The sequence below is a fragment of the Amycolatopsis bullii genome (assembly GCF_014654205.1).
GTDB lineage: Bacteria > Actinomycetota > Actinomycetes > Mycobacteriales > Pseudonocardiaceae > Amycolatopsis > Amycolatopsis plumensis.
This window is the reverse complement of sequence record NZ_BNAW01000026.1, coordinates 57,672-111,894: the sequence shown is the minus strand read 5'-3', so window position 1 is coordinate 111,894 and position 54,223 is coordinate 57,672. Positions and strand designations below refer to the sequence as shown.

Here is a 54,223-nt window from a genome sequence, read left to right as displayed (position 1 = left end):
AGGCCGCCGGGTCCGGGGGCAGCCGGTCCAGCGCCATCGGTACCAGGCCCGCGTCGGCCAACGGGGACTCGAACCCGTCGCGCAGGGTCGCCACCAGGACGATCGGCTCGGTCTCGATCCGCCGCGCCACGAACGCCAGTGCGTCCGCGCTCGCCCGGTCCAGCCAGTGCGCGTCCTCCGCCACCAACAGCAGCGGCTTCACCGCCGCCTCCTCGGCCAGCAACGTCAGCGCCGCCAGCCCGACCAGGTACGCACTCGGCTCCGCGCCGGCCGCCAGGCCCAACGCCGTCTGCAGGGCGTCGCGCTGGGGCTCGGGCAGCTCCGCCACGCCGGCCCGGACCGGGTACAGCAGCTGGTGCAGCCCGGCGTAGGCGAGGTTCCGCTCCGCCTCGGCTCCGGTCGTGCGCAGCACCCGCAGCCCCGCCACCGACGCCGCCGCGGCCGTCGACGCCACCAGCGCGGACTTCCCGATGCCCGCTTCGCCGCGGATCAGGACACCGCTGCGGTCCTCCGGGCCGTCGACGAGCTCGCCCAGCTCCTTCAGCTCGGTGTCCCGCCCGCACAGCGCCATGGAAACGACCTTACCCAACACTGTTTCCGCAGCTCACGGCCGAGTGACGTACGCCGGCAGCGTCATCCGACGGGCGCCGGGCCCGCGGCCGCGCCCCTACCGTTCCCCCGCAATGACCAGCGACCGGAGAGACCCATGCCGAGACACCCGATGAGAAGCCTCCTTTTCGCTGCCGCCGTGCCGCTCCTGCTGACCACCGTCACGCAGCCGGCCGCTTCGGCAGCAACCACGACTTCGTGCGCCGCCGTCGCGGTGCCCACGCCGCCGGGCACCACGATCGAATCCGTGCAGGCCGCACCCCAGGCGTCGTACTGCCTGATCACCGTCACGCTCACCCACACCGGCGCGGACCACGTCAAGGTCGCCGTGGCCCTGCCGTACACCGGCTGGAACGGCCGGCTCCAGGCCCTCGGCGGCAGTGCGTACGCCGCCGGCAACTTCGACGGGCTCCCGCAGGCGGTGAAGGACGGCTACGCCGCCGTCACCACCGACGCGGGCGTCTCCCTCGACGGCCTCGACACGTCCTGGGCGCTGAAAGACGGCCACGTCGACCAGACGCTCCTGACCAACTTCGCCACCCGATCGGTGCACGAAGAAGCCGTGCTCGGCAAGGCCGTCACGCAGCGGTACTACCAGCGCCCGATCTCGTACTCCTACTGGACCGGCTGCTCGACCGGCGGCCGCCAAGGCTACTCCGAAGCCCAGAACCACCCCGGGGACTTCGACGGCATCCTGGCCAACGCCCCCGCCGTCGACTGGACGCAGTTCGCGGTCGCCACCCTCTGGCCGCAGGTCGTCCTGAACCAGAGTCACGACTTTCCCAGCCCGTGCGTGCTTTCGGCGTTCCGCACGGCCGCGGTCCAGGCGTGCGACGCGCGCGACGGCGTGACGAACGGCATCGTCGACCGGCCGGACGAGTGCAGTTACGACCCGCGCAGCCTCGTCGGGACGAAGCTGGTCTGCGACGGCCGCGAGGTCACCGTCACGGCCGCGGACGCCGAGGTCGTCCGCAAGATCTGGACCGGCCCGACCGACGAGCGCGGCCGCCGGCTGTGGGCGGGGCTGCCGAAGGGCGCGGACTTCACGTGGCTGGCCGGCACCCAGCCCGGTCCCGACGGCACGCTGACCGCGCCCGGCTTCCCGGTGGCCGTCAAGTGGGTGCAGTCGTTCCTGGAGAAGCAGGCCGGCTTCGACACTTCGAAGCTCACGTACGCGCAGTTCGCGGCCCTGTTCCGCCAGTCGGTGCGTGAGTACGACGACGTCATCGGCACGTCCGACCCCGACCTGTCGGCGTTCCGCCGCGCCGGCGGCAAGCTGATCACCTTCGTCGGCGCGAACGACCAGCTGATCCCGCCGGGCGGCACGCTGTCCTACCGCACCCGGGTCGAGCGGACGATGGGCGGCCCGCAGCGGGTGAACGACTTCTACCGGTTGTTCCTCGCACCGGGTGTCGAGCACTGCTTCGGCGGTGGCGGCCCGGAGCCGACGAACGCGCTGGGTGCGCTGGTCGACTGGGTCGAGCACGGCAAGGCGCCGGCCACACTGGCGGCGGCCTCCGCGGACGGCAAGACGCGCAACCTGTGCCCGTACCCGCGGGTTTCGCGCTACACCGGCGGTGACCCGGCCACGGCGTCGAGCTACCGCTGCCGCTGATCTCCGGTCCGCGAGCGCTTCCCCCGGCGCTCGCGGACCGCAGTCCTTCGTGGACGCGCTGTACCAGAACGGGGTGTGGCGGCGAAATCCGGGTAACCGCAGACCATGGACATCGGCTTGCTGTACCCGACCCGGGACTGCGGCGAGGACGACTTCGCCGCCCTGTGCCGTCGGCTCGATCCCGCCCCCGGCCTCGATTTCGCCTATGTCGAAGGGGATCCGGGCGCCGGGCTCGACGCGGCCGCCGCGGTGCGGGTGCTCGGGACACCCGAACGCCTCATCGCCGCCGCCGACACCTTCCCGGCCGTTCCGGACGTCGTGAGCTGGGCGTGTTCCAGCTGCAGTTTCACCCACGGCCTCGACGGCGCCCGCGACCAGGCGCGGGCGCTCACCGGCCACCTCGGCGTCCCCGCTAGCAGCACGTCGCTGGCCTACCTCGCCGCCCTCGGCCGGCTGGGCATCGCCCGCGTCACGCTCGCTTCCGTCTACCGCCCGGACCTGACCGGCGCCTTCGCCGACTTCCTCGCCGAGGCCGGCGTGACCACGGTGCACGCCGTCTCGGCCGACGCGGGCTCCGATCGCGCGCTCGCCGGCTGGGACGGACGCCGGATCACCGAGCTCGCCGTGGCGGCCGACCACCCGGACGCCGAGGCAGTGCTCGTCCCCGAGACCGCCCTGCACACCACGCCGCTGCTCGCCGAACTGGACGAACGGATGGGGAAACCCGTGCTCACGGCGACCGCGGTCACCGTGTGGGACGCCCTCGGCGGCGCGCCGGCGCAGGACGGTCTCGGGACGTTGTTCAGTGCCGGGCCGGGCCTCCGTCCGCCGAGCTCATCCGCTTCGTGAACCGGGCCGCCACGTCCCGCAGCTTGATGTTCGTGTGCTGGGACTCCACGATCAGCCGGTGCATCGCCGCGTCCTCGGTGACCCGGTGGATCAGCATCAGCATGCCCTTGGCCTGCTCGATCACCGCGCGCGTCTCCATCGCGTTGCGCAGCTCGTCCGCGAGTCTTCGCGCCTCGCGGTACCGGCGGGTCAACCGCAGCACCGTCTCCACGCACAACGTGAACAGCCGCAACACCTTCGTGTCGAACTCGTGGTAGCCGTGGGTCTCGAAGCCGAACAGAGTGATCGCGCCCACCAGCGTGTCGTCCACCCGCAGCGGCACCGCCAGGTAGCTGCCCACGCCGAGTTCCTTGGCCGCGGCCACGAATTCGGGCCACTGGTCACCCGTTTCGGCGACCGCCACCCGCACGACCTCACCGGTCAGCGCCGCGAGCAGGCCCGGACCGTCGCCTGCCGCGTATTGGACGTCGTCGATGCGCCGGGCTCGCACGTCGGTGAACGCCGCGGTCTGCGTCACTCCGTCGCGGACGACCATGATGCTGGCCAGGTCCGCGTCCGGCACGACCCGGACCGCCTCGCCGCAGACCGCGTCGAGCAGGCCCGGCGTGTCGGACATCGATTCGAGGACCCCGACAAGATCGGCCAGCACGGCGTTCAGCTCGTCGACCCGCTCCGCCATGCCGTCGCCAGTGGTCGGCAAGGCCCACCCCTCCCATGCGTCAAGCGGCGAGCACGGGATCGAGCTCGCCAGCAGCGTCAACAGAGACCACCGCTGGCGTTTCAACGGGTCCGAACGAATTCTACCGGCCGGGGGAGCCCGGTTTGGCGGAGGCCGCGCCGGGTAGCCGCCGAAGATGGACAATCCGGCTGTTGACGACGAGTTGTGGGCGGAGTTCCACCGGGTGGTGAACATGACCTCGCGCGAGCTGGAGGACTGGCTGCGCACCCGCGACGCGGGCCCGGAGACCGAGCCGCTCCCCGACGAAGCAGGCCCGTTGACCGGGCACCAGGTCCTGGCCGTCCTGCGCAAACGGCGGTCCGACGTGGACGACCACGACGCCGACGTGATGCGGAAGGTGGTCGACCGGGTGCTCTCGGAGCGCCGCGACGACCTGGAGCCGACGGCGGGCGAGGCCCACTGGCGCCACCGCCTGATGTCGCTCGGCCACGACCCGCTCAAACCGGCCTGACCAAAGCGCCCCAATGTGGCCTTCGGTGCGTCAGACGCAACCAAGGCCGCCTTGGGGCGCTCGGGGTCAGCGGGGGATGGCCTGCCAGCGCTGGTTGGGCCCGTTGGTCGGCTTGTACAGGCCGATCCGGGCGCCGTCCTCACGGGACTCGCTCGTGACGTCGAGCAGCTGCCCGCTCGCCGCGTTGACGAACGTCCACGTGCCGTCCCCGGTCGTGGACAGCGTCCACTCCGACGCCGGGTCGCACGCGCCCGCCGCGGCCAGCGTCACCGCGCCGCCGGACGTGCTGAGCACCTGACCCGTGCCCGCGTTGGTGATGGTGAACCGATCGCGGTTGCCGTAGCGGCCCGTGCGGTCGGTGAGCGTCCAGCGCTGCGACGGCGCCGACGCGTCCGTCGTGCGCTGCACCAGCGAGCCGTTCTCCGCCGCCAGCGACTTGCCGCTCTGGACGCCGGTGAACGTGACCGGCTTGCCCGAGCCGATGCCCGTGCCGGCCGCCGTCGAGGAGACGCCGTTGACCAGGAAGCTCGTCACCGAGCGCGCCGGCACCCGGAGCGTGGCGTGCGAAGACGTCACCTTCACCGGCTTGCCCCGCTTCAGCGCCCCGGTGACGTCGGTGACGACCGGCGTCACCGACGCGCCCGGCCGGACGTTCCGGAAGCCCGACAGGTCCAGCGTGACGTCCTGGTCGTCGGTGCCCGCGTTGGTGTGCACGACCGTCGCCAGGTCCTCGCCGCGCATCGCGACCGTCGACGCGGTGTCGTTCACCCCGATCAGCCGGTCACCCGGCCGGATGTAGTGGGTGAAGTTGCGCATCGTGTTGAACTTCGTGTTCGTCCTGATCTGGCAGGTCTGCAGCGTGGCGTTCTTCGGGCAGTCGAACGGGACCTGGATCTCGCCCCAGTTCATCCCGGCCGCGGACTCGCCGCCCGGCTTCATGTTGTTGTAGTCCTCGATCGGCTGCCAGCTGACCCACGCGCTCGGTTCCAGGAGCCGCAGGTCGTCGGTGATCTGCTTGGCCATGCCGAGGCCCGGGTCCATGTCGGTGAAGTCCTGGCGGTCCAGCCAGCTGCCGCCGACCTCGCTCATCCACAGCGGCTTGCCCGCGCCCTTGGCCAGGTCGCGCGGGACCGGGCGGTTGCCGGTGCCGTAGGTGTGCACGTTGAGCCGGCCCGCCGCCGCCCGGGCGTCGGCCGACCAGCCGGCCCAGTCCGCGGCGAAGATGTCCGGGTTGGTCTCGTCGGGCGCGGAGACGATCGCCCGCGAACCGGCCGCCTTCAGGGCCGAGGCCATCGCCGGGATCAGCTGCGACTGGACCGACGGGCCGATGTGCGCGCCTTCCTGCCGCCCGCCGGTCGGGTTGCCGTCGGCCCCGAGCGTGGTCTTCCAGTAGTTCGTGTTCGGCTCGTTCAGCGGGTTCACCGAGGCGAACTTGATGCCGTGCGCCTTCTCGAGCGTCCGCACCACCTGCGTCATATACGCGGTGAAGTCGCCGATCTTGTCGGAGCGCAGCTGCTCGTCGGTGGCGTTGAAGCCGCCCGAGACGTACCCGGACACGGTCTGGAAGTACGGCGGCGAGTTGCTGAACGCCTCCCACTTCGTGACCTGCTTCTTGATCTTGTCGACCCACCAGCGCTGGTTCGGGTCGGCCTTCGGGTCGAACTCGGCCGGGTCGCCCGGCGTCCACCAGTCCTTGTCGGCGCGGGTGGTGCCGGCCGGCGCCTTCCACCAGCCCGGGACCGCGGCCCCCGCGCGCAGGTACGACGGGACGTCGGGGGCGTTGCCGCCGCCGACGTTGAACCGGGCGATGTTCAGGTTCAGCCCGTCGGGCCCGAAGACCAGGTCCGCCAGCTTGTTCCGGACGGCGTCCGGGTAGCCGCCGGTCGCCTCGGCCATCCAGGCCAGGCTGGCACCCCAGCCGTCGAAGGGCTGCTGCCGGTAGGTCGGGTCCGGTTTCACCGTGACGGCAGTGGCGGCTTCCGCCGGGGCCGCCGCCACGCCGGTCGCGACAATCGGTACACAAAGGACGGTGAGCAAACGCCGCAAGTTCATCGTCGAACTGCCCTTCGGTGCGGTGGGGACTTTTCAGGCCTCGGTATGGCCGAGCATTGGCCGCGGCAGGAACTGGGCCGCGGGGTCGAGCATCGTGCCCAGTTCGAGCACGACCAGTTCGTTGGCGCCGGCCCGGACCACCGGGCGCGGCACGTACAACGTCCGTTGCGGGCCGCGCCGCCAGTACCGGCCGAGCGCGAACCCGTTGAACCACGCGACGCCCTTGCCCCACTCCCCCGTGTCGAGGAAGAGGTCGGCGGGCTCGTCGACGTCGATCCCGGCGCGCAGCACCACCGGCCCGGCCACCGGGCCCGCCACGGACTCCGGCGTGCCGGGCCGCAGCGAAGGCAGCCTGGCCAGGTCGAACGGCAGCACGTCCCAGCCGGTCAGCGGCTCGCCGTGCAGCGCCGCCCCGCCGATGATGCCCTTCGCCTCGCCGATGCGCGGGCCGTAGTCGACGCGGCCCTGGTCCTCGACCAGCACCAGCAGCTCACCGGCCGCGCGCGGCAGCGGGATCGCGCGCTCGTGGTGGTCCCGGCTGAGCGTGCCCACGAGGTCGCCGTCGAAGAACACCGTGGCGCGGTCGCGGACCTCGCCGAAGGTCAGCACGCCGGGCCGGTCGCCTTCGACCCTCGTGCGCAGCAGCGCGAGCTGCGGCATCGGCGTGAGGTCGTCGAACGCGGGCAGTTCCTCGTGGAATTCCCAGGTCCCCCAGCGGTCCGGGGCGTCGAGCAGCCGGACGGGGTCGCCGAGCGCTCCGGACGGCGTCGGCGCGGGCCGCGCCGGCGGCGGGACCGTGTCGGGCACCTTGTGGTAGCGGGCGATCACGTCGCGGAAGGCGTGGTACTTCGGCGTCGGGTCGCCGGCTTCGTCCAGCGGCGCGTCGTAGTCGTAGGAGGTGATCAGCGGCTGGTAGACGCCCTTGTCGTTGGCGCCGTTGGTGAGCCCGAAGTTGGTGCCGCCGTGGAACATGTAGAGGTTGACCGACGCGCCCGCGGCCAGCAGCGCGTCGAGCTCCGCCGCCGAGTCCGCGGCCGAGGTCGTGTGGTGGTGCGCGCCCCAGTGGTCGAACCAGCCGTTCCAGAACTCGCTGCACATCAGCGGTCCGGTCGGCTGGTGCGCGCGCAGGGTGGCCAGCCGCGCCTCGGCGCCGGACCCGAAGGACGCGGTGCGGTGCAGCCCGTCGAGACTGCCCGCCTCCAGCATTTCCGGCGTCGGCTGGTCCACTGTGGTCAGTGGCACGGTGACGCCGGAGTCGCGCGTGTGCTCGGCGAGCGCTTTCAGGTAGCGCTTGTCGTCGCCGAACGCGCCGTATTCGTTCTCCACCTGCACCAGCAGCACCGGCCCACCGCGGTCGATCTGGTGCGGGACGACGACCTCGTACACCTTCGTCAGGTACTCGCGGACGGCGTCGAGGTACTTCGGCTCGTACCGGCGGACCCCGACCGTGGGGTCGCGGAACAGCCACGCGGGCAGCCCGCCGTTGTCCCACTCGGCGCAGATGTACGGGCCCGGCCGCACGATCGCGTACATCCCGGCGTCGGCGATCATGCGCAGGAACCGGTCGAGGTCGAGCCCGCCGGTCAGGTCGAACGTGCCGGGCTCGGGGGCGTGCGCGTTCCACGCCACGTACGTCTCGATGGTGTTGAGCCCCATCCGCCGGGCCTTGTCGATCCGGTCGGCCCACAGGTCCGGGTGCACCCGGAAGTAGTGCAGGGCACCGGAAAGGATCCGGAACGGACGGCCGTCGAGCAGGAAGTCGTGCTCCCCGATGGCGAACTCAGGCATGCGGGCCCGCCTGGGGGGTCAGCTGGAGCACGGTCCAAGACAGCGGTGGCAGTGTCACGGTGATGGTGGTCCCCCCGGGATCGGACGTCGCGACGGCGCCGGGTAGCGGCACCGGCCGGACCGGTTGTGCGTCGGCGGTGTTCGCGGTGTGGCGGGTCTCGCCGTCCGGTGTGGTCAGGGTTTCGGCGGCGTACACGCCGAACCGGGCGCCGCGCAGGCGGATCCGGACTTCGGTCGGCGACGCCGTCGCGCGGTTGGTGAGGAAGACCGCCCCGCGCCCGGAGTCCTCGACCGTCGCGGCGGCGTCGACGAGGTCGACTTCGCCGTGCTGCGCGGTGCGGAGCCGGTCGCCTTCGACGGCCAGGCGCAGGCTCGCCCCGCCGGCCAGCGCGGCGACCTGCCGGAACGGGTGGAACGTCGTCTGCCGCCACGCCGGGCCGCCGGGCTCGGAGCGGATCGGCGCGATGACGTTCACCAGTTGCGCCTGGTTCGCCATGGTGACGCGGTCGACGTTGCGCAGCAGGGAACTCAGCAGCGAGCCGACGACGACCGCGTCGGTGACGGTGTAGGTGTCCTCGATGATCCGCGGGTGCTGCCGCCAGCCGCCCGCGGCGAGTTCGGCCTGGTCGACCTCGTTCCAGCGGCGCAGGTCCCAGACGTTCCACTCGTCGACGCTGATCCCGATCTTCTTGTCCAGGCCCAGCTCGGCGAGGGTTGCGTCGATGACGCCCGCCGTCGTGCGGATGTAGCGGTCCAGCGCCGCCCCGCTGGCCAGGTAGCTGTCGGTGTCGCCGTGCAGCTCCTGGTAGTAGGCGTGCAGCGAGATGTGGTCGACCAGCTCGGCCGTGTGGCGCAGCACCGTGCGCTCCCACGAGCCGAACGTCGGCATGTCGGCGTGCGAGCTGCCCGCGACGACCAGCTCGACGTCCGGATCGATCATCCGCATCAGCCGGGCGGTCTCCGCGGCCAGGCGGCCGTACTCTTCGGCCGTCTTGTGGCCGATCTGCCACGGGCCGTCCATCTCGTTGCCGAGGCACCACAGCTTGAAGCCGAACGGGCGGTCGGCGCCGTTGGCGCGCCGCCGCTCGCTCAGTTCCGTCCCGCCGGCGTGGTTGCAGTACTCCAGGACGTCGGCGGCCTCCTGGATGCCGCGGGTGCCGAGGTTGACCGCGTACATCACCTCGGCACCCGCGGCTTCGGCCCACGCGACGAATTCGTGCAGGCCGAAGCGGTTGGACTCGACGCTGTGCCACGCCGGGTCGAGCCGGACCGGCCGGGTTTCGGCCGGTCCGACGCCGTCTTCCCAGCGGTAGCTCGAGACGAAGTTGCCACCGGGGTAGCGCAGCACGGTCGGCCCCAGTTCCCGGACCAGCTCCAGGACGTCGCCGCGGAACCCGCGATCGTCGGCTGTGGAGTGCCCGGGCTCGTACAGCCCGGTGTAGACCGACCGGCCCATGTGCTCGACGAACGAGCCGAAGAGGCGACGCGGGACCGGGCCGACGACCCGGCCCGCGTCACCTTCGATGTGGACGGTCATCCGGCGCTGACCGTGAAGCCCTGCTGGTTGCCGTAGTCGACGATGGCCTGCTGCCAGGCCGCCAGGCCCGCGTCGAGCGGGGTGGCGTTCAGGTAGGCCTTGCCGGCGGTGTCGCTGAAGATGCTGTTGGCGTAGGTCTGGTACGGCAGGTACGTCCAGCCCGGCGCGACGTCCTTCGACGCGCTCGTCAGCACCTGGTTGATCTTCTGGCCGCCGAAGTACGGCACGGCCTCGTCGACGTACGCGGGCGAGGTCAGGTCGGCCGTGGTGGACGGGAAGCCGCCGCTCTTGATGAACGGCTGGACACCGCCGCCGTGGTTGAGCCAGCGCACGAACGCCGCGGCGAGCGCCGGGTTCTTGCTCTGCTTGACCACGGACTGGGCGCTGCCGCCGTTCTCCGCGGTGACCGCCTTCTGCCCGTCGTAGGTCGGCATCGGCGCCACGGCCCACTTCCCGCTGCCGCCGGGCACCGAGGAGATGAAGTTGCCCGGCATCCACGCGCCGGTGACCAGGGAGGAGATGGTGCCGTCACCGAGGGCGCGGAACCAGTCGTCGGACCACTCCTTGACCGGGGCGAGCAGCTTGCCCTGCACCAGCTGGTCCCACATCGCGGTCCACTTCTTGGCGCCCGCGTCGGCCAGGTTGACCTTCACGTTCCGGCCGTCGACGGTGAACGGGTGCCCGCCGGCCTGCCAGATCATGCTCAGCACGAACCCGGGGTCACCGGTGTCCGAGGTGATGTACTTGGTGGGGTCGGCGGTGTGCAGCTTCTTCGCCGCGTCGATGTACTCGGCCCAGGTCTTCGGCACCGCGATGCCGTTCTTGTCGAAGACCTCCTTGTTGTAGAACAGGGCCATCGGGCCCGAGTCCTGCGGGAGGCCGTAGATCCCGTTGCCGTTCTTCACCTGCGCCCACGTCGAGGCGCTGTAGTCCTTTTCGAACGACCCGAAACCGAACTGGTTGAGGTCGGCCAGCGAATCGGTCAGCGCGAACTGCGGGAGGGCGTAGTACTCGATCTGGGCGACGTCGGGGGCGCCCGAGCCGGCCTTGATCGCGTTCTGGAGCTTGGTGTACTCCTCCTTGTTGGTCCCCGCGTTGACGTAGTTGACCTTGACGTTCGGGTATTCCTTCTGGAACGCGGCCACCTGGTCCTTGGCCGAGGGCGTCCAGCTCCAGTAGGTGATCTCCCCGCCGGCCTTCAGCGCGGCGTCGACGGAGTCCTGGGTGCCGGTGGCGGCGGCGGGCGCGGACGGCGAGCCCCCGGACGAGCAGCCGACCGCGAGCGCGGCGGCCAGCGCGAGGGCGGCGGCCGCCTTGGCGCGGGTGCGGATTCTTGACATCGAGTGTCCCTTCACGGCGGTGTGACGGCGGGTTATTGCTTAACGCTTCCGGCGCTCAGCCCGGACTGCCAGAACCGTTGCATGAGCAGGAAAGCGACGACGAGGGGAATGACGGTGAGCAACGACCCGGTGAGGACCAGGTTGAAGATCGGCTGGGCGCCGGCGCCGTTGGCCTGGGCGCTCCACTGGTTGAGCCCGACGGTCAGCGGGTACCACTTCGGCTCGCTGAGCATGATCAGCGGCAGGAAGTAGTTGTTCCACGTCTGCACCATCGTGAACAGCGCGACCGTGATGATCCCGGGGACCAGTTGGCGCAGCGTCACGGTGAGGAAGATCCGGAGCTCGCCCGCGCCGTCGATCCGCGCCGCTTCCAGGAGTTCGTCCGGGATGGCGTCGGCGGCGTAGACCCAGATCAGGTACAGGCCGAACGGGCTGATCAGCGACGGGATGAGCACCGCCAGCGGCGTGTTGGTCAGCCCGAGCTTGCTGAACATCAGGAACGTCGGCACGGCCAGCGCGGTGGGCGGCACGGCCACCGCCCCGAGGACGACGGCGAACACCCCGCGGCGGCCGGGGAAGCGGTACTTGGCCAGCCCGTAGCCCGCCGCCGTGGCGAGGACCGTCGCGCCGCCGGCGCCGACCACGACGTACAGCAGCGTGTTGCCGAGCCAGCGGAAGAAGATGCCGTCGTTGTAGGTGAACGTCTGGCCGATGTTGTCGAACAGCGCGAACGGGCCGCCGAACGAAAGCCCGGACGTCGAGAACAGGGCGGGCTGCGTCTTGCTGGCGTTGATGACCAGCCAGACGAGCGGGACCAGGCTGTAGATCAGGTACAGCACCATGACCGACGTGAGGACGCGTGACTTGCGGGGCCGCGTCACCGAAAGCGTGGCCATCACATTTCCTTCCGGGAGCCGCGCAGCTGCACGACGTAGGCGATGACGCCGGTGATCACGCCCATCACGATCGCGACGGTGGCGGAGTAGTTGTACTGCTGCCCGTTGAAGGAGAGGGTGTACGCGTACATGTTCGGCGTGTAGAAGGTGCCGATCGTGTTCGGCACCAGGTTGCGCATGATGTTCGGCTCGTTGAAGAGCTGGAAGCTGCCGATGATCGAGAAGATCGTGGCGATCACGATCGCGCCCCGGATCGCGGGGAGCTTGACCGACAGGATGGTGCGGAACGGGCCGGCGCCGTCGATCGCGGCCGCCTCGAACAGCTCCTTGGGGATCACCTTCAGCGCGGAGTAGAAGATGAGCATGTTGTAGCCCACGAACTCCCACGTGACGATGTTGCCGATCGACGTGAGCAGCCAGTTCTCCGACAACGGCTTCACCGCGTCGGTGCCGAGCAGGTGGTTCAGGTCGGCGGCCAGTCCGAAGTGGTCACCGTAGATGAAGCCCCACATCAGCGAGGCGACCACGGCGGGCACCGCGTACGGCAGGAAGATCACGATCCGGAAGAACCCGGCGGCGTGCAGCCGGGCGCTGTCGATGGCCAGCGCCGCGATCAGGGCGAGCACCAGCATGATCGGCACCTGCACGGCGAGGAAGACCAGCACCCGCCGGAAGGCCTCCCAGAACTTCGGGTCGCCGAAGACCTGCACGTAGTTGTCGGCGCCGACGAACACCGTGCCGCCGAAGAAGGCCTGGTCGCGGAAGAGGCTCAGCACGAACGCGTACACGACGGGCGCGATGAAGGTCAGCGCGAAAACCACCATGAACGGGGCGACGAAGAGCCAGCCCCGCCATTTCCGCCGCGGCCGGCGGGCCGCGGGCGCCCGGCGCGCAGGCACCGGGGCGGGCGGAGCCGCTGTGGACGTCATCGTCTCTCCGAGTGGTCAGGTGAGCCGGGCGCTGGACCCGGCGTGATGTTTACGTCAACATGGACGGCCGCAGAGTAACGTGTTGACGTAAACATGTCCAGGGAACCAAGGAGTGACCGTGCCGCGCCAGACAGCGACGTCATCCGCACCCGGCCCCGCCCGGCGCCGGGGCCCGTCGATGGCCGACGTCGCCCGCGAGGCGGGTGTCTCGGGCCAGACGGTCTCGCGCGTCGCGAACGGCAAGACCAATGTGGACGAAGCGACGCGGGAGCGGGTCCTCGCCGCGATGCGCCGGGTCGGCTACCGGCCCAACAGCGCGGCCCGCGCCCTGCGCAACGGCCAGTTCCGCAGCATCGGCGTGATCATTTCGGCCCTCCCGACGTTCGGCAACAGCCGCACCCTCGACGCCATCGCGGCGGCGGTAGTCCCCGAGGGGTTCTCGATCATCCTGATGCCGGTGACGCGGCCGACGCAGGGCGAGGTGACGGGCGCGTTCAGCACGCTGAACGAGCAGGCCGTCGACGGCGTGATCATCTTGATCGAGCAGCACCAGCTTGACCAAAGCGAAATCGAACTGCCGCACGGGCTGCCGGTGGTGGTGATCGACTCGAGCGCCCGCTACGACTACCCGGTGGTGGACAACGACCAGGCCGACGGCGCGGCCCGGGCCACCAGCCACCTGCTTTCCTTGGGTCACTCGACGGTCTGGCACATCGCGGGCCCCCCGCAGTCCTACTCGGCCGAGCGCCGCCGGAAGTCGTGGCAGGCCACGTTGGAGCGCGCCGGCGCTTCGGTACCGCCGGTGCTGGTGGGCGACTGGTCGCCGGAGTCGGGTTACCAGGCGGGCCTGCGCCTGGCGGCGGACCCTTCCGTGACGGCCGTGTTCGCGGCGAACGACCAGATGGCACTGGGCCTGCTGCGCGCCCTGCACGAGTCGGGTCGCGCGGTGCCGGCGTCGGTGAGCGTGGTCGGGTTCGACGACATGGAGGAGTCCGCCCACTTCTGGCCCCCGTTGACGACGATCCGCCAGTCGTTCGAGGCGGTGGGCCGCCACGCGGTGAAGGCCCTCCTGACGGAAATCGAGACCGGCACGGAAGCCGGCGAACCGGTGTTGCTCCCGACGGAACTGGTCATCCGCTCCAGCACCGCCCCACCCCCAGCGTGACAAACGAGCAATCACCCGTGCCCACCAAGGCATCACGCGTGCTTGAGCGGGCATCAAGCGTGATTCGGCGGGCATCACGTGTGATTGAGCAGGCAACAGCGCGATGCCCCTCCAATCACGAGTGATGCCCCTCCAATCACGCTTGATGCCCCGCCAAACACGAGTGATGCCCGCTCAATCACACGAACCGACCCTCCAGGTACGCAAGACGACCGGCCAGGCACGCGCGCGCGGGCGGCCTCGGGCGGGCGGGCGCGGCCGCGCGAGCGGGCCTGGGTGAGCGGGCGCGGGTGAGCGGGGGGAAATGGGTCGTTTCAGGGGGGCGGGGCGGGGGAATTACCGGCCACCAAGCCGGAAACTCCGGTACCCCCAACGTCCCAGTGGCGTGGACCATTCGGCCCCACTCCACGGAAACGAGGCCGCCATGCTCGCCATTCTCGCCGCCGTTCTCTTCGGGCTCGCCCTGCTCATGGAGCTGGCCGGGTTCGGGCTGGGGCCGGTGATCACCACCGGGACGCTCACCACCGCCGGGCTGCTGTGCGTGGCCCTGCACCTGGCCGGGGTCGCCACCGACCGGTCGCGGTTCACCCGGCGGCGGCGTCGTCGCTGACTCGCCTCAGCACCTGCGCGAACACCTCCGGCGACTGGGCTCCCGCCACGCCGTAGCGCTGGTCGATCACGAAGAACGGAACGCCGGACGCGCCGAGAGCGCGGGCCTGCTCGCCGTCCGCCGCCACTTCTTTTTCGTACGCGTCGGACTCGAGTACGGCTCGCGCCTCGTCCGCGTTCAGTCCCGCTTCCGTGGCCAGCGAGACCAGCGAGTCGTGGTCGAACAGCGAACGACGCTCGGTGAAGTGCGCCGCGTAGAACCGGTCGACGACGGCGTCGGCCAGTCCTCGGTCGGCCGCGAGGTGGACCAGGCGGTGGCCGTCGACCGTGTTGCCCATGTGGACGCCGTCGAGGTGGTACTCGAGGCCGTCGGCCGCCGCGCGCTGCTCCATCTGGGCTTCCATCGCGTCCGCTTCTTCCAGTGTGCGGCCGTACTTCTCGGCCAGCACCTCGCGCGTCGGCCGCGATGTCCCGCGTGGGAACGTCGGGTCGAGCTGGAACGAGTGGTGCACCACTTCGACGTCGGCACCCACTTCGGCCACCGCCTGCTCGAAGCGGCGTTTGCCGAGATAGCACCAGGGACAGACCAGATCGGACCAGATGTCTACGCGCACGAAACCACGCTAACCGAAGGGACGCCGCGCACTTCAAGGTAACCGGGCCCCACCTGCGCACTAGGGTGGGCAGGTGACCGTCTCGACCGACGACATCGTCCGGCACGCGGCCCGGCTGCTGATGGCCGGGACGCGCCTCGATCTCGGGCGGATGGCCGCCGAGCTCGGGATTTCGCGCACCACGTTCTTCCGGCGCGTCGGCAACCGCGACGACCTGATGGGCGCCGGGCTGCGGCTGCTGTCCGACCGGACCTGGCAACGGGCGCTCGACGGCTGGCGCGCCGAGCACGGCGACGCGGTCCGCACCCCGGACGGCCGGCTGCGCTGCCTGTGGGTCATGGAGGCCTACCGCCGCGAGGTCGCCGGCAGCGAGGGCATGCGCAAGCTGATCGAAGCGGAGTCGACCGTCGCCCTCCGCGTGCTCACCGACCCGCGCGGCGCGGTCCAGCCCGGGCTGGTCGACGCGCACGTCGAGCTCTTCCACGCCGACGCCGAAGCCGCCGGGCTGGCCCCGCTGGTCGGCCTGCCGGACCTGGCCTTCGCGGTCGTCCGGCTCGGCGAGTCCTTCCTCTACTCCGACGTCCTCGCCGCCCGCTCGGTGGACCTCACAGTCGCCACGACGCTGGTGGACACCCTCGTGCGCGGCGCACTGGAGCCGGTCAAGGTTCACTGAGCGACCGCACAGTTCGTCAGACCACTCCCCCATTCGGAGGATGTGGAACATTTCGCCAAGGTGTTTCATAGGCGCAGGGAAAGCGGTTACCCCGCACCCCGCCCGCGGCACGTCCTTCCGTTGCCGTGCACCAGTTCTCCGATCCGCCCGTCTGTGTCCGGGCGTGCTTTCGCCTGCCCGGGGAAAGAGAGCGATCCATGTCCGCACCCACCAGCTCGCCGACGACGTCCGGCTTGGGTGAGAAAATTTCCCGCCGACGCGGCTGGCGCGCCAAGGCCGCCGGCGTCGTGCTGGCCGCCCTGGCGGTGACCACCGCGGTCGCCGCGCCGGCGCCCGCCGCCGCGAACCCCTACGAGCGGGGCCCGGACCCGACCAACGCCAGCATCGAGGCCACCCGCGGCTCGTTCGCGACCAGCACCGACACGGTGTCGCGGCTGGCCGTCTCCGGCTTCGGCGGCGGCACCATCTACTACCCGACGACCACGACCGCCGGCACGTTCGGCGCGATCTCGATCGCGCCCGGCTTCACCGCCACCCAGTCGAGCATCGCCTGGCTGGGCCCGCGCCTGGCCTCGCAGGGCTTCGTGGTGTTCACCATCGACACCCTGACCACCTCCGACCAGCCCGACAGCCGCGGCAGGCAGCTCCTCGCTTCCCTGGACTACCTGACGCAGCAAAGCAGTGTCCGGTCACGGATCGACAGCAGCCGGCTCGGCGTCGTCGGGCACTCCATGGGTGGCGGCGGCACGCTCGAAGCGGCGCGCTCCCGCCCGTCGCTGCAGGCCGCGGTGCCGCTGACCGGCTGGAACCTGACGAAGAACTGGTCGACGCTGCGGGTGCCGACGCTCGTCGTCGGGGCGCAGTCGGACACCATCGCGCCGGTGGCGTCGCACTCGATCCCGTTCTACACCAGCCTGCCGTCCTCCCTGGACCGAGCGTACCTCGAACTGCGCGGCGCCAGCCACTTCGCGCCCAACACGGCGAACACGACGATCGCGAAGTACACGCTCTCCTGGCTCAAGCGGTTCATCGACAACGACACCCGCTACGAACAGTTCCTCTGCCCGATCCCCAGCACCAGCCTGTCCATTTCGGACTACCGCGGCAACTGCCCGCACAACGGTTAGCCTGCCACGCCGAGGGTGACGACGACCTTGCCCTTGGCGTGCCCGGCTTCGGAGTAAGCGAACGCGGCACGCAGGTCGTCGAACGGGTAGCTCCGGTCGACGACCGGCGTGACCGCGCCGCGCTCCACGAAACCGGTCAGCTCCCGGAGCACCGCCGCCTTGTCCGGGCAGGCGACGGCGTCCGCGAGCACGACCCGCCTTCGCGCCACCGGCCCGGAAGCCAGCGCCGCGAAGACGTGCCCGGCGGGCTGCACCCAGCGCCCCGCCGGACCGCCGACGGCGACGAAGGTGCCGCCCCGCGCCAGCACCCGCCGGCAGGCGAACACCGACCGGCTGCCGGCGACGTCCAGCACGACGTCGTAGCGGCGGCCGCTGCGCGTGAAGTCCTCCGCCCGGTAGTCGAAGACGTGTTCGGCGCCCAGTGAGCGCGCGGCCGAAGCGTTCGCCGCGCTGCAGACCGCATCGACCCTCGCCCCCAGCGCCTTGGCCAGCTGGACGGCGAACGTGCCGACGCCGCCGGAAGCGCCGTTGACCAGCACCCGCTGCCCGGCTTCGACACCCCGCAGGGACAGGAGCGCGGTGACGGCCGCCATCGGCATCGCCGCCGCTTGCTCGTAGGTGAGGTTCACCGGCATCGGCGCCAGCAGGTCCTCGCGCACGCAGACGTACTCGGCGTGCGCACCCCGGGGCAGCAAGGCGTAGACATCGTCACCCGGGGCGAACCGGGCGCCGGGCGTCTCGACCCGGCCCGCGAGGTCGCAGCCGAGGACGCCGGCTCGCGGACGCAGGCCGAAGCCGCCCGGCATCAACCGGGCCACGTACGGCTCGCCTCTCAGGTGGTGCCAGTCGTACGGGTTGACCGAGCTCGCCCGCACCCGCACCAGCACCTCGCCTTCGCCGGGCACCGGATCGGGCACGTCCTCGAGGACCAAGCTCGACGCAGGACCGTATCCGCGCTGGACCAGGGCTTTCATGTCGCCTCCCAGAATTCGTACGCCGTAAGTCGTACAACGTAAGGTACGCCGTACACCGTAAGAACGTCAACGGCGCCTTACCTTGTACGATCTTGTGGGTGACAACCGACGCCCGGATGCCTCTCAGCCGCGAGCGCGTCCTGCGCGCGGCGGTCGGCCTCGCCGACGAACACGGGTTGCGGGCGCTCACGATGCGCCGCCTCGCCGAAGAGCTCGGCGCCGAGGCGATGTCGCTCTACTACCACGTGGCCAAGAAGGAAGACGTGCTCGACGGCATCGTCGACGTCGTGGCCGGGGAGATCAACGAGGCCGTCGCCCGGGTCGAACCGGCCCCGGACTGGAAGACGGCGGTGCGGCGGCGGATCCTGGCCGCGCGGCAGGTGTTCCTCCGGCACCGCTGGGCACCCGAGCTGTTCGAGACGCGGTCGTCGACGAGCACCGAGGTCCTGCGCTACTACGACGCGCTGGTCGGGCTCATGCGCGACGGCGGGTTCTCCTACGACCTGGTCCACCACGCGCTGCACGCGCTCGGCAGCCGCGCGCTCGGGTTCAGCCAGGAGCTGTTCGACCCGAGCGCCGGCGAGTCGGCGGACGTGCCGGTCGACCTGGCCTGGCAGCTGCCGAACCTGGCGACGATGCTCAGCGAGATCGCCCACGACGACCCGGACTCGACCCTGGGCTGGTGCGACGACCAGGCCGAGTTCGAATTCGGCCTCGACGTCATCCTCGACGGCCTGGACCGGCTGCGGCAGCGCTAGTCCACCAGCTGGGACACCCCCGCTCACCGGGGCAAAATCAAAGCTGTGTCACGACCTCTGCGGAAGCTCGGCTTCCTGACCATCGGCCTGTTCGACGCGGCCGACCCGCGCCGGGGCCACGAGTCGACGCTGGAGATCATCGAGCTGGGCGAACGGCTCGGGTTCGACAGCGCTTGGGTGCGCCACCGGCACCTGCAGTACGGCATCTCGTCGCCGGTCGCCGTGTTGGCCGCCGCGTCGCAGCGGACGAGCCGGATCGAGCTCGGCACCGCGGTGATCCCGCTCGGCTGGGAGAACCCGCTGCGGCTGGCCGAGGACCTCGCCACCGTCGACCTGCTCTCCGGCGGGCGGCTCAACCCGGGTCTCAGCGTCGGGCCGCCGATGCGCTGGGACGAGGTCAAGCACGCCCTCTACCCGGACACCGCCGACGCCGAGGATTTCTCCTACGCCCGGGTGGAGCGGCTGCTCGGCTTCGTCCGCGGCGAACCGGCCACCGGGTTCAGCGGCACCGAAGGCTTCGAGGTGTTCTCCGACCGCGTCCAGCCGCAGGCGCCCGGCCTCGGCGACCGCCTCTGGTACGGCGGTGCGAGCCTGCGGTCGGCGGAGTGGGCGGGCAAGCACCGGATGAACTTCCTGACCAGCAGCGTGGTCAAGGCCGACGGCGAGAGCACCGACTTCGCCGAAATCCAGCTCTCGCACATCCGGACGTTCCGCGCGCAGCACCCCGCCGGCCGCATCTCGCAGGGCCTCGTCGTCATCCCCACCGACAGCGCGACGCCGGAACAGCGGGCGAAGTACGCGGCCTACGCCGAAAAACGGCTGCCCCGCACGGTGGAACCCCAGGGGCCCGCGCGGATGCTGTTCTCCCCCGACTTCGTCGGCACGTCCGCGGAAATCGCCGGGCGGCTGCACGAGCACAAGGCGTTCCGCGAGATCGACGAGGTGGCTTTCGCCCTGCCGTTCACCTTCGAACACGAAGACTACGTGCAGATCCTCACCGACATCGCGGAACGCCTCGGCCCCCTGCTGGGGCGCTAGCTCACTGGTTGGTGCCCGGCGTGAGCACCTTGTCGATCACGAAGACCGTGGCGTTCTTCGTGGGGATGTTGCCGCACAGGATCTTCGCGCCGTTGATCGTCATGTTCTCGCCCGAGCCCTCGATCTTCACCGGGCCGCCGGCGGTGTTGAGCGTGTCGACCGAACCGGCCGTGGCGAGGCCCTTGGCGTCGTAGCGCTTGCCGACGACGTGGTACTGCAGGATCGGCGCCAGCTCGGCGGGCTTGCCGGCGAGTTCGTTGAACTTGGCGTCGCCCAGCGCTGCGAACGCCGGGTCGGCAGGGGCGAAGACCGTGATGGCCTCCTGGCTGTTCAGCGTGTCGACCAGGTTGGTGGCCTTGACCGCCGCCACCAGTTTGGTCAGCAGCGGGTTGGTCGACGCGGCCGAGGCGACCGGCTGCGGGCCCATCGAGTCCAGCGAACCGGGCGCGGAGCCCTGCGGCAGCTGCGCACAGGCCGGGCCGAAGACGTCGGCGTTGGTGGTCATGCCGTTGCCGGAACCGGACGCCATGCTGGAGGTCGGCGCGGGCACCGACGACGACGGCATCGCGCTGCTGGAACTGCCCGACGAAGCGGTGTCGCTACCGCTGCACGCGGTCAGCGAAAGGGCGGCGACGGCGGCGACGCCGATTCCGGCGACACGGAGCTTGGTCACTAAAATCACTCCCATAAAGCGGCTGAGAACTGCTTCTTGCTGTGGATTCGAACCTGCGGGTAAATCGGCTTGCCCCCGTTCGGGTGATCCGGGTCACCGCGCCGTGAAGGCGATGCTGTGCCACCCGGTGGCGCCGTCGGGGACGGTCCCGGCGCGCATTTCGGTCTGCGTGGCCCCGGTTTTGTCCGTCGCCCGGCAAAAGACCTGGTGCCCGCCCGGTGCGACGTCGAACTCGAGCCACCACATGCGCCAGGTGTTCAGGTTGACTTCGTGGGACAGCACGGCTTCCCGCCACGGCCCGTCGTCCAGGCGCAGCTCGACCTTGGCGATCCCGGTGTGCTGCGCCCAGGCGATCCCGGCGACCCGCACCTTTCCGGAAGAAACGGTTTCAAACCCCTTCGGCGTATCGATGCGCGATTGTGTCTTGATCGGCGCTTCGCGACCCCAGCCGCGTTTCAGCCAATAAGCCTGCCGCGCGTCCCAGGTCGTGACTTCGAGGTCGGTCACCCATTTCGTGGCCGACACGTACCCGTACAAGCCGGGAATGACCAGCCGGGCCGGGAAACCGTGCTCGATCGGCAGCGGCTCACCGTTCATCCCGATGGCGAGCATGGCCCCGCGCGTCCGGTCCAGCGCCGCGGCGACCGGGCTGCCGGACGTCCAGCCGTCCACACTGGACGAAAAGAGCTGCTCGGCACCGGGCCGCACCCCGGCCTCTTCGAGCAGATCGGCCAGGTCGACGCCGACGAAGTTCGCGGTCGACACGTAGGTACCGCCGACCTCGTTGGACACGCAGGTCATCGTGATCGTGCGTTCCACCAGCGGCCGGTTCCGGATATCGCCGTAGCGGTACCGGAGTTCGCGGTCGACCATGCCGTGCAGCCGCAGGCTCCAGTCCTCGGCGCGCACCTGCGGCACGGTCAGCGCGGTGTCCACCCGGTAGAAGCGGTCGTTGCGGGTCAGGAAAGCCGGCGTGCCCAACTTCGCGAAGTCGGCGTCGGCCGGGATCATCGGCGCCGTCCGGGCCGGGACGAGCCGCCCGACCGCTTCGCGCGACGCCGCCGCGTCCCGGCGGCCGGCGAGCAGCTGCCCGCCGAGACCGGCGACCCCCGCACCCACGACGACGCCGGCGCCGGCCAGCAGCACCGTCCGGCGCGAAGAGTCCGGGGCGACGTCGAGCCGGTGCAGGAAGGCGAACGTCCCGACACCGGCGACCAGGCTCGCCAGCGGGGCGAGCAGCGCGACCGCGTCGAGGTCGGGCCGCGTGTACACCGCGACCAGCCCGACGAGCCCGAACCCGGTGATCACCACCAGCCCCGGCACCGGCGTCCGGCGGGACAGCAGGCCCGCCACCGCCGCGACGGCCACCATGACCACGGCCATCCCGGACAGCAGCACGAGCTTGTCGTGGGTGCCGAAGGTGCGGACGGCGAAGTCCTTCAGCCACACCGGGGTCAGATCGATGGCGCCGTTGCCGACGGCCAGGTAGGGCGAGGCGTTGACGCCGACGAACCCGGCGACGAGGTGCCCCGCCGCCAGGGCCGCCCCGAGCGCCAGGACGCCGAGCAAGGCGGCCCACCCGCGGCTACGCAAGGGAAATCCTGGTGACGGCGGGGGTGGTGGGGCCGTCCGAACCCCCGGCGGGCTCGACGGTGATCCCGATCCGGTCGACGTCCGCCGGGAGGTCGGCCACGAGCATCCGCTGGGACTTCTCGGTCGACATCAGCCCGGCCGAGCGCGCACCTCCGCTGCCGATCAGCCACACCTGGTAGACGTGCCCGGCGTCGAGCGCGGGCAGGTCCGACGCGAGCAGCACGGCCTGGTGACGGCTGCGCGAGACGACGAGGGTGGCGTGCCCTTCGCCGACCGCCTGGATCGCGGTCGCGTCCGGCGCGCTCAGCACCGAGTCGACGGGCGCGGGCGTCCTGGTGACCCCGAACAGGACCGCCACCAGGGCCGCGGCGGCCGCGCCGAAGAGCGACACGCGCACCTGCCACGTCCTGGCCCGGTTCAACCGCCGGACCACCGGCACCCGCGGCGGCAGCTGACGAGTGCGGGCCACCTCGGCGAGCACCGACACCTTCAGCAACGGCGGCGGGTCCACCGCGGTGGCCACGGCGAGCCGCGCGCCGGTCGCCCGCAGCTCGGCCACCTCCTGGCCGCAGGCGGGGCATGCGCCGAGGTGGCGTTCGAACTCCGCGCGGTCCACGTCGGACACCGCGTCCAGGGCGTAGGCCCCGGTCAGCGTGTGCAGCTCGGCGGTCATCGGTCCACCCCCAGGCAGTCGCGCAGCCGGATCAGGCCGTCGCGGATGCGGGTCTTCACCGTGCCCGGCGCCACCTTCAGCACCTCGGCGACCTCGGGGTAGGTGTAGCCGTTGTAGTAGGCCAGCACGATCGACTCGCGCTGCAGCTCGGTCAGCGCGGCCAGGCACTGCCGCACCCGCTGCTGCTCCAGACCGGCCAAAGTGGACTCGGTGACCTCGTCGAACGGCCGCCGCACGTCCATCAGGCCGGCCCGCTCCTCGCGGTCGACGCCGGCCTGGTGCGCGCGCACGCGGTCCACGGCCCGGCGGTGGGCGATGGTCAGCACCCACGACAGCGCGCTGCCGCGCTCCGGCTCGTACCGCGTGGCCTTGCGCCACACCTCCACCAGCACCTCCTGCGCCACTTCCTCGGCCTGCGCATGACTGCGCAGCACGCGCGTCGCGAGGCCGAGCACCGGGCCGGCGACGAGGTCGTAGAGCGACGCGAACGCCGTCTCGTCACCCGCCGCCACCCGACTGAGCAGCTCTTCGGCGCTCGGCGCGGACGCCGGCACCTCGTCCGGTGGCAGCCGCAGCCGCCCTCGCTCACCCATGCCGGATCCTCCACGTCACCCCTGACTTGCCCGGGATTCGCGGCCGGACGGCGGACCGGACTGGGCTTGGTGACCCTTCCCACCCGGACGGCCCAAATCCGGCGGCGGGACCCATCCGGCAGCGACGCGGCTCCGAACTCCTGTCACCATCGGTCACGATCAGTGAGGTGGTTGCCCGTTTGGCCACGCGGACGGTGACCTCGGCCACTTCTTGATCACCCTCGCGTGTGAAAGTTATTCGGATCGCTGGGCGTTGAACTGACTATGGGTTATCCCTGGAACCAGACGAAGTTAACCGACGAGTAGCAAAGAGGTCCGATGACCGACCCCAACAACGTCACCAGCGCCCGCATCGACTTCGCCCTGCGCACCTTCGGGGCCGGGCCGCGGCCGGTGCCGGCCGAGCTGGAGTACGACACCAGCGACCCGTACGCGGTCGCCGTGGTGCTGCACGCCGGCCCGAGCGCGGTCCGGTGGCTCTTCGGCCGCGACCTGCTCGCCGACGGCCTGCTGGCCCGCTGCGGCGACGGCGACGTGCGCATCGGGCCCGCCGGCGACCCCGCGCTGGTCGTCGTCGAGCTGAGCTCCCCCGACGGCGCCGCCGTGCTCGAAGCGCCCGCCAAGGAGATCGCCGCCTTCCTCGACCGCACCTACGACGTCATCCCGGCCGGCAGCGAGAGCGACTGGTTCGACTTCGACGAGGAACTGGCGAAGCTCTCCTACCAGGACTGAGTACCGTCCCCAGGTGAGCTTCTTCCTGACGAAGGTCCTCGCCGCCCTCGACGACGGCGGTGATCGCCCGCTCTTCGTCCACGACGGCGTCACCACCTACCACCAGGCCCGCGCCCGCCTGCGCCGGCTCCACGGCGGCCTCGGGGAAACCGAAGCCACCCTCGCCGTCGACCTGCGCAACCGGCCCGAGACGGTCCTCGTCCAGCTGGCGGGCCTCCTCCGCGGCGCGACCGTCCTCCTGGTCCCCGCCTCCGCTCCGATCGCCGACCGGCTCGCCGCGGCGAGCGGCGCCACCGTCGTCACCGACCGCCCGCACGCCTGGCCCGCGGGTGACGTCCGCACCCTCGACGACCTCGACGGCGATCCCGAGCCGCTGAACCCGCCGGAAGCCGCGCGCCTGCTGTTCCCCACCGGCGGCACCACCGGCAGCCCCAAGCTGATCCGCCACAGCGGCATCTACGACGGCATGGCGCACATCTTCACGCCGTCGCCGGACGGCCCGGGCCGCACGCTGCTGGTCGCTCCGATGACGCACATGACCGGCAACGCCACCGTGCTCGGCGCGCTGCTGCGGCGGGACACCGTCGTCATCCAGGACGGTTTCGACGCAGGAGCGGTCCTCGACGCGATCCAGGCGCACCGGATCGACACGCTCTCGCTCACCCCGCCGCGCCTGGCCGCCGTCCTGGACCACCCGAAGCGCCCGGAAACCGATCTCACCAGCGTCCGCTCGCTCTCACTCGGCGCCGCGCCACTGCCGCCCCACCGGCTCGCGCAGGCGCTCGACGTCTTCGGGCCGGTCGTCGGCCAAGGCTACGGCCTCACGGAGGCGCCGATGATCGCGAGCATCTCCGCCGCCGAGCTGGCCGACCGGCCGGAGCGGCTGGGCTCGGTCGGCCGGATCGTGCCCGGCATGGAGGCCCGGATCACCGGCGACGGCGAGGTCGAAGTCCGCGGACTGTCCATGATGGACGGTTATCTCGGCGGCCCGGAGATCGGCGCGGGCTGGCTGCGCACCGGTGACCTCGGCCGCTTCGACGACGAGGGCTACCTCTACCTGCTCGGCCGCGCGGACGACGTCGTCGTGGTCGGCGAGCACGGCACGAAGGTCCCCACCACCGTCGTCGAACACGCCCTCCAGGCGCACCCGGCGGTGCGGAGCGCGGCCGTCTTCGGCCACGGCGATCGGCTGCACGCCGTCGTCGTCGCGACGAGCGAAGTCACGGCGGCCGACCTGAAGGCGCACGCCCGGAAGACCTTCGGCCAAGAGCACTACGTCCCGGCGCGAGTGGACTTCGCCGACGCGCTGCCGCTCACCGACGTGGGCAAGGTCGACAAGCGCGCCCTCGCTCAGCTCGTGACGGCCCCGTAGGACGACGACCGCACCAGCTTGACGTACTTGCCGAGCACACCTTCCGGGAACTTGTTCGGCAGCGGCTCCCAGCCTTCGCGGCGCCGGGCCAGCTCGGCCGCGTCGACCAGCAGGTCGATGCTGCGCGCCTTGATGTCGACGGCGATCCGGTCGCCGGTGCGGACGAACGCGATCGGGCCGCCGTCGACCGCCTCGGGCGCGACGTGGCCGATGCACAGGCCGGTGGTGCCGCCGGAGAACCGGCCGTCGGTCAGCAGGAGGACGTCCTTGCCCAGCCCGGCGCCCTTGATCGCCGCGGTGATCGCCAGCATCTCCCGCATCCCCGGACCGCCCTTGGGGCCTTCGTAGCGGATGACGACGACGTCGCCGGCTTCGATCCGCCCCTCGTTCAGCGCCGCCATGGCCTCCTGCTCGCGCTCGAACACGCGCGCCGGGCCCTCGAAGTTGGCCGTGTCGAAGCCCGCGGACTTCACGACCGCGCCCTCCGGCGCGAGCGAGCCGCGCAGGATGGTGATGCCGCCGGTCGGGTGCAGCGGGTTGTCCAGGCCGCGCAGGACCTCGCCGTCGATCGGGTCGGGGTCGAGCTCGGCGAGGTTCTCGGCCACCGTGCGGCCGGTGACGGTGAGCGCGTCGCCGTGGATCAGGCCCTCGTCCAGCAGGGCCTTCATCAGCACCGGGATGCCGCCGTGGCGGTCGATGTCGTTCATGACGTACTTGCCGAACGGCTTCAGGTCGCCCAGGTGCGGGACCCGGTCGCCGACGCGGTTGAAGTCGTCCAGGGTCAGCTCGACCTTGGCCTCGTGCGCGATGGCCAGCAGGTGCAGCACGGCATTGGTCGAACCACCGAGGGCCATGACCACGGTGATGGCGTTCTCGAACGCCTCCCGCGTGAGGATGTCGCGGGCGGTGATGCCCTTTTCGAGCAGGCCGACGACGGCTTCCCCGGACAGGTGGGCGTAGTGGTCGCGGCGGCGGTCCGCGGACGGCGGCGCGGCCGAGCCCGGCATGCTCATCCCCATGGCCTCGGCGGCCGACGCCATCGTGTTCGCGGTGTACATGCCGCCGCAGGCGCCCTCACCGGGGCAGATGGCCCGCTCGATGCGGTCGAGGTCGGCGTTCTTCATGCGTCCGGCCCGGCAGGCACCGACCGCCTCGAAGGCGTCGATGAGGGTGACGTCCTTCTCGGTGCCGTCAGTGAGCTTCACCCAGCCGGGGGCGATCGTGCCCGCGTAGAGGAACACCGAGGCCAGGTCGAGGCGCGCGGCGGCCATCAGCATGCCCGGCAGCGACTTGTCGCAGCCGGCCAGCAGGATCGAGCCGTCGAGCCGCTCGGCCTGCATCACCGTCTCGACCGAGTCGGCGATGACCTCGCGGGAGACCAGCGAGAAGTGCATGCCGTCGTGGCCCATGGAGATTCCGTCGGACACCGAGATGGTGCCGAACTGCAGCGGGTAGCCGCCGGCCGCGTGCACGCCTTCCTTCGACGCCTGCGCCAGCCGGTCCAGGGACAGGTTGCACGGCGTGATCTCGTTCCACGAACTGGCGACGCCGATGATCGGTTTCTGCCAGTCGCCGTCGCCCATCCCGACCGCGCGGAGCATGCCGCGCGCGGGCGCGGCCTCGATTCCGTCGGTCACCGTGCGGCTGCGGGGCTTCGGGTCGATCGTCATCGCGGGCCTCCGATACGACGTTCGGGCGCTGGTCATGTTACCAACGGACGGGCGGTCCGCTGGCCGGAACGATTTCCTACCCTCGCGCGTGCGCACCGGCGAAAACTCGGCCCATGATCTCCACGGTGGTGTGGGGCACGGGCAACGTCGGCCGTGCGGCAATCCGGGCGGTCGACGCCCATCCGGCGCTGAAGCTCACCTCGGTACTGGTCCACGACCCCGCGAAGGTCGGCAAGGACGCCGGTGAGCTGGCCGGAGTCGACTCACTGGGGGTGGCCGCGACGGACGACATCGAGGCCGTCCTGGCGGCGAGCCCGCGGGCGGTCGTGTACGCGGCTTCGGGGGACGTCCGGTTCGACGACGCGCTCGCCGACATCGTGCGGGCGGTCCGGGCGGGCGCGGTCGTCGTGACCCCGGCCCTGTACCCGCTCTACGACCAGCGGAACGCACCGGAAGAGCTGCGGAACCCGGTGCTCGCGGCGATCAAGGACGGCGGCGGCTCGCTGTTCGTCTCCGGCGTCGACCCGGGCTGGGGCAACGACGTGCTGCCGCTGCTGATCAGCGGGCTCGGCACCGACGTCGACGTCGTCCGCTGCCAGGAGATCTTCGACTACTCGACGTACGAGCAGCCCGACTCCGTCCGGTACCTGGTCGGAATGGGCCAGCCGATGGAGTACGACCCGCCGATGCTGATGACCGGCGTGCCGTCGATGGTCTGGGGCGGGCAGGTGCGGCTGATCGCGCGCGGCCTCGGCGTCGAGGTCGCCGAGTTGCGCGAGACGCTGGACCGGCGTCCGCTGGACGAGACCGTGACCACGCGGACCATGGGCGAGTTCGAGAAGGGCACCCAGGGCGCGGTCCGGTTCGAGGTGCAGGGCATCGTCGACGGCGAACCGCGGATCGTCATCGAGCACGTCACCCGCATCCACCCGTCGTGCGCGCCGGACTGGCCCACGCCGCCCAGCGGCGACGGCGCGCACCGCGTGATCATCGAAGGCCGGCCGCGCATCGAGGTCACCGTCGAAGCGACCGACGAGGGCGAGAACCGGTCGGCGGGCGGCAACGCCACCGCCGTCGGCCGCCTGGTCGGCGCGATCGACTGGCTGGCCGCGGCCGAACCCGGCCTCTACGACGCACTCGACGTCCCGCTGCGCCCGGCAGCAGGCAAGCTCGGAAGGAGCCGCTCGTGAACATCGACATCCCGGCGGGCAAGGACCCGATCGGGTACGTCTGGGGCGAGATGGTGCCCGGCATCGGGATCGCCGCTTCGAAGTTCTCGCTGGCGGTGTACGAGCACACGACGCTGGGCCTGCGCGAGTTCGAGGCCGCGCGGCTGCGGATCGCGCAGATCAACGGCTGCGTGTTCTGCCTCGACTGGCGCACCGAGCGCGACGGCGTCAAGGTCGAGCCGGAGTTCGCGGACGCGGTGTCGGAGTGGCGCACGACCGACCGCTTCGACGACCGCACGCGGCTGGCCGCGGAGTACGCCGAGCGCTACGCGACCGACCACCACAACCTGGACGACGAGTTCTGGAAGCGGATGTCGGCGTCCTACAGCCAGCAGGAGATCGTCGAGCTGTCCATGAGCCTCGGCGCCTGGCTGGCTTTCGGACGGCTCAACCACGTCCTCGGCCTCGACACGGTCTGCGTCCTCCCGTCCCACCGGTCGTGAGGGGCGGGGGCGGCGCCCCTCACGAGACAGCGGGCTAGAAGTCCTGCGCGATGATCTTCTCGATGTTGCGTTCCGCCAGTGCGGTGATGGTGACGAACGGGTTGACGCTGGTGTTGCCCGGGATCAGCGAGCCGTCGATCGCGTACAGGCCTTGGTACCCGGCGAGCCTGCCGTAGTTGTCGGTCGCCTTGCCGAGCACCGCGCCGCCGAGCGGGTGGTAGGTGAGATGGTCACCCCACGTCTTGTACGTGCCGAAGAGGTCGGTCCGGTAGATCGTCCCCTCGGTCGCGTTGATCTTGTCGAAGATGGTCTTCGCCATGTCGATCGACGGCTGCTTCCACGCCGTCTGCCAGTTCAGCTCCACCGCGCGGGTGGCCGGGTTCCAGGTGAACTGCGCCCGGTTCGGGTTCTTCGTGATCGACAGGTAGAACGACGCCCACGTCTCGATCCCGGTCGGCAGCGGCGCGACCTCCGCGAAGGCCCCGCCCGCGTTCCAGTTGTCGATGCCGCCGCACGGGATGGTCGACTGGGAGGCCCCGGTCGGGTCCCAGATGTGGTTGGCCCGCCCGACCATCACGTTCCCGTTGTCACCCCAGCCCTTGCCGATCTCGCCGTTCAGGTTCGGCAGCGCGCCGGTCGCCTTCAGCTTGACCAGCAGCTTGCTCGTGCCGACGCTGCCCGCGGCGAAGAACACCGTGTCCGCGGTGACGGTCTTGATCGTGGACACCGCGCCGGTGGTGGTGAGCTGCTCGATCGTCACCGTGTAGCCACCGCCGGCGGCCGGCACCACCTGCGTCACGCGGTGCAGCGGCGAGATGGTGACCCGGCCGGTCGCGGTGATCTTCGGGTGGTAGGTCTTCTGCAGGGACTTCTTGCCGTAGTTGTTGCCGAACAGGATTTCCCCGGCCAGCGCGGACTTCGTGACGGTGCCCGCGGCCTCCTGCTCCATGTAGTCCCAGTCGTACACGTCCGGCACGAACACGAACGGGAATCCGGACCGCTGGGCCTGTTTCCGCCCGACGCGCGCGAACTGGTACCAGTCGGTGCTGTCGAACCAGGCCGGGCGGATGCTGGCGACCCCGAGGCCGGCGTTGGCGCGGGGGTAGTAGACGTCGTACATCTCGTTGGCGTCGACCGTGGGCAGGATGGCGCCGAAGTTCTCCCGCTTCGGCGTCACGGCCATGCCGCCGTTGACGAGCGAGCCGCCGCCGACGCCGCGGCCCTGGTACACGGTGATCCCGCTGAACTCCTCGGCGTCGAGGATGCCCGTGTAGCGCGGGATGTCCTTGTCGATCGGGAACCCGAGGAAGTTGGAGAACGGCTGTTTCGTCCTGGTGCGCAACCAGAACGACCGCTGGTCCGGGTTGGGCGTGGCGCAGAAGATCTTGCCGTCGGCGCCCGGGGTGTCCCAGGCCATGCCCATTTCGACCAGCTGCACGTCGACACCGGCCTGGGCGAGCCGGAGCGCGGCCACCGAGCCGCCGTAGCCCGACCCGATCACCAGCGCGGACACGCGGGCGCCGTCGTTGATCGCGGCCGCCGCGGCGGGCTGCGCCGACGCTCGACCGGCCAGCGCGGCACTCGCCAACATAGAACCAGTTCCAGCAATGAAGAGACGCCGGGAAACGGAGCCAGAAGTTGTTCTCCACACGGGTTCGCCACTCATGTGTTGTTCCTCACCGTTGAGGTATTTAGAACAAGTTATAGCGGCGTGGTGCAGACAAGTCGACATGTACCCACGAGTAACCTGGCGGGGTTGCGGGGCGGTGCCGCTGAATGGGCCATGATGGACGACTGTGGAGTCCACCCGAGTGGACCGCTGGCTCTGGGCGGTCCGGCTGACGAAGACGCGCCCGGACGCGGCGGCGGCCTGCCGCGGCGGCCACGTGCGCGTCAACGACAAACCGGCCAAACCGGCGACCACGGTCGTCCCGGGCGACGAAGTCCGCCTGCGCGTCGGCGGGACGACGAAGGTCCTCGACGTCGTCCGCGTGATCCAGAAGCGGGTGGGCGCCCCGGACGCGGCGACGTGCTACGTGGACCGGACCCCGAAACCGCCGCCGGAGACGGTGGTCCCGGTCGCCCGCCGTGACCGCGGTGCCGGGCGGCCGACCAAACGGGAGCGTCGCGTGCTGGACGCGTTCCGGTCGCAGCGGGAGCCGTAGGTCATCTCCCCTGTGGATCGACGGATCGCCGCTGCTTTCGCGGTCATCCCGGAAATAGCCGGGAATCCTCGCCTGCCGGATCGGTCCGCGCCGAATGGGGGTAGTTCCTCCGCACGGAGGGACGCCCATGAACACCGACCCGGACCACCTGCTGGCCGCGGCCAGGCCACTGGTGGTGCGTTACTGCCGAGCCAGACTGGACCCCGACTCGGCCGACGACGTCGCCCAGGACGTCTGCGTGGCCCTGCTCAAGGCCCTGCCCCGGCGGCCACCGGAGCGGCCGTTCCCGGACTTCGTGTGCGGGATAGCCCGGTCGAAGGTCGCGGCCGCGCGGAAGGCGGCGGCGCGGCAGGACGAACCGGTCGCCGAACTGCCGGACGAGCCGGACGCGTCGCTGGGGCCGGAGCACCACGCGTTGCGGCGGGAGCTGCGCGAGCGGATGGCGAAGGTGCTGGGGGTGCTGCCGCGCAGGCAACGGGAAATCGTCGTGCTGCGCGTGGTGGTCGGCCTGACGGCGGAGGAAACCGCGGCCGCGGTCGGTTCGACACCGGGCGCGGTGCGGGTGGCCCAGCACCGGGCGCTCGGCCGGCTCCGCCAGGTCGTCACGGCGGCTACCCTGGCCTGGTGAGCGACAGCGAGAATTTCGAAGGACGCGACGTCGGGTCCGGAGTCTCGGTCATCCGCGAAAGCACGGACGTCGTCGGCTCCGGCCCCCGGCTGCACCGGCACCCCTACACCGAGACGTTCGTGATCATCCGCGGGCGCGCGCGGTTCACCGTCGGCGACGAGCAGCGCGACGGCGGCCCGGGGGACGTGCTCGTCGTCCCGGCCGGCACGCCGCACAAGTTCGCCGTGCTCGGCCCCGGCGTCTACGAGGCCGTGCACATCCACGAAAGCGACCACTTCATCACCGAATGGCTCGAGTGACGCCTCAGAACTCGCCGATCATGCCGCGCAGCTTCGTCAGCGCGCGGAACTGGGTGATGCGGACGTTGCCGGCGGAGATGCCCAGCGCCTCCGCCGTCTCGTTCGCCGACAGGCCGACGATGATCCGCAGCGACAGGATGTCCTGGTGCAACGGCGGCAGCAACGCCAGCAGCCGGGCCAGCCGGGCACCCAGGTCCAGCTCGAGGACGTGGTTCTCCGGCTCGTTGCCACCCAGTGGCCGGTCCGGCAGCTCCGGCACCGGCTTCGAGCGGTCCCTGGCCACCGAGCGGAACGCGTCGGCGACCTTGTTCGCCGCGATCGCGCGCACCAGGTAGAGGAACGATCCCCCGCGGTCCTGGTAGCTCGGCAGCACCTTCAGCACCGCCAGGCACACCTCCTGGGCGACGTCGTCGGCCGAAAGGTAGGACAGGTCCCGGCCGCCGATGCGCGCCCGGCAGTAGCGCACGACCGTCGGCTTGATCAGCCGCAGCAGTGCCTGGACCGCCTCCGGGTCGCCGTCGCGCGCCGCCGCCACCACCGGGTCGAGCCGCTCCTTCGCCAGGACGCCCTCCGGCCTCGGCGAGTCCTCCAGCACGGTGTAGCCGTCGACGGCTGTGTCCGCCTCCGCGATCATGGTCTCCACGGGCCCTCCTCGTGTCCGCCACCGGGACCCGGAACCGTCCACAGCAAACAGTTCGCCGCCTCGACGGTTCCGGTCCGACATATGGCGTAATCGAGCCGCTGACCAGCAACGTTGCAGTGTCGTAGGGGTTGTCCAGCTATTGTCCGTTAACTGGCCCAGCGGATTCCGTACGCGAAGCCCGGGGCGAGGTTCCGGAACCGGACGTGCACCTCGCCTGCCCGGTCGGCCGCCAGTGCGGAACCGGTTCGCGACCGGTCGTCGGCCGCCGCGGGGGAAACCTTTTCCTGGCGCACGATCCGCTTCGGCACGCGTTCACCGAACCGGACGTGCAGATCGAAAAGATCGCACGGGTGCCGCGGCACGCAGAGGTAACGCGGTTCTCGCAGGTTCGCCCGCAATCGCAGCCCGACCTCGTGCCGCGTGCCGCGGCGCAACGGCTCCGGCAGCCGCAACACCAGCCCGGTCCGATCACTCGATTCCGGCACCCGGCGGATCAGCAACCCGCCGTGGAACACGTCGACACCGCGATCGGACTCGTGCGGCGAATCGCCGGATTCGGCGGCGACCGGCAAGGTCGGCGCGAGGTCGAGCACGGCGATTTCGTCGGCGTCGGCGATCACCCGCCGGAATTCGAACGCCTCCGGCACCGGTTGGTCCAGAGCCAGCGTGACGCGCAGTTCTTCGGTGTGCCAGCCGCGTCCCGGATAGTGCCGGGGCGCCGCGACGGCCAGCGCGGCGACCTGCTCGATTCCCTCGTCGATCCGCCGCCGGACGGTCCGGTCGTCGCGGTCGAGCGTGATCGCCGCCCAGTGCACCCGTTCCTGGTAGAACGGTTTCCGGGCCCGCTCGTCGAGGGCGAATGCGGCGAGCAGGGCGATCTTCAGATCGTCCGGCAACGACTCGACCAGCGGCCGCAATCGATCCGACAGCTTACGCCGTATCTCCACCGTTCCGTCATCTTCGAGAATGCCGCAAGTGGAGCGCAATGCGGGGCCGACCCGGTCCGCGAGCGGTGTCGTGAAAATTGCCCTCCCTTTGCGCAGGGCCTTGAGTTCGCCGACCACGTCCGCCGCACTGAGGCTCACCGTTCCCCTCCCCTTCCACGCACGGGGGTCAATGTTCGTCAGCACCACCACCGATGTCCAGTCGATCACGGCGCGGCAAACGGATCGTTATCCCGCGGTTTCCTTTCCGGTCGCCGCCGGAAAGGCCGAAACTCATTGGCGTTCCGTTAACAAGAGCCGCATTGCGCCACAACGATTTCCCGGCGGAAAGCCACGCCACTGCCGCTGTCGAAGGTGTCGAATGACCGACGCCGTTCGCCACCTGTCCACGCTTTCCGGCCGGAGCACGTTCACCCGGGCGGCGCACCACTCCCGCGGGTGAACGTGACCGGGCCGTTGCCGCGGCGCCGGTTGACCGCCACCCGCCGCGGGTACTTGTTGATCATGAGCCCGAGGATGTGGCGCCTGCTGATTTCGGGGTCGCTGCGGCTGTTCCTGATCAGCACGGTGCCGGCCGCGGCGCACCTGTCCGTGCTCGCCGGACTGGCGGCGGCGGTGATCGCGTTCGTCGTGCCCGCCCCGCGCGGGCGGCACGACGAACGCGTCGGCCCGGGCGGTTAGACCTGGTCTCAAAACTCGGCGTGTCGCCAGGTGAACCAACGGCCCGCCCGTGGCTCCGCACCGCCCGCCTGTGGGCCCGGCCCGACGGACCGGAGGCCTGTCAGGGAGACTGGGGGCCAGTGCCCGCCCTCTCGACCTGGAGTCTTTGATGCCGCAAGGGACCGTCCGTTGGTTCGACGCCGAACGGGGTTTCGGCTTCCTCGCGCCCGAGGACGGCTCGCCGGACGTGTTCGTGCACGCCTCCGAGATCGTCGGGGACGGCGGCGCGAAAGTGCTCCGCGAGGGTCAGGCCGTCGTGTTCGAGGTCGGCGAGAACGACCGCGGGCCCCAGGCGCTGCGCGTTCGCGTCACCGCCGATGCGGCCACCGGCAGCGCCGTGGGCCTGCTCGGCACCATCAACTGGTACGAGCCGGCCAAGGGGTACGGCTTCGCGTCGCCGGACGGCGGCGGCGCCGACATCTTCGTGCACAGCTCCGCCATCGTGACCGGCGGCGTGGTCACCGAGGGGCAGCGGGTGGCCTTCCTGATCGTCGAAGGCGAGCGCGGCCCGCAGGCCGGGCACGTGATCCCGCTGGGAGCAGAGGCCGGCTCACCCGCTGCGGCCGGTGTCGCGGACGGTGCCGACGGCACGGTGGCCTGGTACGACGAGGACAAGGGCTTCGGCTTCATCAACCCCGACTCCGGCGCCGGGGACGTCTTCGTTCACGCCCGGGCCCTGGCCGAGGGGCTGACGTGGCTCGCGGAGGGCGACCGCGTCGCCTACGAGGTGGCCAGTGGAGACAAGGGCCCGCAGGCCCGCGACGTGCACCTGGTCCGGGGCGCCGAGCCCCAGACGGCGCCGCAGCGGTCGGCACCTGCCGCGGCCGCAGGGCCGGCGGCGCGGAACGTGCCCGTACGAGGCGGCGAGGGCGTCGTCGCGCGCTACGACGCCGACCGCGGCTTCGGCTTCATCACCCCGGACGCAGGCGGCGACGATCTCTTCGCCCACGCGTCCGTGATCATGGGGTCGGAGCCGCTGCAGAAGGGTGACCGGGTCCGGTACGCGGTGCGTCAGAGCGACCGGGGCCCGCAGGCCGACCGCATCGAACGCCTCTGAAGAGGCGGCCTCACCGAGGGCTGATCACTTCCCGACGAGAGTGCTCGTTCATCCGGCGTCGATGGTGCCGTCAGCAACGCGGCTGCAGCCTCCTCCAGGAGATCGATCTCCCTCGTGGTGACGGGGCCCCGTGCCGACCCGAGGACCTGCTCCGCGCTCAGAAGCTCACCAGTCACCCCCACCCAACGACACAGAGCCCCTACGCCGCCTGCCACCGGCGGAGTTTCTCGGGGTTCCGCACCGCCCAGATCCGCCGGACCGATTCGCCCGCCACCTCGAACGCCATGACGGCCACGACGCCGCCGTCCCGCAGCGCGACCAGGCCCGGCTGCCCGTTGACCGTGGTCTCCTCGAGCGTCAGCGCCGGGATCCGGCCCGCGAGGTCCACGGCGTACTGCGCCACCCGCTCGCCGCCCTCGATCGGGCGGCGCACCGCGCTGACCAGACCCCCGCCGTCGGCGACGACCGTGGCCTCCGGGTCGAGGATGCCGACCAGCCGCTCGATGTCCCCCGCCTCCCAGGCCAGCTTGAAGGCGCGGACCACCGCGGCGCTCCCCTCGGCCGGCTCCGGGGCGCGGGCGGCGCGGACCCGGCGCCGCGCGGAGGAAGCCAGCTGGCGCGACGCCGCCGGTGAGCGGCCGAGGACCGAGGCCACCTCCGCGAAGGGGTAGCCGAAGACGTCGTGCAGGACGAAGGCCACCCGCTCGGCCGGCGTCATCGACTCCAGGACCACGAGGAACGCCATGGTGATCGACTCGTCCAGCGTGACGCGGTCGGCCGGGTCGGCGAGGGCAGCAGCCTCCCCGGGCAGCGGCTCGGGCAGCCACGCACCGACGTACCGCTCCCGCCGCACCCGCGCCGAGCCGAGCTGGTCGAGGCAGATGCGGCCGGCGACCGTCGTCAGCCACGCACCCGGCGACGCGATCGCGTCCCGCTGCGGCTCGGACAGGGCGTACCACCGGCCGTACGCCTCCTGGACGACGTCTTCGGCATCGCTCATCGAGCCCAGGAGCCGGTAGGCGAGGCCGGTCAGCTGCCGCCGCTCGTGCACAGGATCGGTCACACCCCTCCGACGAATCGGGGCGCCGATCTGTGACGTCACCTCACACCCGGCCGGGCTGCTCCGCAAGGCCGGCGCGGCGCCGCGCTTACCCGCGGCGCCGCACGCACCGGCCGCGCAGCACCACCGCCGCCGGGTCGGCCAGCTGGTCCGGTTCCGCGCGCGGGTCCCGGTCGTAGACGACCGCGTCCGCCGGGGCACCCGGCTCCAGGCCACCCAGCCCCAGGTATGCCCGCGCGCTCCAGGACGCCGCCGCCAGCGCGTCGTGCGGCTGCACCCCCGCCGCCAGCAGCGCCCGGATCTCCGCGACGATTCCGCCGTGCGGCAGGGAATCCGTGCCCGCCAGCACGCGCACCCCGGCTTCGGCCGCAGCCGCCGTCAGTGCGCCGTGGACCCGGGCGCCGCTCAGGTACCACGTGCGGGCCGGGCTGTCCGGTTCCTTCTCCCGGCGGCCGAGACTCGCCGTGATCGTCGACAACGTGGGCGTCAACGCCGTGCCCTGGGCGGCCATCCGCGCCAGCAGGTCACTGTCCAGGCACATGCCGTGTTCGAGGGAGTCGACGCCCGCCGCCACCGCGGCCGCGCCGCCCTCGGGGTGCTGGCTGTGCACCGCGACCCGCCCACCGGCCGCGTGGACCTCGCGCACCACCGCCCGCAGCACGTCCACCGGCACCGCGGAGTCGCCGACGCGCCAGTCCGCGATGATCTTCGCCCACCCCGTCCGGGCGGCCTGCGCCGCCGCCAAGGCGGGCAGCTCGTCATGCGCGGCGCGGCGGCCCCAGCCGTCGAAGAACTGGCCGTGCTGGGCCAGCCACGGTCCCGCGTGCCGGGCCCGGGGGACGTCGGGGTCCTCGCCGAACCACGGCGGCGGCTCGCCCGGCAGCCCCGGGGACCGGATCAGCGTGACTCCGGCGTCGACGTGCTGGTGCAGCTGCTCCCGCAGCAGCTCCGCGTCCATCGGCTGCCCGGGGGCCGCGGCGCCGGGGTGGGTGTGCGCGTCGACCAGGCCGGGCACCAGCCAGCCTTCGCCGACCAGGGTCGCGCCGGGTACCGGGTCGGTCGTCCAGCGGTCGCCGTCGGCGTAGAGGTCGGCGTACTCGCCGCCCGGCAGCGCGTACCCCCGGATGCGCGTGATCACCACGCCGACCGTACCCCGCGTACGCAGCCCGGCGTAGGCGCAAGTGCCGTCCGGCGGCGGACGCCCGCGAGCGCCCCGATCCCGACCATGGGAGACGCCGAAAAAGGAGGCCACCGTGACCCTGCCCGTGGAGACGACCGCGCTGACCAAGCGCTACGGCGAGATCGCCGCCGTCGAAGACCTGAACCTGTCCGTGCCCGCCGGCGAGGTCTACGGCTTCCTCGGCCCCAACGGCGCCGGCAAGACGACGACGCTGCGGATGCTGCTCGGTCTGATCCGGCCGACCGCCGGCCGGGTCCGGCTGCTCGGCGCCGAGCCGGGCCCCGGCAGCCTCGCCCGCGTCGGCGCCCTGATCGAAGGACCCGCCTTCTACCCCTACCTGTCGGGCCGCGCCAACCTGCGGATCCTCGCCGACCACGCCGGGGTGCGCCGGACGCGCGTCGACGCCGTGCTCGACGTCGTCAGCCTCACCGGGCGCGCCAAGGACCGGTACGGGACCTACTCGCTCGGCATGAAGCAGCGGCTCGGCCTGGCCGCGACGCTGCTGAAGGACCCCGAGCTGGTGGTGCTCGACGAGCCGACCAACGGCCTCGACCCGGCGGGCATGGCCGACATGCGGGTCACCCTGCGCAAGCTGGCCGCCGGCGGCTGCACCGTGCTGCTGTCCAGCCACCTGCTGGCCGAGGTCGAGCAGATCTGCGACCGCGTCGGCGTCCTCGACCGCGGCCGGCTCGTCACCGAGACCACGGTCGAGGACCTGCGCGCGGGCGGCGCGCTGCGCGTCGTCGCCGATCCGCTGCAGGACGCCCGCGCGCACCTCGGCCGCCTCTTCGGCGCCGAGCGCGTCCGCGTCGAGGGGACCGCCCTCGAACTCGACGTCGAACCGGCGCAGGCCGGGCGGGTCAACGCCGCACTCGTCGGCGCCGGGTGCACGGTCACCGAACTGCGCTGGCGCGAACCCGACCTGGAACAGACCTTCCTCGCCCTGACCGGAGGTACCCCCGATGCTGCGTGACATCCGCGCCGAGCTGACCAAGCAGGCCCGCCGTCCCGCGACCTGGCTGCTGCTGGCCGTCGCCGTCGTCCTGACCCTGACCTTCGGGTACGCCGTCCCGTACGCCGGCTTGAGCGGCGCGGCGTCCGGGCCGCCGGGCAGTGGCCGCGGGCTGGCCGCGATGCTGCCGGACGCCTTCGTCGGCAGCGCGCTGGGCGGCCTGCCGATCTTCGTCGGCGCCCTCGCGCTGATCTTCGGCGTCCTGGTCGCCGGGAGCGAATACGGTTACGGCACCTGGAAGACCGTGCTCGTCCAGCACCCGTCGCGCGTCGCGGTGTACGGGGCGAAGCTCGTCACGGTCGCGGTGGCCGCCCTGGCCGCTGTGCTCACGCTGTTCGCGACGACGGCGGGAGCGAGCGCGCTCGTCGCGTCGCTCGAAGACCAGGCGGTGCACTGGCCCGCCGCGTCGGACGTCCTGCTCGGCCTCGGCGCCGGCTGGCTGGTCGCGACCATGTGGGGCGCGCTCGGCGTGCTGCTGGCGATCGGCCTGCGCTCGGTCGCCCTGCCGATCGGGCTGGGCCTGGTGTGGCTGCTCGCGGTGCAGAACCTCCTCGCGTCGGTCGCCGCGCCGCTGCTGGACTGGGTCGCGCAGCTGCAGAAGGGGCTGCCCGGGCCGAACGCGGGGGCGCTGGCCGCCGCCTTCGGGGCGAGTGCGCCGGGGGTCGAGCAGGTCGTCGGGGCCGGACAGGCGACCGCCGTGCTGGCGGCCTACCTGATCGCGTTCGGCGTCCTCGGCGGCTGGCTGCTGCAGCGCCGCGACATCGCCTGACCGGCACCCGTGCCGGTGCGTTCGCAGTTGATCACGCCCGGTGTAGTGTTTGCCGGTCCGACCGGCGTGCGTGACCGCGTGAGGTGCCATGACAGTGCGGCGGTACCCAGTGGCCATCCTGCTCGTCTTCGTCGTGGCGGCCCTGGTGGTGGTCAACGGTTTCGCCTTCTGGGGCGACACCCTCGCCCTCTGGGTCGACGACGCCCTGCAGCTGTCCGCCGGGATCACCGCGGTCGTCTGCGGCGTCGTCGTCGCCCGGCGGCTGCGCGGCCACCAGCGCTGGTGGCGGCTGCTGGTCGCACTCGGCATGACCGGCTGGTCGATCGGCCAGTGCGTCTGGTCGTGGTACCAGCTGGTCGACGGCCGCGGGCTGCCGTCGCCGTCGCTGGCCGACGTCGGGTACCTGAGCTTCCCGCTGTTCGCGCTCCCGGCGCTGTTCGTGCTCGCGCACGCGCGGGCGCGGCCGGACCGCGAACGCTGGCAGCCCGCCCAGTGGACCGCGCACTTCGGGGTCGCGGTGGTGCTCGACGGGCTCGTCGTCACCGGCTCGCTGTTCATCCTCACCTGGACCGCGGCGCTCGGGCAGGTGGTCCGGGCCACCGGGCCGGACGCGCTGACCTGGGCCGTCGCCATCGCCTACCCGCTGACCGACCTGGTGGTCGTGGTCGTCGCGGTGCTGCTGGTCGTGTTCGACCGGGTGGACCGCCCGTACCGCGCGAACCTGCTGCTGGCCGCGCTCGGGATCGTCGCGCTGGCCTGCTCCGACAGCGTGTTCGCCTACCTGGTCAGCATCGGCGCGGAAAGCATGAAGCCGTGGTCGGACGCCGGGTTCGTGCTCGGCCCGCTGTTCATCGCCTTCGCTTTGCTGGTCACGCCCCACACGCGACGGCGGGACGACGCGAGCCAGCCGGTGGGCGTCGACTGGTGGCAGGTGGCGCTGCCGTACCTGCCGGTCACCGCGGTCGCGCTGCTGATCACCGTGCAGATCGTGGCCGGGGCGGGCCCGGACGGCGTCGAGGTGTTCGTCGGCGCGCTGGTGGTGTTCCTGGTGCTCGCCCGGCAGCTGCTTTCCCTGCTGGACAACAGGTTGCTGCTGCGCCGGGTGTACGAGGGCCAGCAGCAGCTGACCCACCAGGCCTACCACGACCCGCTGACCGGGCTGGCCAACCGCGCGCTGTTCGCCGACCGGCTGGACCGGGCCGTCGAGCAGGGCGCGGAGGGCGGGCACCGGCCGCTCGTGCTGATCTTCGTCGACCTGGACGACTTCAAGGAGGTCAACGACCGGTTCGGGCACGCGGGCGGGGACGTCCTGCTGCACGCGGTCGCCCAGCGGCTGCTGAGCTGCGTCCGCACGGGTGACACGGTCGCGCGCCTGGGCGGCGACGAGTTCGCGATCCTGCTGGAAGGCGAGGTCGACGCCCCGCAGGCGGTCGCCGACCGGATCCAGAGCGCGCTGCGGCGGCCGTTCGCGGTGCACGGCACGCTGGTGGCGGTCCGCGCGAGCATGGGCCTGGTGGTGCCGGACCCGGCCGAACCGGCGATCACCGCCGACGTGCTGCTGGGCCGCGCGGACACGTCGATGTACGCGGGCAAACGGCTCGGCAAGGACACGACGGTCGTGTACCACCCGTCGCCGGACGGGCCGCCCGACTTCCCGTCGGCGCTGCGCCGCGCGGACGGCGGTCTCCCGGAGGGCTTCGCGCTGGTGTTCCAGCCGATCGTGCGGCTGGCCGACGAGCAGCCGGTGGCGGTGGAGGCGCTCGCCCGCTGGACCACGCGGGACGGCACCTCGGTGTCACCCGAGACGTTCGTCCGCGCCGCGGAAGGCGCCGGGCTCGGCGCGGAACTGGACGCGCTGGTCCTGGACCTGGCGTGCCGCGAGATCACCGCGGCCGGGATCGAGCTCACCGTGCACGTGAACGTGTGCGCGAGCCGGCTGGGTGCCGCCACGCTGGAGCAGAGCGTCGAGGCCGCGCTGGACCGGTACGGCCTGCCGGCCGAACGCCTGATCGTCGAGATCACCGAGACGGTGCCGGTCCCGGACCTGGACGCGGGTGCGGCCGCGATCCGCCGCCTGCAGGACCTGGGTGTCCGGGTGGCCCTCGACGACTTCGGCGCGGGGTACAGCTCGCTGACGGTGCTGCACGCGTTGCCGGTCGACCTGATCAAGCTGGACCGCGCGCTGATGACGGGCGTCCGCCCGGACCGCGACGCGGCCCTGTGCCGGTCACTGGTCGGGCTGTGCGCCGACCTGGAGGTGGCGGTGGTCGCCGAGGGCATCGAGACGGCCGAGCAGGCCGAGCTGGTCACCCGCGCGGGCTGCACCACCGCCCAGGGCTACCGCTTCGGCCATCCGGCCCCGCTGTCCTCGCTGCGCCTCTCGACGCTCGCCGCCGGCTAGCCAAGCGCCCCAAGGCGGCCTTGGTTGCGTCTGACGCACCGAAGGCCGCCTTGGTTGCTCCGCCCATGCCCCCACCACCACCCTCAACGGAGGCGCTTCGCGCCGCAGTGCCGATTCAACGCAACCAAGGCCACATTGGGGCGGTTGGGTCTTGGCCCCCGGTCAGTTCGCTTTCACTCCGGGCGGGAGCACGCCGAAGATGGTGGCCGTGGAGCCCGCGCCGTTGCGGTTGATCGGGCCGCCGGCGAGGACCCAGGCACCGGTCGTGGGCAGGGCCTTGAGGTTCGCCAGGATCTCCAGGCTGATCCGGTGCCGCCGGTAGACCAGCTTGGACACCGTGTACGTCTCGTCGGTGCCGACGTCCGGGCTGAACGTGTCGGTGCCCGTTCCGCCGCGGCGGCCCAGGCGGCCGGTGTCGATCAGCCACTGCACCGCCGGGATCGAGAACCCCGGCTGGTGCAGCACGCCGTCCGCGCCGGTGTTCGGGAAGGCGGGCGTGCCCCACTTGGCGTCCCAGCCGGTCCACAGCACCACCACGGACTCGTCCGGGATGCGGCCGTGGCGCTTCTCCCACGCCTTGAGGTCGTCGATCGTCACGGCGTAGTCCGGGTTGTGCGCCGCCTTCGCGCGTATATCGATCTTGACGGCGGGCCGGAACAGGTCCGCCGGGTCCATGTCGTCGGCCAGTGGTTCGCCGGTGTTGAAGTGCCCGGGCGCGCCCCAGTGCGTCCCGGTGTGCTCGCCTTCGCGGACGAACTGCAGGTAGTAGCCGTCTTCGGGGATGGTGGCGATGGTCTCCAGCTCGAAGGCCGGGTCACCGGGGAAGACGTTGGTGGTGGCGGGGTCGTTGACGTGCGACAGGTTGACCAGGTTCAGCTGGTCGAGCCGCACCGGGGGCGCGGTTTCGGCAGCTTGGGCCGTCCGCCCGGACAGCGCGGCGCCGAACACCCCGGCCAGCCCCGCGGCCAGCACCCTGCGTCTCATCGGCATGAGGGATCACCTTTCACCGTGCCGGGCAGCACCCCGGCTCAGCACGGTCATATCACCCGGACTGGGCGCGGCCATAGAGCCTGCGCGAAGATGTGTTCGTGGACAACGACATCGACGACAACGCCGACGACGGCATCCTCGACCCCGAGGACACTTTGGACGACCGCGACGAGCTGGCGGAGGGTTATTCACCACCGGAACGCGCGCAGGCCACCGAAGGCTGGGGCACCACCGCGCGCGAGACGGCGGAGGGCGAGAGCTGGGCGGGCCGGCTCGCCCGCGAGGTCCCCGACCTGGCCGACGACCTCGACGACGACGGGCTGGGCGACTCCGAGGACACCGACGGCGAGCTGATCGACGACGAGGTCGGCGACGTCCGCGCGGGCCGCCTGGTCGCCACGGACGAAGGCTTCGGCGAGGACACCGACGAAGAGCTGTACGCCTCGGACGCCGGCATCGACGGCGGCGCGGCTTCGGCCGAGGAAGCGGCCGTCCACGTGATCGACCCGTCCCGCCGCTGGTGAGCCGGTAGCGGCCGTCAGCCGACGGCGGAGTCGTACTCGCGGACCGCGGCCAGGTACTCGGTGATCGCGTCGCGGTTGCGCAGCAGGCATTCCGCCCGCCGGGTCATCCGGTCGCGCTCGGCTTCCAGGGTCGCGATCATTTCCGGGGTCGCGTCCGGGAAGTAGATCGTCCGCGGTTTGTCCAGGCAGGGCAGGATCTGCTTGATGATCCGGGTCGGCAGGCCGGCGTCGAGCAGGCCGCGGACCTGGATCACCCGGTCGACCGTCGGCTCGGCGTAGTCGCGGTAGCCGTTCGGGCCGCGGCCGGCGACGATCAGGCCCTGCTCCTCGTAGTACCGGAGGAGCCGGCGGGACGTGCCCGTGCGCTCCGAAAGCTCGCCGATCCGCATGTGCGCCACCTCACGCTCGCCGGGGTAGACCTTCACATCTATGTGAGGGTTCGAGCATAGCGGCATGACGAACCTCAGCACCCGAAGTCTCCCCCTGACCGCCCTCCTCGCCCTGACCACCGCCGCGTTCGTCACCGTGCTCACCGAGGCGCTGCCGGCCGGCGTGCTGCCCGGGATGAGCGCCGGCCTCGGCGTCGGCGAGTCCGCGGCGGGCCAGGCCGTGACGATCTACGCGCTGGGCACCGCGCTCACCGCGATCCCGTTGTCCGCCGCCACCGCGAGGTGGTCCCGCAAACACTTGCTGCTCACCGGGGTCGCGGGGTTCGCGGTGGCCAACACCGTCACGACGCTGTCGGCGGACTACGCGCTGACGATGGTGGCCCGGTTCGTCGCCGGGGTGGCCGCGGGTGTCGTGTGGGCGCTGCTCGCCGGCTACGCGCGCCGGCTCGTCCCGCACGAGGAGGGCAAGGCCATCGCGATCGTGATGGCCGGCATCCCGCTGGCGCTTTCGCTCGGCATCCCGGCCGGGACGTTCCTCGGCGGCCTGCTCGGCTGGCGCTCGGCGTTCGGTGTCATGTCGGCGATCGCGGTCGTGCTGCTCGCCTGGATCGCCGCGGCGGTCCCGGACCAGCCTGGGCGGGCGGCGGACCGGACGCCGGTCCTGCGCACGCTCACCGTCCCCGGTGTCGTGCCCGTGCTCGCCGTGACGCTCGTGTTCGTGCTGGCCCACACCGTGCTCTACACCTACGTCGCCGCCTTCCTCGGCCACGCCGGGATGGGTGACGCGGTCGACGCCGTCCTGCTGGTGTTCGGGATCGCGTCGATGGCGGGCATCGGGGTCGTCGGCGCCCGGATCGACCGCGCGCTGCGGGCCTTGACGGTGCTCAGCACGATCGGCGTCGCGGTGGCCGCGACCCTGCTGGCGGTGTTCGCGGGCAGCCCGGCGCTGGTCTACGTCGCCGTGGCGCTCTGGGGGCTCGGCTGGGGTGGCGTCCCGACGCTGCTGCAGACGGCGGCCGGGAACGCCGGCGGCGAGGCGGCGGACACCGCGCAGGCCATGCTCGTCACGCTGTGGAACGCCGCGATGGCCGCGGGCGGGGTGGCCGGCGGGGTCCTGCTCGACGCCGCCGGCCCGGGGGCGTTCCCCTGGACGCTGCTCGTGCTCCTGCTGCCGGTGCTCGCCGTGGTGCTCGGCGCCCGGCGGCACGGGTTCCCCGCCCGCTCCTGAGTGGACGAAGGGCCCGGGCGCACGCGCCCGGGCCCTCCAGCTTTCAGCAGCGGCCCGCGATGGCCCGCAGCAGCTCGGCGTTCGCCGTGTCGCCGGACAGCTCCCAGGCGAACACGCCGCCGAGCCCCTGCGACTTCGCGTAACCGGCCTTCGCCGACGCCGTCTCGGGCGTGTCGTAGCTCCACCACTGGGAACCGCACTTCGCATACGCCGTGCCCGCGATCCGGCCGTTGGCGGGGCACTTGGTCTTGAGCACCTTGTAGTCCTCGACGCCGGCTTCGTACGTGCCGGGCGCGGGGCCGGTGGCCGTGCCGCCCGGCTGCTTCTGCGTGACGCCGTCCCAGCCGCGGCCGTAGAACCCGAGGCCCAGCAACATCTTCGACGACGGCACGCCCTGGTGACGCAGTTTCCGGATGGCCGCGTCGGCGTGGAACCCGGCGGACGGGATGCCCGGGTAGGCCCGCAGCGGCGAGTGCGGCGCGGTCGGCCCGGTCGGGCTGGCACCGGCGACGAAGTAGTCGTAGGTCATCACGTTGTACCAGTCGAGGTACCGGCTCGCGGCGCCGTACTCGGTGGCGTCGATCTTGCCGTCCTTCGAGCCGTCGGCGGTGATCGCGGCGGTCACCAGCTGGCGGCCGAACTTCGCCCGCAGGGCCTTGACCAGCCCGGTGAAGGCCTTCGGGCCGCTGGTGTCGCAGGTGTTGCCGCAGGCGTTCGGGTACTCCCAGTCGACGTCGATGCCGTCGAACACGCCCGCCCAGCGCGGGTCGTTGACCAGGTTGTAGCAGGACTCGGCGAACTTGGCCGGGTCCTTCGCCGCCTCGGTGAACCCGGCCGACCAGGTCCAGCCGCCGAAGGACCACAGGACCTTGAGCTTCGGGTGCAGCTTCTTGAGCTGGAGCAGCTGGTTGAAGCTGCCGTGCAGCGCGCCGGGTTCGGTGCTGTCGGCCTGGCCGCTGACGCTCGTGGCGGCGTCGTAGGGCATGTCGTGGTCGGCCCACGGGTCGCCGACCGCGCAGCCGCCGCCCGTCACGTTGCCGAAGGCGTAGTTGATGTGGGTCAGCTTCGCGGCCGACCCGGAGGTCTCGATGTCCTTGACGTGGTAGCCGCGGGCGTAGACGTCCCAGTCGGCGAAGTAGGCCATCACCTTGCCCTGGCCCTGCCCGGCGTCCGCGGGCGGCGCGACGACGGTGGCGCCGGCGAGCGCGAGCGCGACGACGGCGATGCGTTTTCTCATGCGGAGCACGGGATTCTCCTCACCACCCTGACGGACCCGCCGAGACTAACAGGTCCAGACCATTGCAAACCAGGGTCAAATCAGTACGGTCAACGGATTTCCCGTTGCCGCCCCAGCCGGGCGCGGATTCACCGGCGTGCGATGATCGGCCGATGACCGAGTTCGGCTGCGCGCGCTGCTCCGGCGAAGACGCCCTGACCGCGCTGGCGTTCTGCACGACCCGGCTGAACAAGACCCATCGCCTGGTCGAGCGGTCGCACTTCAGCGTCTCCCTGCGCCGGTGCCCGGAGTGCGGCCAGTCGTTCGCCGCGATCTTCACCGAGTTCGTCGACTCCTCCGGCGGCGAAGACGCGCAGTTCTTCGACTTCGTGCCGCTCACGACGGCCGAGGTGTCCACCCTGGCCGCGCAGGGTTCCGGCGTCGACCTGGCCGAGCTGGGGGCGCTGGGCAGTGTCCGCCGCCGGCTGTCGTCGAGCTGGCCGACGGGCGGCGAGAAGGAGATCGCCTGGCGGACGGATTCGCTGTCGGTGCGCGAAGGTCACTGACGCGCCAGGCGCAGGATCGCCGCGGCACTGCGGTCGACGTCGGCCTCGGTCGTCGACCAGCCGGACACCGAGATCCGCAGGTACCGGCGGCCGCGCCAGGTGGTGCCGCCCAGCCAGCAGGTGCCGTCGTCCTGGACCTTCCGGATGAGCGCGTCGGTGTCGCCGCCGAAGGACACCAGGACCTGGTTGAGGACGACGTCGTTGGCGATCTCGGCCCCGCCGTCGGCGAGCTTTCCGGCGAAGCGCCGAGCCAGCCGGCAGCAGCGGTCGACGAGCTCGGCGACGCCGTCGCGGCCCAGCTCGCGCAGCGCCGCCCAGACCGCGAAGCCGCGAGCACGGCGTGACGACTCCAGGGTCAGGTCGCCCATGCCGGACACCTCGCCGGCCCCGGTGAGGTAGGCGGCGCGGTAGGCGATCGCGGCGGCGTGGACCTCCGGGCGGGCGCAGAAGACGAAGCCGGAGTCGTACGGGACGTTGAGCCACTTGTGGCCGTCGCAGGCCCACGAGTCGGCGAGTTCGACGCCGTCGAGAAGTGCCCTGGTGGCCGGGTTGGCGGCGGCCCAGAGCCCGAAGGCACCGTCGACGTGGATCCAGGCGCCGGGCGCGGCTTCCCGGGCGGCGCGCAGGTCGTCGCACGCGCCGGTGTTCACGTTTCCCGCCTGCAGGCAGACGATCAGCGGCCCGCTCCCGGCTTCGCAGGCTTTTCGCAGGTCTTCGACGTCGATCGCGCCCTGTGGACCGGCCTTGACCGGCTCGACGGCCCGGGTGCCGAAGCCGAGCAGCCGCAATGCGCGATCGACGGTGGCGTGCCGCTCTTCGCTCGCGACGACGCGGACGCGCGGAGCACCGGCCAGTCCGTCGCGCTCGACGTCCCAGCCGGCTTCGGCGAGCACGTGGTGCCGGGCGGCGGCGAGCGCGGCGGTGTTCGCGGCCTGCCCGCCGGTGACGAACCCGGCGGAGGCGGTGGCCGGGAGGCCGAGCAGCTCCTTGAGCCAGCCGCCGGCGACCTCTTCGGCGGCGGCCGCGGCGGGCGAGAGGACGGCGTTGAAGCCGTTCTGGTCCCAGCCCGCGGCCAGAACATCGGCGGCCGTGGCGGCCGGGAGGGCGCCCCCGATGACGAAGCCGAAGAACCGCGGACCGGCGGTGGCGACGAGCCCGGGTCCGGCGGCACGGGCGAGCTGTTCGAGCACTTCGGACGGCGGGGTGGCGGCTTCCGGCAGCGGACCGCCGAACGCCGACCGCAGGGCGGAGTGGTCGACGGGCGGGGCGACGGGCCGGTCCGCGAGGGTGGCCCGGTAACCGGCGGCCAGCTCGGCGGCCCGGCCCAAGAGTGCGTGCATCTCGTCCACGAGCCGACTGTAGGCCGGGTCCTCGCCAGGCGTCTTGAATGACTCATTCATGGCTTGCGTGGTCATGAATGAGTCATTCACGACATCGGCGGCGGGAACAATCCGCCGCTTCCCGGCGTAGCGTCCTGGTATGGAGACCCCGTTGAGCACCGACCGCCTCGTGATCCGGGACTGGACGCCTGCCGACGCCGAAGCCGCGTTCGCCATCTACGGCGCGGAGGACGTCACGCACTGGCTGACCCCGGCCATGGACCGCGTGGGCGACATCGGCGCGATGCGCGCGGTGCTGCAGGCCTGGCAGGAAGCGCAGCCGAACCTGCCGCCGCCGCGCGGGCGGTGGGCGATCGAGCGCAAAGAGGACGGCGCGGTGATCGGCGGCCTCGGCATCCGGCTGCTGCCGCCGTTCGAAGAGGACCTCGAACTGAGCTGGCAGCTGGCCCCGGGCGTCTGGGGCAAGGGCTACGCGTCCGAGGCGGCGACCGCGCTGATCGAGTGGGCCTTCACCCAGGACACCGAGGAGCTGTTCGCCGTCGCGCGGCCGAACAACACGCGGGCGATCGCGGTCGCCAAGCGGCTCGGCATGAACTGGGTCGGCGAGACCGACAAGTACTACAACCTGCGCCTGCAGGTGTACCGGATCCGGCACACCGACATCATCGGCTGACCGGCTCCAGCAGGAAGACGCGGATGTCCCGGTGCGAGGCCCGCACGGCGTACCGGTCGTACGCGGGCCAGTAGGCCGCGACCGCGTCCCACATCTCCTGGCGCTCGTCCCCGGTCAGGAGCCGCCCGGTGACGTCGATCGTGCGCCCGCGCAGCGCGACCGTCGCCGCCGGGTGGGCCAGCAGGTTCGCCGACCACGCCGGGTGCGCCTCGCCGCCCCAGTTCGAGCCGATGACGACGTACCCGCCCGCCCGCTCGACGTAGAGCAGCGGCACCTGGCGGGGCTCGCCGCTGCGCCGCCCGATCGTCGTGAGCAGCAGCGTCCGCAGCCCGACCGCCGCGCCGACGCCGACCCGCCCGCCGCTGATCCGCAGCAGCACCCGGTCGGCGGGCACGAGCGCCCGCCCGAGCACCGCGAACGCCCTGCTCTTGCCGAACCCGGCGAAGACACCCCGCAAACCGGCCACGCCGCGATCCTAGGTCTGGCAAGGTCACGAGCATGACCCGCCCCGAAACCGCCGCCGAGGTCTTCGACGCGCTCGGCACGGACTACGAACACGCCTTCCGCACCGCGACCGGGCAGCGCGCTGCCCTCACCGAGCTGCTCGACGCGCTGCCGCCGGAGTCGAAGGTGCTCGACCTCGGCGCCGGCACCGGGCGGCCCACCGCGGAACTCCTGGTCGCCGCGGGCCACGACGTCACCGGCTACGACGTCGCCCCGAAGATGGTCGAGATCGCGCGGAACCAGGTGCCCGCCGCCCGGTTCGAGCTCGGGGACATGCGCGAACTGTCCTTCGAGGACGGCAGCTGGGACGCGATCACCGCCTTCTTCTCGATGCTCCAGCTGCCCCGGGCCGAGCAGGAGACCATGATCGGCCGGATCGCGGGCTGGCTGAAGCCCGGCGGCCTGCTCGTCTTCGCCACCGTGCCCGCCGACGTCGACGGCGCCGACATCGTCTTCATGGGCCACCCGGTCCGCGCGTACAGCTTCGCCGCCGGCCCGCTCAAGGAGCGGCTGCGGGCGGCCGGCCTCGAAATCGTCGTCGAGGACGCGGCCGAGTTCGTGCCCGACCACCCCGGCGCCGGCCCGGAGCCGCACGTCTACCTGACCGCGCGCAAACCGGCCTGAGCCCGTCGAGCCCCCACGAGATCGATCACCCGACGGACCTGAATTTTGCTCAACTTCGTGCATGTCCCGCGCGGCGGACCCGAGCTAAAGTGAGGGATGGGCATCGAAGCTCTGGCCAGGCCGGTACCTCGCGAACACCGTGAGCTCCTGCGCGAAATGCTGGCCAGGCTCCCCGAGTTCGCCGACCGCCTGGCCCGGCTGCTCAGCGAGCAGGACGAGTTCTACCGGCAGGTCGAGGACGTCGCCCCGGGCGAGCTGCGGCAGGTCTGCCGGGCCAACCTCGAGCGCGCGCTGACGGCACTGGCCGAGGGCCACGGCCTCGCCCTCGACGCCGCCCGCAAGACCGGGCTCACCCAGGCGCGCCAGGGCATCCCGCTGCCCGCGGTGCTGCGCGCGTTCCGGATCGGCGGCACCTTCGTCTACGAAGGGCTCCTCGAACTCGCCGGGCCGGAGTTCCTCAACCCGACCCGGACGATCGAGATCAACTCCTACGTCTGGAAGGCGATCGACCTCTACTCCGAAGCGCTGACCACGGCGTACGAAGAGGTCGCGGCCGAGCCGTCGCACGCGAACGCGCGGCTGCTGGACGACCTGCTGCGCGGCCGGCTCGCCGGCCAGGCGGACATGGAGGCCGCGGCCCGCGAGCTGGGCCTGCCGACCGCGGGCATGTTCGTCGCCGTGGTCACCGAACGCGTCGAGCCGGACGAGCACGACTCCGTCGAGGCGCTGCTGCGGGCGCGGCGCTGGCGGTCGGCGTGGCGGCCGGGCGGCGAGGCCGGCCTGGTCGCGATCGACCGGATCGAGGACGTCCGGCGGCTGCGCGAAGTGCTGGGGTCGCTGCCCGTCGCGGCCGGGATGAGCAAGCCCTTCACCGGCTTCCCCGACGTCCCGGACGCCCTGCACCGGGCCCGGATCGCCCGCCGCTCCCTGCCGTCGGCGACCGCGGGGGTGGTGGTGTTCGGCGACTCCCCGGTGACGACGCTGGTCGCGGCCGCGCCCGGGATGGCCCGCGACGTCGTCCGGTCGGCGCTGACCGGCGTGCTGGCCCTGCCGGCCGCGGAGCGCAAGGTCCTGCTCGACACGCTGCTGGCGTGGTTCGCCGGCCACGGCTCGGCGAAGGAGGCCGCCGACCGGTTGTTCGTGCACCCCAACACGGTCCGCTATCGGCTGCGCCGCGTGCAGGAGCTGACCAAGCGCGACCTCACCGACCCGGTCGACATCGGCGAGCTGTACGTCGCGCTGGAGTCGGTGCGTCTGGATCCCGAGCCGGATTGATCGTCTTTCGATTACTACCGATTGACTTTCGATAGGAAGCGCGCGATAGTCGACGCATGGTTACCGAGAAGTGGGCCGTTGCCGCGCTCAGATTCTTCCTCGTGGTGCTGTTCGGCGTCCTCGTCGTCTTCCAGACGATGTCGCTGCCGGGCGGCATCGCCTACCACGCGCAGCAGAACCCGCACGACGCTCCGCTGCGCTGGCCGCTGACCGCCATCGCGGTGTTCCTCGTGCTGTGCGCCGAGGTGGTGGTCGTCGCGACCTGGAAGCTGCTCACGCTGGTCAAGAAGGACCGGATCTTCACCACGGCGTCCCTGAAGTGGGTCGACGCGATCGTCTGGGCCGTGGCCGCCGCGTGGCTGGTGGTCGCCGGCATGCTGCTGTTCGTCGGCCTCAACGCCGATGACCCGGGCATGCCGATGCTGCTGTTCCTGGTGACCGTGGCGATCACCGTGATCGGGCTGCTCATGGTGGTCATGCGCGCCCTGCTGCGGCAGGCCACCACGCTCCGGTCCGACATGGAAGCGGTCATCTGATGCCGATCGTCGTGCGCATCGACGTCGAACTGGCCAAGCGCAAGATGAGCGTCGGGGAGTTCGCCGAGAAGGTCGGGCTGACGCCGGCCAACGTGGCCGTGCTGAAGAACGGCCGCGCCAAGGCGGTCCGCTTCAGCACGCTGGAAGCGATGTGCCGGGTGCTCGGCTGCCAGCCCGGCGACCTGCTGGAGTGGGTCGAGGACGAGGTTTAGCCGAGGTCGGCGGGCCGCACGCGCAGCTTCGCGGCGATCCGGGCGAGCGCCTGCTGGTCGGCCGCGGTGAGCGGGTCGAGGACGTCCAGGACGCTGCGCACGTGCGTCGGCGCGGCTTTTTCGACGACCTCGAACCCGGCGTCGGTGAGGGCGACCAGGGTGTACCGGCCGTCGTCCGGGTCGGGCGAGCGCCGCACCCAGCCGCGTTGCTCGAACCGCTTGACCACATTGGACAGCCGGGACAGGGAACCGTTGGCGAGGTAGGCCAGTTCGCTCATCCGCAGGCGGCGATCGGGCGCCTCCGAGACGTGGCTGAGCGCGAGGTACTCGAAGAGCGTCAAGCCGGCTTCGTGCTGCAACGGCGCCTCCAGCCGGCCCGGGAGCAGCAGGATGAGCGAGACCAGCCCGGTCCAGGCTTCCTTCTCGGCGGGACTGAGCCAGCGCGGGCCTTCGTGATCCGTGGCCATGGAGAGCACCCTATCCGCCGCACGATGACTTCAAGCTTGAAGTTGTGCTACGTTGACTTCAAGCGTGAAGTCAACGGAAGGGAATCCCATGTTCTTCGTGACCCCCGGTTACGGCCCCAAGCACCTGGCGGCGCTGCACTACAGCCAAGCGGTCCGCATCGGCGACCGGGTGGAGATCTCGGGCCAGGGCGGCTGGGACGACGACACGGTGTTCCCGGCGGACCTCGAGGAGGAGATCATCCGGGCGTTCGACAACGTCGAGCGCACCCTGGCGACGGCCGGCGCCACCTGGGCGGACGTGGTGTCGGTGGATTCCTTCCACATCCCGACGGCCGACGACACGATCGGCGACGACCACACGCGGGTGATGGTGGAGCAGTTCAGGAAGCGGATGGGCGACCGGGCCCCGATCTGGACGCAGCTCGGCGTGGCGGCACTGGGCGCGCCGGGCATGCGGGTGGAGATCCGCGCGACGGCGGTCGTCGGCCAAGCCTGAACCGCGACCAGGCCGCAGCAGGCTAAGCCGCGTCGGCCTCGACCAGGCGGGCCAGTTCCAGCAGCGTGGCCTCGAAGCCCGGGCCCGCCGTGAGCGCCACCGTGAGCGGGCTGCCGTGCCGACTCCTCCCCACCGGCAGCGTCACCGCCGGTTCCGTCCACTGCGGACGGTCCACCCCGGCCGACACCACCACGTCCGGCCGCGGTGGGCGGTGGCGGCCGCCGCCCGCGTCGAGGTCGAGCACCACGTTGCCGTGCAACGAAAGCAGCGCCGCGACGTCCGCCACCGCGTCCCGCAGCTCTCGGTCGGCGATGGAGTCCGAATGGGCGCCGATCGCGGGCCGGGGTGGGGCGTCGTCGCGGGCGAGGCGGGGCACGATCGCGCCGAGGTCACCCGAGGCGCACGTCAGCACCCGGATACCGGGCACGCCCGCCTGGGGGTCGGCGATGCTGATCCCCGCGCTCGCGGCGGCCGCCACGATCCGGGCCCGCCAGCGCGCGGTCGCCGCGATGGCGACCATCGATGGGTCCTGGGGCAAAAGGGTGGTTCTCCTTCGTCGTCCGGCGCGGCGGCGTGCGGATCGTCCGATGGTGGGCCGGTGCCCGTTGTGCCCGGGAACAAACATGTTTGGCCGCTTGGTCCGAACGGCCGTGCCCATGCCCCCTTCCGGTCGCCGCGGACGTCTGTGACCGCCGGTCACACTTTGACGCGCGACGTGGCGCGGGCCACTATCCGTGCACCTGATTACCGCCGGGTAATTTGGCTGTCCGGAGTACGACCCAGGAGGACCGTTGCGACGAGCTTTGGGCCTGATCTTGCTGGCGCTGGGGGTCTTCGCGGTCGCCGGGGCGGTGCTGCTGCCGACCTACGTCTACCCGAAGCTCGCCAAGGTGCCGCTCGACCAGGATTCGACGTCGGTGCTGGAAGGCACCGCGAGCAAGGTCCTCGCCGTGACCGACAAGGGCACCGGCCCGGTCACCGAGATCCGGGAGAACCGGAAGCTGACCGCGACGGCCCGCGTGCAGGCGAACTTCGCGCGGCCGGAGATGCGCCAGGACACCGACTACGCGGTCTGGCTGCTCGCGGTGCAGGTCAAGGACGACGATGACGGCACCGTGCTCAGCGCGAGCAAGCGGCAGGTCTGCTTCGACCGCCGCACCGCCGAGGGTTACGACCCGCGCGGGGACGCCGACCCGAAGTGCACCAGGGAAAGCAGCTACGTCACCGAGCTCGCGGACAAGGCCGACAAGGACGGCCAGAAGCCGCCCGAGCAGAACGTGTACCAGGCGCAGCCCGGCCTGAACTTCAAATTCCCCTTCGGCACCGAGAAGAAGGACTACCAGGTCTACGACGACAACACCGGCAAGGCCGTCACCGCCCGGTACACCGGGACCGAAGAGGTGAACGGGATCGAGACGTACAAGTTCGTCCAGAACATCCCGGACACCAAGCTCGAGACGAAGTCGGTGCCCGGCTCGCTGGTCGGTGTCACCGATTCGAGCGTCGACGCGGACCTGTACTACCGCGGTGTCAACACGATGTGGGTGGAGCCGGTCACCGGGGT

59 protein-coding genes (2 of these 59 only partly in view) are annotated in these 54,223 nt (G+C 71.6%); 31 read left to right on the top strand and 28 right to left on the bottom strand.

Annotated elements, in window-relative coordinates; all coding sequences use genetic code 11:
• A protein-coding gene (locus tag IE317_RS26455; RefSeq protein WP_191314042.1) for an ATP-binding protein crosses the window boundary here: on the bottom strand, positions 1–571 show its beginning. It extends 2,123 nt beyond the left edge of the window; 571 of the gene's 2,694 nt are visible here — the first part of the coding sequence; it begins with the start codon at positions 569–571; the stop codon falls past the left edge of the window.
• Between the two features lie 150 nt (positions 572–721).
• Here IE317_RS26455 and IE317_RS26450 point away from each other — a divergent pair, with 150 nt between their 5' ends.
• Together IE317_RS26450 and IE317_RS26445 are read left to right on the top strand one after the other, a co-directional pair.
• Positions 722–2,224 (top strand): tannase/feruloyl esterase family alpha/beta hydrolase, encoded by a 1,503-nt coding sequence (locus IE317_RS26450; protein ID WP_191314041.1) that lies wholly within the window; start codon positions 722–724, stop codon positions 2,222–2,224.
• Positions 2,225–2,329: 105 nt separating this feature from the next.
• Positions 2,330–3,073, top strand: a complete 744-nt coding sequence (locus IE317_RS26445) for a maleate cis-trans isomerase family protein (RefSeq protein ID WP_191314040.1) — start codon at positions 2,330–2,332, stop codon at positions 3,071–3,073.
• Here the strand turns inward: IE317_RS26445 and IE317_RS26440 are convergent.
• Positions 3,027–3,752, bottom strand: a complete 726-nt coding sequence (locus tag IE317_RS26440) for an ANTAR domain-containing response regulator (protein WP_191314060.1) — start codon at positions 3,750–3,752, stop codon at positions 3,027–3,029. The genes IE317_RS26445 and IE317_RS26440 overlap by 47 nt on opposite strands.
• Positions 3,753–3,927: 175 nt before the next feature.
• Here IE317_RS26440 and IE317_RS26435 point away from each other — a divergent pair, with 175 nt between their 5' ends.
• Complete coding sequence (locus IE317_RS26435) at positions 3,928–4,263, top strand: DUF3140 domain-containing protein (RefSeq protein WP_191314039.1); 336 nt, start codon at positions 3,928–3,930, stop codon at positions 4,261–4,263.
• A gap of 66 nt (positions 4,264–4,329) precedes the next feature.
• On the opposite strand, the gene IE317_RS26430 is transcribed toward IE317_RS26435, so the two are convergent.
• The 6 genes from IE317_RS26430 to IE317_RS26405 all read right to left on the bottom strand — a co-directional run bounded on the left by IE317_RS26430 (position 4,330) and on the right by IE317_RS26405 (position 12,805).
• On the bottom strand, positions 4,330–6,222 hold the full coding sequence (locus IE317_RS26430) for a glycoside hydrolase (protein ID WP_229902924.1): 1,893 nt from the start codon (positions 6,220–6,222) through the stop codon (positions 4,330–4,332).
• A 126-nt stretch (positions 6,223–6,348) separates the two neighbouring features.
• Positions 6,349–8,103 carry a glycoside hydrolase family 35 protein gene (locus tag IE317_RS26425; RefSeq protein WP_191314037.1) on the bottom strand — a complete coding sequence of 585 codons (1,755 nt, stop codon included), beginning with the start codon at positions 8,101–8,103 and terminating at the stop codon, positions 6,349–6,351.
• The gene (gene arfA, locus IE317_RS26420; RefSeq protein ID WP_191314036.1) at positions 8,096–9,640 is read right to left on the bottom strand and encodes an arabinosylfuranosidase ArfA; all 1,545 of its coding nucleotides are present in this window, start codon (positions 9,638–9,640) and stop codon (positions 8,096–8,098) included. Before arfA ends, IE317_RS26425 begins: the two co-directional genes overlap by 8 nt.
• On the bottom strand, positions 9,637–10,980 hold the full coding sequence (locus IE317_RS26415) for an ABC transporter substrate-binding protein (RefSeq protein ID WP_191314035.1): 1,344 nt from the start codon (positions 10,978–10,980) through the stop codon (positions 9,637–9,639). The genes arfA and IE317_RS26415 overlap by 4 nt, the downstream gene beginning before the upstream one ends.
• Before the next feature lie 32 nt (positions 10,981–11,012).
• Entirely contained in the window at positions 11,013–11,876 is an 864-nt protein-coding gene (locus IE317_RS26410; protein WP_191314034.1) for a carbohydrate ABC transporter permease, read from the bottom strand.
• Positions 11,876–12,805 (bottom strand): carbohydrate ABC transporter permease, encoded by a 930-nt coding sequence (locus tag IE317_RS26405; RefSeq protein ID WP_191314033.1) that lies wholly within the window; start codon positions 12,803–12,805, stop codon positions 11,876–11,878. Before IE317_RS26405 ends, IE317_RS26410 begins: the two co-directional genes overlap by 1 nt.
• A 112-nt stretch (positions 12,806–12,917) precedes the next feature.
• On the opposite strand from IE317_RS26405, the gene IE317_RS26400 reads away from it, so the two are divergent.
• Together IE317_RS26400 and IE317_RS26395 are read left to right on the top strand one after the other, a co-directional pair.
• Positions 12,918–13,970, top strand: coding sequence for a LacI family DNA-binding transcriptional regulator (locus IE317_RS26400; protein ID WP_191314032.1), 1,053 nt, complete (start codon positions 12,918–12,920; stop codon positions 13,968–13,970).
• 424 nt (positions 13,971–14,394) lie between these two features.
• A complete protein-coding gene (locus tag IE317_RS26395; protein WP_013229246.1) occupies positions 14,395–14,580 on the top strand; it encodes a hypothetical protein in 186 nt (61 codons plus the stop codon).
• Here the strand turns inward: IE317_RS26395 and IE317_RS26390 are convergent.
• Positions 14,555–15,193: a DsbA family oxidoreductase gene (locus IE317_RS26390; protein ID WP_191314031.1), complete on the bottom strand. Its 639-nt coding sequence runs from the start codon at positions 15,191–15,193 to the stop codon at positions 14,555–14,557. The two genes, IE317_RS26395 and IE317_RS26390, sit on opposite strands and share 26 nt — an antisense overlap.
• Before the next feature lie 73 nt (positions 15,194–15,266).
• Here IE317_RS26390 and IE317_RS26385 point away from each other — a divergent pair, with 73 nt between their 5' ends.
• Together IE317_RS26385 and bdeA are read left to right on the top strand one after the other, a co-directional pair.
• On the top strand, positions 15,267–15,866 hold the full coding sequence (locus IE317_RS26385) for a QsdR family transcriptional regulator (protein ID WP_191314030.1): 600 nt from the start codon (positions 15,267–15,269) through the stop codon (positions 15,864–15,866).
• 197 nt (positions 15,867–16,063) lie between these two features.
• Positions 16,064–16,993 carry a bis(hydroxyethyl) terephthalate hydrolase gene (bdeA, locus tag IE317_RS26380; protein ID WP_191314029.1) on the top strand — a complete coding sequence of 310 codons (930 nt, stop codon included), beginning with the start codon at positions 16,064–16,066 and terminating at the stop codon, positions 16,991–16,993.
• Here bdeA and IE317_RS26375 read toward each other — a convergent pair.
• Positions 16,990–17,967, bottom strand: a complete 978-nt coding sequence (locus IE317_RS26375; protein ID WP_191314028.1) for an NAD(P)-dependent alcohol dehydrogenase — start codon at positions 17,965–17,967, stop codon at positions 16,990–16,992. The two genes, bdeA and IE317_RS26375, sit on opposite strands and share 4 nt — an antisense overlap.
• Before the next feature lie 98 nt (positions 17,968–18,065).
• Here IE317_RS26375 and IE317_RS26370 point away from each other — a divergent pair, with 98 nt between their 5' ends.
• On the top strand, positions 18,066–18,725 hold the full coding sequence (locus IE317_RS26370) for a TetR/AcrR family transcriptional regulator C-terminal domain-containing protein (protein WP_191314027.1): 660 nt from the start codon (positions 18,066–18,068) through the stop codon (positions 18,723–18,725).
• A gap of 45 nt (positions 18,726–18,770) precedes the next feature.
• Complete coding sequence (locus IE317_RS26365; protein WP_191314026.1) at positions 18,771–19,763, top strand: LLM class flavin-dependent oxidoreductase; 993 nt, start codon at positions 18,771–18,773, stop codon at positions 19,761–19,763.
• Between the two features lies 1 nt (position 19,764).
• On the opposite strand, the gene IE317_RS26360 is transcribed toward IE317_RS26365, so the two are convergent.
• The 4 genes from IE317_RS26360 to sigK form a co-directional block, all read right to left on the bottom strand.
• A complete protein-coding gene (locus tag IE317_RS26360; RefSeq protein ID WP_191314025.1) occupies positions 19,765–20,436 on the bottom strand; it encodes a fasciclin domain-containing protein in 672 nt (223 codons plus the stop codon).
• A 93-nt stretch (positions 20,437–20,529) separates the two neighbouring features.
• Entirely contained in the window at positions 20,530–22,029 is a 1,500-nt protein-coding gene (locus IE317_RS26355) for a molybdopterin-dependent oxidoreductase (RefSeq protein WP_191314024.1), read from the bottom strand.
• Complete coding sequence (locus tag IE317_RS26350; RefSeq protein ID WP_191314023.1) at positions 22,022–22,702, bottom strand: anti-sigma factor; 681 nt, start codon at positions 22,700–22,702, stop codon at positions 22,022–22,024. The genes IE317_RS26355 and IE317_RS26350 overlap by 8 nt, the downstream gene beginning before the upstream one ends.
• Positions 22,699–23,295 carry an ECF RNA polymerase sigma factor SigK gene (gene sigK / locus IE317_RS26345; protein ID WP_191314022.1) on the bottom strand — a complete coding sequence of 199 codons (597 nt, stop codon included), beginning with the start codon at positions 23,293–23,295 and terminating at the stop codon, positions 22,699–22,701. The genes IE317_RS26350 and sigK overlap by 4 nt, the downstream gene beginning before the upstream one ends.
• Positions 23,296–23,613: 318 nt before the next feature.
• Between sigK and IE317_RS26340 the strand changes: the two genes are divergently transcribed.
• Positions 23,614–24,027 (top strand): SsgA family sporulation/cell division regulator, encoded by a 414-nt coding sequence (locus tag IE317_RS26340; protein ID WP_191314021.1) that lies wholly within the window; start codon positions 23,614–23,616, stop codon positions 24,025–24,027.
• A 13-nt stretch (positions 24,028–24,040) separates the two neighbouring features.
• Positions 24,041–25,399 carry a class I adenylate-forming enzyme family protein gene (locus tag IE317_RS26335; protein ID WP_191314020.1) on the top strand — a complete coding sequence of 453 codons (1,359 nt, stop codon included), beginning with the start codon at positions 24,041–24,043 and terminating at the stop codon, positions 25,397–25,399.
• Here IE317_RS26335 and ilvD read toward each other — a convergent pair.
• Positions 25,378–27,069 carry a dihydroxy-acid dehydratase gene (gene ilvD / locus IE317_RS26330; protein ID WP_191314019.1) on the bottom strand — a complete coding sequence of 564 codons (1,692 nt, stop codon included), beginning with the start codon at positions 27,067–27,069 and terminating at the stop codon, positions 25,378–25,380. The two genes, IE317_RS26335 and ilvD, sit on opposite strands and share 22 nt — an antisense overlap.
• A gap of 113 nt (positions 27,070–27,182) precedes the next feature.
• Here ilvD and IE317_RS26325 point away from each other — a divergent pair, with 113 nt between their 5' ends.
• Both IE317_RS26325 and IE317_RS26320 read left to right on the top strand, forming a co-directional pair.
• Positions 27,183–28,259 (top strand): NAD(P)H-dependent amine dehydrogenase family protein, encoded by a 1,077-nt coding sequence (locus IE317_RS26325; protein ID WP_191314018.1) that lies wholly within the window; start codon positions 27,183–27,185, stop codon positions 28,257–28,259.
• Positions 28,256–28,741: a carboxymuconolactone decarboxylase family protein gene (locus tag IE317_RS26320; protein ID WP_191314017.1), complete on the top strand. Its 486-nt coding sequence runs from the start codon at positions 28,256–28,258 to the stop codon at positions 28,739–28,741. The genes IE317_RS26325 and IE317_RS26320 overlap by 4 nt, the downstream gene beginning before the upstream one ends.
• 34 nt (positions 28,742–28,775) lie before the next feature.
• Here the strand turns inward: IE317_RS26320 and IE317_RS26315 are convergent, their stop codons facing one another.
• Entirely contained in the window at positions 28,776–30,329 is a 1,554-nt protein-coding gene (locus IE317_RS26315; RefSeq protein ID WP_229902927.1) for a GMC oxidoreductase, read from the bottom strand.
• Positions 30,330–30,537: 208 nt separating this feature from the next.
• Between IE317_RS26315 and IE317_RS26310 the strand changes: the two genes are divergently transcribed.
• The 3 genes from IE317_RS26310 (at position 30,538) to IE317_RS26300 (ending at position 31,833) form a co-directional block, all read left to right on the top strand.
• Positions 30,538–30,906 (top strand): RNA-binding S4 domain-containing protein, encoded by a 369-nt coding sequence (locus IE317_RS26310; protein ID WP_229902923.1) that lies wholly within the window; start codon positions 30,538–30,540, stop codon positions 30,904–30,906.
• Between the two features lie 127 nt (positions 30,907–31,033).
• On the top strand, positions 31,034–31,534 hold the full coding sequence (locus IE317_RS26305) for a sigma-70 family RNA polymerase sigma factor (RefSeq protein ID WP_191314015.1): 501 nt from the start codon (positions 31,034–31,036) through the stop codon (positions 31,532–31,534).
• Positions 31,531–31,833: a cupin domain-containing protein gene (locus tag IE317_RS26300; protein ID WP_086852478.1), complete on the top strand. Its 303-nt coding sequence runs from the start codon at positions 31,531–31,533 to the stop codon at positions 31,831–31,833. The genes IE317_RS26305 and IE317_RS26300 overlap by 4 nt, the downstream gene beginning before the upstream one ends.
• Before the next feature lie 4 nt (positions 31,834–31,837).
• Here the strand turns inward: IE317_RS26300 and shbA are convergent, their stop codons facing one another.
• From shbA to IE317_RS26285, 3 genes are all read right to left on the bottom strand, one after another.
• Positions 31,838–32,467 (bottom strand): RNA polymerase sigma factor ShbA, encoded by a 630-nt coding sequence (shbA, locus tag IE317_RS26295; RefSeq protein ID WP_191314058.1) that lies wholly within the window; start codon positions 32,465–32,467, stop codon positions 31,838–31,840.
• A gap of 155 nt (positions 32,468–32,622) precedes the next feature.
• Positions 32,623–33,423, bottom strand: a complete 801-nt coding sequence (locus tag IE317_RS26290) for a hypothetical protein (RefSeq protein WP_191314014.1) — start codon at positions 33,421–33,423, stop codon at positions 32,623–32,625.
• Between the two features lie 166 nt (positions 33,424–33,589).
• Positions 33,590–33,802: a hypothetical protein gene (locus IE317_RS26285; protein ID WP_191314013.1), complete on the bottom strand. Its 213-nt coding sequence runs from the start codon at positions 33,800–33,802 to the stop codon at positions 33,590–33,592.
• Positions 33,803–33,924: 122 nt separating this feature from the next.
• Between IE317_RS26285 and IE317_RS26280 the strand changes: the two genes are divergently transcribed.
• Both IE317_RS26280 and IE317_RS45170 read left to right on the top strand, forming a co-directional pair.
• Positions 33,925–34,101, top strand: coding sequence for a hypothetical protein (locus IE317_RS26280; RefSeq protein WP_191314012.1), 177 nt, complete (start codon positions 33,925–33,927; stop codon positions 34,099–34,101).
• Positions 34,102–34,249: 148 nt separating this feature from the next.
• Positions 34,250–35,197 carry a cold-shock protein gene (locus tag IE317_RS45170; RefSeq protein ID WP_191314011.1) on the top strand — a complete coding sequence of 316 codons (948 nt, stop codon included), beginning with the start codon at positions 34,250–34,252 and terminating at the stop codon, positions 35,195–35,197.
• Between the two features lie 199 nt (positions 35,198–35,396).
• Here the strand turns inward: IE317_RS45170 and sigJ are convergent, their stop codons facing one another.
• Positions 35,397–36,260 (bottom strand): RNA polymerase sigma factor SigJ, encoded by an 864-nt coding sequence (gene sigJ / locus IE317_RS26270; protein WP_268246908.1) that lies wholly within the window; start codon positions 36,258–36,260, stop codon positions 35,397–35,399.
• A gap of 85 nt (positions 36,261–36,345) precedes the next feature.
• The gene (locus tag IE317_RS26265; RefSeq protein ID WP_191314010.1) at positions 36,346–37,395 is read right to left on the bottom strand and encodes an amidohydrolase family protein; all 1,050 of its coding nucleotides are present in this window, start codon (positions 37,393–37,395) and stop codon (positions 36,346–36,348) included.
• A gap of 115 nt (positions 37,396–37,510) precedes the next feature.
• On the opposite strand from IE317_RS26265, the gene IE317_RS26260 reads away from it, so the two are divergent.
• The 3 genes from IE317_RS26260 to IE317_RS26250 all read left to right on the top strand — a co-directional run bounded on the left by IE317_RS26260 (position 37,511) and on the right by IE317_RS26250 (position 41,619).
• A complete protein-coding gene (locus tag IE317_RS26260; RefSeq protein ID WP_191314009.1) occupies positions 37,511–38,410 on the top strand; it encodes an ABC transporter ATP-binding protein in 900 nt (299 codons plus the stop codon).
• Positions 38,400–39,218 (top strand): ABC transporter permease, encoded by an 819-nt coding sequence (locus IE317_RS26255; RefSeq protein ID WP_191314008.1) that lies wholly within the window; start codon positions 38,400–38,402, stop codon positions 39,216–39,218. Before IE317_RS26260 ends, IE317_RS26255 begins: the two co-directional genes overlap by 11 nt.
• Before the next feature lie 88 nt (positions 39,219–39,306).
• Complete coding sequence (locus IE317_RS26250; protein ID WP_229902922.1) at positions 39,307–41,619, top strand: putative bifunctional diguanylate cyclase/phosphodiesterase; 2,313 nt, start codon at positions 39,307–39,309, stop codon at positions 41,617–41,619.
• Between the two features lie 162 nt (positions 41,620–41,781).
• On the opposite strand, the gene IE317_RS26245 is transcribed toward IE317_RS26250, so the two are convergent.
• Positions 41,782–42,609, bottom strand: coding sequence for a cyclase family protein (locus IE317_RS26245; protein ID WP_191314007.1), 828 nt, complete (start codon positions 42,607–42,609; stop codon positions 41,782–41,784).
• A gap of 98 nt (positions 42,610–42,707) precedes the next feature.
• Between IE317_RS26245 and IE317_RS26240 the strand changes: the two genes are divergently transcribed.
• Positions 42,708–43,133 carry a DUF5709 domain-containing protein gene (locus tag IE317_RS26240; RefSeq protein ID WP_191314006.1) on the top strand — a complete coding sequence of 142 codons (426 nt, stop codon included), beginning with the start codon at positions 42,708–42,710 and terminating at the stop codon, positions 43,131–43,133.
• Between the two features lie 14 nt (positions 43,134–43,147).
• Here the strand turns inward: IE317_RS26240 and IE317_RS26235 are convergent, their stop codons facing one another.
• Positions 43,148–43,522: a MerR family transcriptional regulator gene (locus tag IE317_RS26235; RefSeq protein ID WP_191314005.1), complete on the bottom strand. Its 375-nt coding sequence runs from the start codon at positions 43,520–43,522 to the stop codon at positions 43,148–43,150.
• Positions 43,523–43,586: 64 nt separating this feature from the next.
• Between IE317_RS26235 and IE317_RS26230 the strand changes: the two genes are divergently transcribed.
• Positions 43,587–44,750 (top strand): MFS transporter, encoded by a 1,164-nt coding sequence (locus tag IE317_RS26230; RefSeq protein WP_191314004.1) that lies wholly within the window; start codon positions 43,587–43,589, stop codon positions 44,748–44,750.
• Positions 44,751–44,793: 43 nt separating this feature from the next.
• Here the strand turns inward: IE317_RS26230 and IE317_RS26225 are convergent, their stop codons facing one another.
• Positions 44,794–45,987 (bottom strand): glycoside hydrolase family 18 protein, encoded by a 1,194-nt coding sequence (locus tag IE317_RS26225; protein WP_229902925.1) that lies wholly within the window; start codon positions 45,985–45,987, stop codon positions 44,794–44,796.
• Positions 45,988–46,139: 152 nt separating this feature from the next.
• On the opposite strand from IE317_RS26225, the gene IE317_RS26220 reads away from it, so the two are divergent.
• The gene (locus IE317_RS26220; RefSeq protein ID WP_191314002.1) at positions 46,140–46,532 is read left to right on the top strand and encodes a hypothetical protein; all 393 of its coding nucleotides are present in this window, start codon (positions 46,140–46,142) and stop codon (positions 46,530–46,532) included.
• Here the strand turns inward: IE317_RS26220 and IE317_RS26215 are convergent.
• The gene (locus IE317_RS26215) at positions 46,526–47,872 is read right to left on the bottom strand and encodes a pyridoxal phosphate-dependent decarboxylase family protein (protein WP_191314055.1); all 1,347 of its coding nucleotides are present in this window, start codon (positions 47,870–47,872) and stop codon (positions 46,526–46,528) included. The genes IE317_RS26220 and IE317_RS26215 overlap by 7 nt on opposite strands.
• 139 nt (positions 47,873–48,011) lie before the next feature.
• Between IE317_RS26215 and IE317_RS26210 the strand changes: the two genes are divergently transcribed.
• On the top strand, positions 48,012–48,545 hold the full coding sequence (locus IE317_RS26210; protein WP_191314001.1) for a GNAT family N-acetyltransferase: 534 nt from the start codon (positions 48,012–48,014) through the stop codon (positions 48,543–48,545).
• Here IE317_RS26210 and IE317_RS26205 read toward each other — a convergent pair.
• Positions 48,535–49,002 carry a nitroreductase family deazaflavin-dependent oxidoreductase gene (locus IE317_RS26205; protein WP_191314054.1) on the bottom strand — a complete coding sequence of 156 codons (468 nt, stop codon included), beginning with the start codon at positions 49,000–49,002 and terminating at the stop codon, positions 48,535–48,537. The genes IE317_RS26210 and IE317_RS26205 overlap by 11 nt on opposite strands.
• A 41-nt stretch (positions 49,003–49,043) precedes the next feature.
• Between IE317_RS26205 and IE317_RS26200 the strand changes: the two genes are divergently transcribed.
• The 4 genes from IE317_RS26200 (at position 49,044) to IE317_RS26185 (ending at position 51,696) form a co-directional block, all read left to right on the top strand.
• Entirely contained in the window at positions 49,044–49,673 is a 630-nt protein-coding gene (locus IE317_RS26200) for a class I SAM-dependent methyltransferase (protein WP_191314000.1), read from the top strand.
• A gap of 96 nt (positions 49,674–49,769) precedes the next feature.
• Positions 49,770–50,948 carry a PucR family transcriptional regulator gene (locus tag IE317_RS26195; RefSeq protein ID WP_191313999.1) on the top strand — a complete coding sequence of 393 codons (1,179 nt, stop codon included), beginning with the start codon at positions 49,770–49,772 and terminating at the stop codon, positions 50,946–50,948.
• A gap of 56 nt (positions 50,949–51,004) precedes the next feature.
• On the top strand, positions 51,005–51,484 hold the full coding sequence (locus IE317_RS26190) for a DUF2975 domain-containing protein (RefSeq protein WP_191313998.1): 480 nt from the start codon (positions 51,005–51,007) through the stop codon (positions 51,482–51,484).
• A complete protein-coding gene (locus IE317_RS26185; protein ID WP_091317102.1) occupies positions 51,484–51,696 on the top strand; it encodes a helix-turn-helix domain-containing protein in 213 nt (70 codons plus the stop codon). The genes IE317_RS26190 and IE317_RS26185 overlap by 1 nt, the downstream gene beginning before the upstream one ends.
• Here IE317_RS26185 and IE317_RS26180 read toward each other — a convergent pair.
• Entirely contained in the window at positions 51,693–52,163 is a 471-nt protein-coding gene (locus IE317_RS26180) for a MarR family winged helix-turn-helix transcriptional regulator (protein WP_191313997.1), read from the bottom strand. The genes IE317_RS26185 and IE317_RS26180 overlap by 4 nt on opposite strands.
• An 88-nt stretch (positions 52,164–52,251) precedes the next feature.
• Between IE317_RS26180 and IE317_RS26175 the strand changes: the two genes are divergently transcribed.
• Complete coding sequence (locus tag IE317_RS26175; protein WP_191313996.1) at positions 52,252–52,659, top strand: RidA family protein; 408 nt, start codon at positions 52,252–52,254, stop codon at positions 52,657–52,659.
• A gap of 22 nt (positions 52,660–52,681) precedes the next feature.
• Here IE317_RS26175 and IE317_RS26170 read toward each other — a convergent pair whose 3' ends face one another.
• Positions 52,682–53,179 carry a hypothetical protein gene (locus IE317_RS26170; protein WP_191313995.1) on the bottom strand — a complete coding sequence of 166 codons (498 nt, stop codon included), beginning with the start codon at positions 53,177–53,179 and terminating at the stop codon, positions 52,682–52,684.
• A 271-nt stretch (positions 53,180–53,450) separates the two neighbouring features.
• Here IE317_RS26170 and IE317_RS26165 point away from each other — a divergent pair, with 271 nt between their 5' ends.
• Positions 53,451–54,223 carry the 5' portion of a DUF3068 domain-containing protein gene (locus IE317_RS26165; protein WP_191313994.1) on the top strand. It continues 295 nt past the right edge of the window, so 773 of the gene's 1,068 nt are visible here — the first part of the coding sequence; it begins with the start codon at positions 53,451–53,453; its stop codon lies off the right edge, out of view.

What these genes read in the sequence shown, in the direction of transcription:
- IE317_RS26220 (WP_191314002.1), top strand. Translation starts at nt 46,140, where the DNA reads ATGACCGAGTTCGGCTGCGCGCGCTGCTCCGGCGAAGACGCCCTGACC.
- IE317_RS26405 (WP_191314033.1), bottom strand. Translation starts at nt 12,805, where the DNA reads ATGACGTCCACAGCGGCTCCGCCCGCCCCGGTGCCTGCGCGCCGGGCG.
- IE317_RS45170 (WP_191314011.1), top strand. Translation starts at nt 34,250, where the DNA reads ATGCCGCAAGGGACCGTCCGTTGGTTCGACGCCGAACGGGGTTTCGGC.
- IE317_RS26445 (WP_191314040.1), top strand. Translation starts at nt 2,330, where the DNA reads ATGGACATCGGCTTGCTGTACCCGACCCGGGACTGCGGCGAGGACGAC.
- IE317_RS26245 (WP_191314007.1), bottom strand. Translation starts at nt 42,609, where the DNA reads ATGCCGATGAGACGCAGGGTGCTGGCCGCGGGGCTGGCCGGGGTGTTC.
- IE317_RS26450 (WP_191314041.1), top strand. Translation starts at nt 722, where the DNA reads ATGAGAAGCCTCCTTTTCGCTGCCGCCGTGCCGCTCCTGCTGACCACC.
- IE317_RS26250 (WP_229902922.1), top strand. Translation starts at nt 39,307, where the DNA reads ATGACAGTGCGGCGGTACCCAGTGGCCATCCTGCTCGTCTTCGTCGTG.
- IE317_RS26215 (WP_191314055.1), bottom strand. Translation starts at nt 47,872, where the DNA reads ATGCACGCACTCTTGGGCCGGGCCGCCGAGCTGGCCGCCGGTTACCGG.
- IE317_RS26425 (WP_191314037.1), bottom strand. Translation starts at nt 8,103, where the DNA reads ATGCCTGAGTTCGCCATCGGGGAGCACGACTTCCTGCTCGACGGCCGT.
- IE317_RS26350 (WP_191314023.1), bottom strand. Translation starts at nt 22,702, where the DNA reads ATGACCGCCGAGCTGCACACGCTGACCGGGGCCTACGCCCTGGACGCG.
- IE317_RS26175 (WP_191313996.1), top strand. Translation starts at nt 52,252, where the DNA reads ATGTTCTTCGTGACCCCCGGTTACGGCCCCAAGCACCTGGCGGCGCTG.
- sigK (WP_191314022.1), bottom strand. Translation starts at nt 23,295, where the DNA reads ATGGGTGAGCGAGGGCGGCTGCGGCTGCCACCGGACGAGGTGCCGGCG.
- IE317_RS26440 (WP_191314060.1), bottom strand. Translation starts at nt 3,752, where the DNA reads ATGGCGGAGCGGGTCGACGAGCTGAACGCCGTGCTGGCCGATCTTGTC.
- IE317_RS26200 (WP_191314000.1), top strand. Translation starts at nt 49,044, where the DNA reads ATGACCCGCCCCGAAACCGCCGCCGAGGTCTTCGACGCGCTCGGCACG.
- IE317_RS26225 (WP_229902925.1), bottom strand. Translation starts at nt 45,987, where the DNA reads ATGAGAAAACGCATCGCCGTCGTCGCGCTCGCGCTCGCCGGCGCCACC.
- IE317_RS26235 (WP_191314005.1), bottom strand. Translation starts at nt 43,522, where the DNA reads ATGCGGATCGGCGAGCTTTCGGAGCGCACGGGCACGTCCCGCCGGCTC.
- IE317_RS26305 (WP_191314015.1), top strand. Translation starts at nt 31,034, where the DNA reads ATGAACACCGACCCGGACCACCTGCTGGCCGCGGCCAGGCCACTGGTG.
- IE317_RS26395 (WP_013229246.1), top strand. Translation starts at nt 14,395, where the DNA reads ATGCTCGCCATTCTCGCCGCCGTTCTCTTCGGGCTCGCCCTGCTCATG.
- IE317_RS26375 (WP_191314028.1), bottom strand. Translation starts at nt 17,967, where the DNA reads ATGAAAGCCCTGGTCCAGCGCGGATACGGTCCTGCGTCGAGCTTGGTC.
- arfA (WP_191314036.1), bottom strand. Translation starts at nt 9,640, where the DNA reads ATGACCGTCCACATCGAAGGTGACGCGGGCCGGGTCGTCGGCCCGGTC.
- IE317_RS26195 (WP_191313999.1), top strand. Translation starts at nt 49,770, where the DNA reads ATGGGCATCGAAGCTCTGGCCAGGCCGGTACCTCGCGAACACCGTGAG.
- IE317_RS26435 (WP_191314039.1), top strand. Translation starts at nt 3,928, where the DNA reads ATGGACAATCCGGCTGTTGACGACGAGTTGTGGGCGGAGTTCCACCGG.
- IE317_RS26410 (WP_191314034.1), bottom strand. Translation starts at nt 11,876, where the DNA reads ATGGCCACGCTTTCGGTGACGCGGCCCCGCAAGTCACGCGTCCTCACG.
- IE317_RS26170 (WP_191313995.1), bottom strand. Translation starts at nt 53,179, where the DNA reads ATGGTCGCCATCGCGGCGACCGCGCGCTGGCGGGCCCGGATCGTGGCG.
- IE317_RS26280 (WP_191314012.1), top strand. Translation starts at nt 33,925, where the DNA reads ATGAGCCCGAGGATGTGGCGCCTGCTGATTTCGGGGTCGCTGCGGCTG.
- IE317_RS26255 (WP_191314008.1), top strand. Translation starts at nt 38,400, where the DNA reads ATGCTGCGTGACATCCGCGCCGAGCTGACCAAGCAGGCCCGCCGTCCC.
- ilvD (WP_191314019.1), bottom strand. Translation starts at nt 27,069, where the DNA reads ATGACGATCGACCCGAAGCCCCGCAGCCGCACGGTGACCGACGGAATC.
- shbA (WP_191314058.1), bottom strand. Translation starts at nt 32,467, where the DNA reads ATGATCGCGGAGGCGGACACAGCCGTCGACGGCTACACCGTGCTGGAG.
- IE317_RS26190 (WP_191313998.1), top strand. Translation starts at nt 51,005, where the DNA reads ATGGTTACCGAGAAGTGGGCCGTTGCCGCGCTCAGATTCTTCCTCGTG.
- IE317_RS26185 (WP_091317102.1), top strand. Translation starts at nt 51,484, where the DNA reads ATGCCGATCGTCGTGCGCATCGACGTCGAACTGGCCAAGCGCAAGATG.
- IE317_RS26340 (WP_191314021.1), top strand. Translation starts at nt 23,614, where the DNA reads ATGACCGACCCCAACAACGTCACCAGCGCCCGCATCGACTTCGCCCTG.
- bdeA (WP_191314029.1), top strand. Translation starts at nt 16,064, where the DNA reads ATGTCCGCACCCACCAGCTCGCCGACGACGTCCGGCTTGGGTGAGAAA.
- IE317_RS26210 (WP_191314001.1), top strand. Translation starts at nt 48,012, where the DNA reads ATGGAGACCCCGTTGAGCACCGACCGCCTCGTGATCCGGGACTGGACG.
- IE317_RS26230 (WP_191314004.1), top strand. Translation starts at nt 43,587, where the DNA reads ATGACGAACCTCAGCACCCGAAGTCTCCCCCTGACCGCCCTCCTCGCC.
- IE317_RS26180 (WP_191313997.1), bottom strand. Translation starts at nt 52,163, where the DNA reads ATGGCCACGGATCACGAAGGCCCGCGCTGGCTCAGTCCCGCCGAGAAG.
- IE317_RS26325 (WP_191314018.1), top strand. Translation starts at nt 27,183, where the DNA reads ATGATCTCCACGGTGGTGTGGGGCACGGGCAACGTCGGCCGTGCGGCA.
- IE317_RS26415 (WP_191314035.1), bottom strand. Translation starts at nt 10,980, where the DNA reads ATGTCAAGAATCCGCACCCGCGCCAAGGCGGCCGCCGCCCTCGCGCTG.